A 57,671-nucleotide genomic window follows, 5' to 3' on the forward strand; every position below is an offset into this window, starting at 1 on the left:
TTGGCTGGCGTCGCCCTAATCAATATTGTCGGCTTTGTGATCGAACTCGCTGGTGGTCTCCTCTTTGGTTCCGTGGCACTGGTCGGCGACGCCTTCCATATGCTGTTCGACGCGCTTGCGTACGTTCTTGCCTTCGGTGCCGCCTACGTCTCGCGACGTGCTGAACCGGGTGAATACTGGTCGTACGGGCTGGACCGGGTTGAGCCGTTTACTGCGTTTCTGAACGGCATCCTCCTCGTCCCGATGGTCGGCTACCTCGTCTGGGAGTCCTATCAGCGATTCCTCAACCCAGTCGAGATAGATCCGTTAATGACTGCGGGACTCGCCACAGGCGGACTGCTCGTGAACTTTGCATCTGTGTACTACTTACAGGGAGGCGAAATGAACCTCAACGAGAAGGGGGCGTACTATCATCTCATCGGGGATACCGGCGCGTCTGTCGCCGTCATCGTTTCGATGCTCGTCGTTGAGTTCACGGGATCGACACTCGCTGACCCGATCACTGCGGTGTTGATCGCGGTCATCATTATCTGGTCGGCCGTGAAACTGCTCAGAGAGAGTGGAGAGATTTTCTTCCAGCGAAGCCCGGTCTCGGTCGACGAAATCGAAAACCGACTGCGGGAGGTTGACGGCGTGGTCTCGATCGCCGATGTCCACGTCTGGCAGCTATCGAGTACGATTCGCGTCGCGTCCATGCATCTCCAAGATAACGTCCAATCTCTCGAAGAACGAGAGAAGCTCAAGAAGCGCGTCGTCGACGTACTCCACGAGGAATTCGGCGTCGACCACGCGACGGTCGATATGTCCGCTGAAACGAGCGAGTTATCCCAGGTTCCAGACCATAGCTGATAATAGTACCTATCACGCACGTATTCAGTAGGTTTCAGGCAGCATCCGTCAAACAGCGATCAAGTACTACTGCAGTGACGCTCGGCATCTACAGCGAGGACTCTTGAGCGTATCGTACCAGCCCCCAATACCGCCGGAGCTTAATGTCTCCGAGGCAATAGTCGATCATGCGCCACCTCGGTTTGAAAGCTCGGATGGCCGTCGTCGGTTCCGTCCTGTTCGCCTTCTACGCCGTCGCCGCGGTCGTGGTGATGGGCGTGTTCGGCTGGCCGCTCTGGCTTGTTCTCCTCGGGAGTATTGGTTTCGTCGGCGTCCAGTATAAACTCGGCAAATGGATGGCGCTCCGGAGTGTCGGTGCTGAGGAGCTCCCTGAAGACCGCTATTCGGATATTCATCGACGAGTCGAATCGCTTGCCGATGATATGGGCATCGAGAAACCTCGGCTCATGATCGCCCGGATGGGTGTTCCGAACGCCTTCGCCATCGGTCGGAAGGGAGCCGGGACGGTCGTCGTCTCCGAAGAACTACTGCAACGCCTCGAACCGGATGAGGTTGAGGGCGTCCTCGCACACGAACTCGCCCACATCCGAAACCGCGACGTCGTGATGATGGTGCTCGGCCAAGGTGTCGCCTCTATCGTCGCGATCGTTGCTCAGTGGGCCGTCCTCCTGTCGGGAGACAACGACCTCGCGGACTTCTTCCTTGCAATCGTTGTTGGGCAGATCACGCAGATGCTCGTGATGCTGTTCGTGTTCGCCATCTCGAGGTACCGCGAGTACGTCGCCGACAGCGACGCCGCATCAGAAATTGGGAGCGGCGAACCGCTTGCGACGGCACTTGAAAAGATCAGCCGGGGCACCGAACGGGCGCGTGAGTCGGAGGTTGATGCTCAGGTGAACGCCTTGTGTATCTTCGGCGAGGAACGCGGCCTCGCCCGCCTGTTCGCGACGCATCCACCAGTCGAAAAACGCATCGAGCGCCTTCGCAGGTAGATGGCCGCCTTACGGACGCTCCTAGCAGCCGTCCTCGGAATCGGCATAGGAATCCTGTTGCTCGCATATCCAGAGACCGTAATCCGCGTTCAGACCGCAGGTCGCATTCCCTCAGATCGAAGTGGTGAGTACGGTACCGAGGCCCCGGTCTCGGATCGCTGGCGGCGGGTGGCACAGCTCGTCGGGGGCGCCTCACTTGGCCTCGGACTCTACTTTGGCGCAATCGCAGTTATGTGACGGGAGAAAACGTCTCAAGAAACGGATGAGGCAGAGTTGACGCCGACGTGGGGTGAGAGGGGGTCGGGAGTGAGTGGGGGGTGGGCTACGGGACAGGTGGCCTCTGACAGCGGCGATGCCTATCAGGGTATCACCCCACAATAGCGTCTTGGAGTAGGGGAACTTATGGTTTTCTCATAAAAAACCGATACCAGACGAACAGCGCCAGCTGACCACGACGACACCGGCCGGAAAGGCTACATAACGGTAGACCACGAACGCCCGAAAAATAATCGCCAGATGACTGTTGACCAGAACGACGTACAACGACATGTCGATTCCGGCTGAGACCGTTGAGCACGAGTTGGACGTACGGCGTCCAGAGGCCGAGTTTGATATTGCCGTAGAAGGCGAACATATGGAGACATTCCTGTTCGTCCCCGAGCTTCCTAGTGGCGAGACGGAGCGCCATGAACAAGGTGGTAGCCAGACTATCGGGGATGACCGGCCACATGACGAGTGGTGTCTGTGCGAACCGGAAGCGATAGTACCAGAACCCAAACGTGGTGCCCGCGAGTTAGTTCGCTACGATGATTCACGCATACCGGAGTTATCTTCTACCGGGCTCCAGCAGACTAAAGCAGAGACGCGTGGATTTATTGAACCAGACCGCAGAATTCAACCCAGGATGGGCGGAGTCGCACTCGATACCTACGTTCGACGTCTCAGGCCGAACCGACTGACAGTTCTTAGTGCGATTGCTGTCCTCCAACTAGAGATACTGCTGGTTCTCGGTTACGTCATGATCCGTGATGTACGCATCACAGAGCCACTCATCCTTGTCTATCCGTTTCTCTGGATCAATGTCAGTCTGTGGGTGCTCCTCACGACAACGACTGACTCGTCATCACGTGGGTACCGCCACCTCGCCACAGTAGTTGGGATCGGGTATTTCCTCATCTTGGCCTATTTTGGCGGACTCCTCGGGTTCGGTACTGGCGCGAGGGTGATTCCGCTCCAAATTGACTGGACGCTCCCGCCGGGATATAGCCCAGTCCTGCTTTATCAAGGCTCGCTCCTCAGGCTCGTTCTCGAACCGTACAAACTTATCGGGTATCTCACCCTCACCTACCTCGTCTACACAACCGTTCTTGATACCGCTGGCAGTGCAGTCTCAGGTGTTGTCGGCCTCTTCTCGTGCGTGAGTTGTTCGTGGCCCATCCTTGCAACGGCCGCAACGAGTCTATTTGGGAGTTCCTCCGCTGTGGCTGCCTTCGCACTTGACCAGACGTACGGGCTTTCGACCCTCGCGTTCCTCTCCGCTATCGCTCTCCTCTACTGGCGACCATTACGTTGACAATGTCTTCGCCTGAAGGCGGGTGTATTCGCGTCCCAACTTTCATAATCACAGTTCGATTGATCCATTGGTAATCAATAGCATCGAGAGTTCAGTCAAATGGAAATCCGGGAACGGGCTAGAGTCCGTAATATTGTCATATAATGTCAATTAGCATTTATTTAAGTGTAGTGGGGATTCTCAGATTATAGGAAAACGAACCATCATTATATTGACTTCAAGCCGATTTAGCTAAACAACAATGGCTGAAGGTATCTTCTCAGGCACCAAACACACGCTCGGCTCCCCAGTGTCTGCTCGAAGTCGGTGGCTGGAGTTCGATGAAATGAGTCTCAAAGCCATCGTCTACAACCTTAGTCGGGGTGTCCGGTCCCCGTGTGATCAACCGTCATATGTCGAAATTACAGAATTGGCTACAACCAGCTAATATGACTAGTATATTATCACTTGTTCCGCTGCAGGTGATCGATAGCTTCCTACTGAATTATAATATCGGTCAAGTGATCCTCTTCTTCTTTCTTCTCGCACTCATGGCCGGGATTTTCCGTAGATCTGGAAAAATCACCGCGATCATTGTGATGCTTTTTGGACTCATCTTTCTCTTGACTCCCTCAAGCCTCGCGCCAATTCACTACCAGTATCTCGGCATCGCTCTACTCGTCACTGGCCCAATTATGTACACATCCACGAACCGGTGAACGGTTTTTGGCGAAGTGTTGGCACAACTCGCCTAGAATCGCTCTACCATACATATGCATCGCATCGGCCGAAACGCTACTTACGTGACTCGAACGTAGAGAGCGGAGAATAAAACGGCATTATAGACACCGTGTATCACGGCCGGAATCACGAGGTTTTCCGCGTATTCGTAGGTGGCACCGAGAACGAGCGCAAGAACGAACACGACAGCCATATAGGTGAGTTGGCCGTCGCCACTGAGAGCTGTCGCGTGGCTCACAGCGAAGATCGCACTCGCAATGACGATTGCACTCACCGGTCGAAAGGTTCGTCGGAGCGTTCCCTGGATGAGCCCCCGGAATAGGAGCTCTTCGCCAGGACCAATGAGCAGAAGAGAGAAGGGCACCAGCAATAGGAGCACGTCTGGGTTTTGACCACCAATTTGTGCCACTTGATTTTCTGCGACGGGAACGCCGAGTGCTGAGATAACGAGATTCATCGCCCCATAGAGGACAAAAAACACGAGGAGCCCGCCGACAGTCCAGCCAGCGTCTCGGAGGGTCGGACGCCGGAGTGCGAGGAAGTTGAGGCCGAGCCCACTCAGTTTGAGATAGCCAATGGCTAAAAGACCAAACGTGACGCCCTGTAACATCACCGTCGAAATGACGAGCTGAACCGCTGGCGCATTCATCACATCAACACCTGCGAAAATGAGCACCTGGGCCGTGAGAAAAACGACGAGTGCTCCAACAACGAACCCGCTGACGGCTAATGCAACGGCCGTAAGCAAGCTGCGGCCTCGATGCCGTAGTCCCGTCTCCATACTTCTAGTTTCTGGATTGGCGTCGCTTGTACCTTCCTGTCTGCCGATCCGAGTCCCGATTGTTGCTGGTGTACGCAGGCGTACGGTAAAGTCGTGGAACACGATACATATTCGGACTGGCTGTGTTGTCGGAGGGGGACTACCATCGATCTGGACGGCGGTATGGCTCTCCCGCGAATCGAAATACCGTTTGGCCTGGACCTGAAAGGGGGTGACATGGCAATCTCGGAGGATGTCCGCCGCTACACACGCGCTCATCCACGCCACGTCACCGCAGTCGTGAGCGTGATCGGGTATGTTGTCGTCATTGGAGCATTCGCAGGGATGGTGCCGGTACCTGAGATCGGGGCAGCAACTGTCCAACTGTTCTCGGATCTGATCGCGGTCATCAATACCACCGCCTTAGTCTTGTTAGTTGCTGGCTGGCGGTTCATCAAACGTGGCGAGATTCAGAAACACCGAGCGGCGATGCTCACGGCCTTCGGCCTCATTATGCTCTTTCTCGTTCTGTACGTCTGGAAAGTGGGTGGCGGGTTCGAAAAAGCGTTCGTCGGCCCGACGCTCGTCACGTACGTGTACTGGGCACTGCTCGCTGTCCATATCCTTCTGTCAGTCGTCTCGGTACCGGTCGTCCTCCATGCGGTTATACTCGGGCTTACGCACTCTCCCGCGGAGCTTCGTGATACCGTTCACCCTCGTGTCGGTCGAGTTGCAGTCGCTGCTTGGACGCTGAGCCTGTTCCTCGGCGTCGTGACGTACATCCTGCTCAACCATATCTACGACTGGGAACGCGTTCGGCTCAGTACCGCCGTCATTCTAGTGTTCGGACCGGTCGTCTGGCGGCGGTAAATCTTCTAAAGTAGTACTAAGTAGCGATGTCTCCATCTATCACCTGCATCGGTTCATCAGTAGGTCAGATAGTAATCGAACTGGCTGCTATAATTCGGTTGAATTATACCCCACGAGACGAACCCTCAGCGTATGAACAAGGGACTTGGCAACGCAATAGTGGTGGCAATGCTACTCTTGCTGTTTATAATGTACATCCTGTATGTATTGACCCCAGATCCAGCAGGATCGCCGACGGTGAGCTTGATTATTAATGGCTCCCTTGGGGCTATCATCATCCTCACCATCGCTCTCGTTGGGATAGTGATGAGAGACGCTGAATTCGGCACACACTAGTCAACCACCAAGCAGCACGACGAGGGTGAATCAGTAGCAGATTTTCGACCGCGAGCAGGAATAAAAGATCAATTTCACGACAAGCCCGGGGTCACCAAACCAAAGCTGTAGGTCAAACGAGACCAAACAGAATCGATCCCAATAGTCTGGCGAACCGCCTCGGGGTACAAGCCACGAGACACTCGCCTTGATTATCTGTAGAATCACGGCCCTCAATGGAAATCAGGATTTTTATGCGCAGATCTGACTCGATATTCTATGTGCCCTCTGAGAAAGCTCCCACTCTAAATTTACGATGGATGCGCACGATTCGCCTTCAGCGTGCGATCGTCGTCATCACTGTTATCGCACTCGTTGCTCGCCTCCTCTTCCTCGGTCAGCGGATCGCCCACTTCGACGAAGGGCGCGTCGGCTACTGGACCCTCCAGTATATGCAGACCGGGTCATTTCACTATCATTATATCACACACGGGCCGTTCATCCAATTGCTGAACACCTACGTATTTACTCTACTCGGAGCGACTGATCTGACGTCTCGGCTCATCGTGGCTATTGTTGGTGGGTTACTCCCCGGGACTGCCCTCTTATTTCGTGAGCATCTCAACGCGGGTGAACTAATAGCCCTGGCGCTCTTCCTCGCCTTCAACCCTGTCCTTTTGTATTACTCCCGCTTCTTGCGCAGTACCATCTTAGTTGCCGGGTTCATGTTCGCCGCGTTCGGCTGTGTCGTCCGAGCCTATGATACCCGACGGATACGATACGTCTATGCAGCGGTCGTGTTGACAGCGCTGGGCTTCACGGCAAAGGAGAATGCTGCGGTCTATCTTCTCACGTGGCTCGGCGCGACGGCCCTAATTGTTGACGATTCACTCTTTCGACCGGGAACGGGTACTTCTGGATTGACACGTCTTCAGTCAACCTGGCACCAGTTGGTTCAGCGGTGGTCGGTCTATCGGAGATCTCTCCCTCGATATATTGGCCATTCAACCCTGATAGTCGGATTATTTCTCGGCATCATCCTGTTTTTCTATGCGCCGCGGACGGCCGATCCCAGCGGAGTGGGACTGTGGCAGGCACTTACGAATCCGGACCGTTTCCCTGCGCTTGTTGATGCAACAGTGACGGATATCGAGGCGGGGTATTCGTACTGGTTCGGCGGTGTCTCGCAAGAAGATGACCTTGTCGCGGTCTTCCTCGACTTCTTCGGGCGATTCGTCGAGGTCCTTTTCACGTACGCTGGACCGCTCGTCCTGTTCGCAGTCGGAGGATTCGTCCTCGAACGGTATGGCACTCGGTCTGTGCGATACCTGGTGATGTTCGCGTCCTACTGGGGATTTGTCAGTATCCTTGGCTATCCGCTCGGGACCGACATCTTCGGGGCATGGATTACCGTCAATGCACTCGTCCCACTGGCCATCCCGGCGGCTGTCGGCCTCGCGTGGCTCTACCGCCAAGCCACCGATGCCTGGAATCGTGACGACCGGCTGAATGCAAGCGTGGTCGTGATCCTTTTGTTGCTCGTCGGAGGCCAGGTCGCCGTGACGACCGTGAACAGTGTGTACCGCCATCCAACAGCTGACCACAACGAACTCGTCCAGTACGCCCAGCCAGCCGATGATTTTCGAACCGCACTGCAGCCGCTGGATGCCCGTTCGCCGTCGGATCCTGACGTCGATGTCGTGTTCTACGGCGAGGAACTACTCGCAGAGAATCCTCCACAGCGGGGTATCCGGCCGCTCTGTGCTGACATCTCTTCGACGCTCCCACTCCAATGGTATCTAACGCGGGCCAACGCGACTGCCACCTGCGCCGAAAACGAGACAGAGTTTGAACGCGTGGTTTCAGACACTCGTCCGGTAGTGATCATCGCCCGAGCGAAACACCAAGGCACACTTGCGGACGACCTCGACGGCTACGTGGCACGAACGTACCGTCTTCGCACCTCGAATGCAGAGGTCGTTATGTTCATCGACACTCGCCAGTCCGAACAGAGCAGCCGAACGAGCAGCTCTCGAGAACCGTACCGCTGGGACCCCCGACGTTCACCATCGAATTGGGTACTCGATGACGGGGCAGTCACCTGACAATACGCAACCTGAAACGATGACCAGGAAAGATTCCCCGCCAGATGGATACGCCATCCGAGAGTGGATTCGCTGGCTCAGGCAAACAAACCACCCGGTCGTCCAGATCGTTCGCGACCTGGTGAGTAGTGCGCTCGTCGTGCTTCTTATCGGAGTCGTTTTGTTTGCGATTAGTGGCGTCTGGCCGCCGATGGTTGCTGTCGAAAGTGGCAGTATGGAACCGCATATGTCTCGTGGCGACCTCGTGTTCGTCGTCGAGGAATCACGGTTCGCACCCACAGCGGCTAGAGATCCCACAGGTGTCGTGACCTATCGGATTGGCAAGCGAGTTGGCTATCGAAAATTCGGCAGCTATGGAGATGTCATCGTGTATCGACCAAATTACGCTGGAGGTACACCTATCATTCATCGTGCTCGCTTCTGGGTGAACGAGAGCGAGAACTGGTACGACAAAGCCGATCCCGCATATCTCGATGGTGAGAACTGTCGTGAAATACCAAACTGCCCAGCTCCTCAGGCGGGATTCATTACTAAAGGGGATGCAAATAACAAGTACGATCAAGTGATGGGACTCAGTGGTCCTGTTCGGCCCGTATGGATAGAAGGGAAAGCGGAACTCCGGATTCCGTGGATCGGGTACATTCGGTTACTATTCGGTGTGCTCGTAGTATAGAACGCGCTTTGTACCACCGAACTACGGTGGTACGATTGGATTGAGGGACCGGGAGATTGGAGCGGGCAGGCCGCAATCACAGAACTGGCGGGAATCGCTCTGCTCCACACCGATTTCTGTCTCTATAGTTGTCGATCTCCCGTTTGTGTAGTAGCACCGACCGTCTCATACACCGCCTGATACCGGACAATTTTCCTGTAGGCAGATAGCTAAAGAGGGCCACGTACCCGATTATGAACGCGAGTGTCGCAAGAGCAGGAGGAAGGCTCAGGCCCGCCACGAGCGCGTTCGGGACGACCGTCGAGAGTGAATTGTACGTCCCGTGGATGAGCGCAGCGATAAGTAACCCCTTGACGATTATTGGTCCTGCGTCTTCAGGATTGAACTTTGCCAAGCCCAAGTAATACCCTGCAAAGGCGGAATAAATAACGTGCCCGGGCCCCGCTAACGCACGGACAGCGGCCGTCCCCGCAACGATTCCGAGGACTGGTATTTCGCCCCCGGCGCTTCCCTGAAGCGCTGTCTGGAGTCCACGGCTGACGTAGAGCGCATTCTCGATAGTGGCAAACCCGAGGCCAGCGAACGCACCGTAGACAGCCCCGTCGATAACCGAATCGAACGAGTTGCTATTAAATGCATACAGTCGAACGGCGAGCAGTTTGACAAATTCTTCGATCGGCGCAACGACGAGGTAGAAGTACAGGGACAGTCCCACGATCGGAATCCAGACAAAGAGCGGTTGCGTGAGACTGTTGATGACGGCAGCAAAGTTCGCGAACAGCAATCCGAGCAAAAACGTCGCGAGTAACAGCCAGAGTGGCTCGCTAGTCGTGGGATCCGCGTACCAAACATATGCTGCGAGTCCGAACGCGGGGGCGACAGAGAAGAACACGAGAACGGTAACGATCGGTCGGTCCAGTAGAAGTCCGAGGCCACCGAGAGCGACCAGCGTTAGTAACAGAAGTATGCTGAGAAGAATGACTACCGCGCGACTCACGAAACGGAGGCCGTTGTACACGCTGACAGCGACGCGATCGAGAAGCGTCCGTTCGTACCAGTTCGCGATCTCGTATAACTCGCGATCGTTGTCAGCAGCCTCAGATATTGGCTCCCTATCCTTACCCATACGACCTCTTGTATTGGTTCCACCAAAAATCCTCACGCAGAGAGCCAGTCGCTCTGATCAAACAGGATTGGTCTTTTGATCACCCGCTTCTATTCGTAAACCCGGAAAGAGTACGTGACCGCCGCCATCGGAGTGACGAGCCATGTCTGCTACGCTTCTTCGTGTCCCTGTTATCACATTTTTCAACTTCGTCCCGCCTTGTAGATGCAATTGAACAAACATATGGAATATCTCTCTAATCCTACCGGAGACACGGAATTACGCCCTCGACTCGTTCGTGAGTGCAGTGGTAGTAACCTGGATTTCGATGGTCTCACCACCATAAATCGACGACTCGGGGCCGAAACACGGGTGACGGTATCTCGAGCTGGTGACTCACCAACGCAAATATGATACATTCCTACAGCCAAGACACTGGAGTTCGTCCGGCCCTGTTCCGGAGCGACCACATCGGCCGTTGTACACCGGACCGGCAGAAGGAGCCATTCGATCCCACCGTCGTCCGCTTAGCGTACATGAAGTTCCTCCTGGCGTGCGTCTGTAACTCGACGACCGCGTACGTAGACATCCCGTTCCCCATGTTCGGAACAGTGCCAGTGAGCGTCGTCCACTCGACGTCTTCAGACACTTTGATGCGAGGCTTGACGTTGGTATAGTGCCAATCACCGAAAGCCCTGATAGGGAGGATGGCGAAAAAAGAAACGTATGGCTGTCTGGCTCTGGATTCTGGTACTTATTGGAGCAGTGTGGCTGGCGGATTGGGGGGCGGATCACCTCGCTGACCCGCTCCGAAAGATTCGCCGACAGTGGGGGATCACCGGCACTGGTGGGGCGGCTCTCCTCGCCATCGTCACAGCGAGTCCAGAAGTCGCAATCAACACGACGAGTGCCCTTCGCGGCGTTGGTGGGATCGGTCTCGGGAACATGCTCGGCTCGAACATTGTCTCCTTCCCACTGATCTTTACCATTGCGTATCTGGCGTCGCGGCGCGAACTGACGGGCAATGGCGGGACGACGCAACGGGAGAGCGACGGGGAGTCACCGATCGACGGGGCAGAGTCACACTCAGCGCATATACAGCAACGCTTACTCCGTTTAGATCGACGAAGTGTGACGGTGTTGGTGCTCCCGTATCTCGGAATCCTCGGCCTTCTCGCACTGCTGACGATTCCGGAACAGTGGCAGGGACTGCAGCCGATCGATGGCGTCATCATGCTCGTTGCGTATGGTCTGTATCTCACGCAGGCAGTGTATCGAGGTCGTGAGGAGGGAGAATCGGTAGAGTGGTCGACGAAAGAGCTGGGTCTCGCGGTCGCTGGCGTCGGTGCGTTGGCAGTCGGCGCGTATTTCACGGTTCGCGCGACGGAGAATCTGATTGCGGCGTTCGGCATCTCCGAAGTGATCGGTGGCCTGTTCATCACAGCGACAATGAGCACGGCACCGGAAGTCTTCAAGACGTGGCGAGTCGTGAAGAGCGGCCAGGTCACGGCTGGCACGGCGAGTGTTGTCGCAGACAACGCTGTGACAGTGACGATCGGCTTCTTCCCGCTGGCGCTCGTGACCCTGCCGATTCAAAATATGTTGCTGTTCTCGGTCAACCTAGCGTTCGTCGCACTTATGCCAGCGGCGCTGGCGCTGCTCATACACTTCGGCTCTGACGACCACGGACTCAAGCGCTGGCAGGTGGGGGTCCTCGACTCTCTCTATCTGCTATACCTCATCGTTATGGCGTTCGGCATCCTCCAACTCCTCTGAGTACCCCGTGAGTGTGGGGCACTTCCGCGAGTATTGCATTGAGAACCCGAAATTTGGCTCGATAAGCCAACGTGATATCCCGCACCACAAATAAAGAAGGTATAATTTCAAGAGAGCATTCATTGTGACTGAGAATCCTTATAGTCGTTTCCGTTCGCAGGTCTCCAATAATGCCGCTTATTGATATACACACGCGTATATGCTAAGGTAGTTAATATGAAACACCGGTTCCCAAAGGGGTTGTTACAATAGCTCTAATGTAACATGGCTTCAGCTCCTGATGAGCGCCAATCTTTGCCGTGCTGTTACAACAGTGCTGCTGTAACACCTGTCTCAGAAAACACCAAATTTCAACGTACAGGAAAGTTGTGCTGGTGCTTGCGGTCAACTGCCTCATTGGCGTCGTCCCAGAATTTTTGACGTAAGCACGACGATACCACGGACTTAATCGCATCCAGTCAGGATCAGAGTTATCTTGCTCTCTCAACCCAGAGGGCGCCTATATAGAATGCCCAACTGTAAAGTTCATGAGATCAATATCATGTTCTCTATGTGCTCTTCAATTTGAATCAGCTACTGTGTAATGCTATCTCAGGTCAGGAACACAATCGAGTCATCCAGGCGTCCCAGTACCGGATAGTGTCGAGTACAGGAGCCACACGTTCAAAACAACGATGAGGCCGATAATAACCGCGAGCCCATAGGTCGTCCTCGTCTTATTCGTGAAACTCCCCATAATGTCCTCTTGGTAGGTGAACCAGAGCAAGGGGATGAGGACGAACGGGAGTTCGAAGCTCAGCGCAACTTGGGAGGCCACGAGGACACTCGTCGGATCGAAGCCCGCTATCACGATGGCGAGGCTCGGGACGAGCGTCACGGAGCGACGAATCCAGACGTTCACGTTGAGGTCCAGAAATCCATCCATGACGGTCTGCCCGGCCATAGTTGCGACCAGTGATGATGACAGTCCGGCCGCGATGAGCGCGATGCCGAAGGCGAAACTCGCATTCGTGCCAAAGACTCCTTGGAGTGTGACATACGCCTCGGTGAGTGTTTCAATACCTGTCCCTTGAAGCGATGCAGCGGCAACGATAAGCATAGCAGCATTCACGAACATCGCGCTGAACAGTGCAAGCGTCGTGTCGATGCTTTCCAGTCGGAAGTGGCGCCGATGAACAGCTTCCGTATCCCCGTTAGCTTCGATTTGCTGTTGTCGACGATCCTGGACAAGTGTCGGATGCAGATACACGCTGTGAGGCATGACCGTCGCACCGAGAATCCCGATCGCAATAAACAGCGCACTCGAGTTCGGGATCGACGGTGCTAGCCCCGTAGCAATTTCCCCGGCGGTCGGTTGCGCAAGTGCCATCTGGAAGACGAATGCAAGCGAGATCACCCCGACAAGCGCCATGATCGTGAACTCGATCCACCGAAAGCCACGTCGATAGGCCGTACGAATGCCGAGCAAGGCGAACGAACTTATTCCGGCGAGGCCCGCCCCTGCTGCTAGCGGGAGTTGGAAAACTAAGCTAAACCCGATCGCAGCACCGATGATTTCGGCCATATCGGTGGCGATCATCGCAAGTTCGGCGGCGGCCCAGAGCGGCCAGACCAGAGGTTTGGGCAACCGTTCCCGACAGAGTTGCGCGACGCCTTTCCCCGTTGCGATCCCAAGTTTCGCAGCGATGATTTGAATCCCAATAGCCATCAGGCTCGCAAGGACGATCACCCAGAGCAGGGCTGTCCCAAACTTCGCGCCGCCGGAGATATTCGTCGCCCAGTTCCCAGGATCCATATACGCGACACTAATGAGGAATCCCGGCCCGAGATAGTACAGGAGTTTTCGCAGTGACGGGCGACCTGTTGGACCCGTCTCACCATCTGAGTTTGGAGTCACAATCTCTCTGAAAGGAAGCTAGATGTGGTTAATAAAATACCCATCGAACCAAATTTTAGATTTAGTCTAATCTAATCCACTTGGGACATCGGTCACGGAACCGACGTTGACGCTTCGCCGGTTTGATTGGCCCAAATAGAACGAGCAACGCTAGTCGGCAGGGAGACGATCGTCTCGTAGGAGTGAGGTTGAATACTGATCATTCCGATGGGGGTGACCTCTTTGATGGTAACGCGCGTTCCGGGTTTGATTCCATGTGCCTCGAGATACCGGAGAATTTCAGGATCCTGATTCCGAACTCGCTGGATAATGACTGTTTCGTCCACGCTGAAGTCGATAAGTGCTGTCCCGGAAGGGTCTTCAACAGGATCCAAGTCGGCACTCGGAATCGGATCACCATGTGGATCGACTCGAGGCTCGTCAAGCCTGGTAGCGAGCCGGTCGATAAATGTCTCGCTCACGTGGTGTTCCAGCCGGTCGGCTTCGTCGTGAACTTCGCTCCAGTCGTAGCCGAGTTCTTCGGTGAGATATGCTTCGAGTAAACGGTGATGGCGAATCACTTCCAGCGCGACGGATTCACCCGTCGGGGTGAGCTCGACGCCCTGGTAGGGTTCGTGGTTGACCAGGTTCTTCTCGGCCAGTTTCTTCAGCATGCTAGTCACAGTCGGTGGCTTGACGTCCAGCTGCGTAGCGATGTCCGATGTTTTGACGTTCCCATCGGCTTCCGCGTGGAGGACATAGATCGCTTTGAGATAGTCTTCCATGACAGCACTCAACATCATCGATGAGTAAATTAGAAACGCCTAATTCTTATATTTGTCTGCCGAGAATCCATCCCGACTACGGTACTCACATAGACCATCTAGGTCACTCCCGAGGTGCTTGACCTGTTCTCGCGTGTAGAGGTCAATACTGGGTGTGCTCCCAGTCGTCGCACCAAAAACTGGTAATGCAGCGGCGCTGAATGACATCTATGGAGCTTGGTGACCACGTATTTGATACTCAGGACGATGACCCGGATGTTGCCATCGTTGTACGCGTCCCTGAGGAGGAAACCATCGCAGACTGGACGTATGAAAGGAATGGGAAGGAGATATCGACAACGGACGAGAATCCTGACTACTCGGCGGACGCCCAACTAGTGAATGTCACCTTTGTTAGGGATCTGAAGAATGAGTGGCCAGAATGGAAGGACGTTGCACCGGCTGAATTCTGGGATGGGGTATGCGACCGCAGCATACCTGTGTATGGATTTCCTGAAGGGCGGTTGGGGTACGTCAAGCCGCCGGCAACGCTGGAAGAGGCGATAAAACAGATTCAAGGAAATGTTGATGTAGTGGAATGGCGACTTTCCGAACAGTATCTCCATATAGAGAATATGAATGAAACGTATGCAATCAGACCGGATGGAAGTGTTTCCGGCAATGGGATCTACGCCGATTATCTTGAAGAGTTGGTCGCAAATCCGAACGGGGAACCAACATACAAGTATCAGACATGACCCCTCAGCCGGTACCTGGGAGTCGAAAAGCGTTGGCTCCATAATTGAGTGGGGAAATGGTAGTCTGCGAACATTTCCGGATCCTCATTGAGAATGACTCGGACGAAACCTACTTGGAAGGCATTTCAAATTTCAAATGAAGATCGTACCGTATTCCATAGCTAATAAAAAAAACTCTCCCCAGGTAGACGCTTTTGGAACAACTACCCGTCGCGATCAGAATACGCTCAGGGTGAGTGTCTTTTCGAAGAACGATTATCGTCTCAATCTGCCCCGGTCTATTCGGAAAATATTTATTGCTGACAGAGTCCAACCAATTGGATGGACCACCGGCCTGTACCATGTACCCATGATTCGCGATCGGCCCATCCAGACGGTGGTCCACACTTAGTCCTACGTATCCCCTAGCTTCGTCTGTCCTCGGGTATCCGTTAGATATTACTGATGTCCTCGTGATCATCATCCTGATACCTTCGTTACTGTTTGAGATACACATCGATTTGAGGGTGAGAGCTATGTTCTCAGTACAGTTACCGTCTCCAGAACCGGTCCACGACACCTGTAAGAACGAAAAGCATCGACACGATTGTCAGTCCAAGCTGTGGCTCGCGGAACCAGAATGGTGTCGAAGGAATAACTGCTCGGAGACCGACAAGCATCAGCGAAAGAACTGACACATCATCAGATGGTGTATTGATTGATCCTGAATCTGTAGCATACTGAGGTGCTCCCACAGACTCACCGACTGGGAGTCGATCTGCTTCATACGGAATTCGCTCCGTTTGGACACTCCAGACGACAGCCCCCGATTCGTTCACTTCGACGATGCGCCGATTCAGCGTGTCCGTGATCAACGTATTCCCGTTCGGGAGACGATCGGCGTCTCGAGGCCAGTTGAACGGAATACCACCCGCCCTTTCGAGAGTCCACGCCGGTGTCCAACTGCCGTTCGCAGTCTGGTGGAGTTCGACCACGCGGTCGTTCTCGCTGTCGGCGACAAGGACAGCGTCCTCTCCGAGCCACTGGGGATTGTGCTGGTGATTGAGCACCGTGGGATCACCGCACCGCACCTCACCGTCGTTGTCGTAATCGGCTAGCTGCCCGGATTTACGGCAATTTGCATCGTTCGAATTCGTCGTATCTTTATTGATGACATCGACGACCCCCTTACCACGCTCAACAATCACGAGCTGGTTGGCGTTGCGGACTGAGACGAGATACCGACCCTCGTCGATGACATCGACGTCATTGATGTGCAGCCAGTCAGTTGTCGTCGGGTCTTGAGGAGCATCGTAGAATGAACTCGCGTTCCACTGCCACGTAACTTCGCCATCTTTGACGGTGAAGATACGCTCGTACTCCATATCGGTGACCAAGTATTCTCCCGATTCGAGTCGTTCGACATCGTGAACTTCACTGTTCTTTTTCGTCCTCACGGGGAAGCTATACTCGGAAAGCACGCGAGGTTCGGGCTGCGGATTGATGACCCGGAATCCAGTTCGCGTACACGGTGATTCGTATGGACCACACGAAGCGTATCCACCATCCATGAACCCAGCTAGGACCGTTCCATTCTCGGTTTTCGTCACGTCGAAGTAGCTGTCGGCGCTTGACTCGCGCCATGTGACGTTCGTACCGTTGAGGAGATAGACGCTGCCATATTCGTGCCACCCGGGACCCCCGCCTTGCGACCCGACTATTGTCAGCCGTTCCTGGTTTGCGTCTGAGGCTGTTCCGATTGCTGGAGCGAGGGCAGCACTAACAACGAGAGTAGTGACAAAAAGAGAGAGACCCGCAACCACAAGCAAAGTGCCTCTCGACGGTAGTCTCGAACTGAGATCGTGTGTCACCGTCATTTCTGAATATAGAGAGAGTACATTATGATCGCCAGCCCAATCGCTACAAGGAGACTATTAATGAGAACACCTATTTGAAGTTCGACCCCGAGTAGCTGGTGAGCAATACCCGCAAGGAGTGCACCAAACGTGATGATTCCAAAACCAGCAGCAAGTGCACGGAGCGAAGGCTCTCCAGTTCGTCGATGAGCCTTGTAGGCGATGAATGTAATCCCACCACCGAGGGCAAGAATCACGGTCTTGATGACGAGAATCGCAAGCATCGTTTGACTCACAGCTCGTCACCCATCTTTGACCAGATATTCGCAAGGCGTTCATCAGCACTCCGCTTGGGCCGGCTAATCTCGACATCGATCTGATCGTCGTCGTCCATCGATATGGTCACGTCAGTAAAATCACGTTGGTACCGCGTGATTCGTCCTCCCTCTGGGTGGATCTCGATACGTTCCCGGACGAGGGAAGCTGTACTGAGGAGATCTAGTTTCCGATACACCGTCGATTTCGGGATATCACACCGTTCGATGAGTTCCTTGGCGGTCATTGGTTCAGCGGTTTCTCTGAGGATGGTCTGACACTCGGGGTCATCCAGCGCATCGAGGACAGCCTGTAGTGGCGAGGGGTCCTCATTAGTTGCTGGATCGTCGCCCATGGTCAGGTTTTGAAACGGCTGTGGAATAGGTCGACTGATTCGGAGTCGGTCGGAGGTGAGTCCGCCATCCGCTATCTTGCTCGAAATTCTGTGGGATCATACAGTACACGAAGGTTCGTGGGTTCAAATCGCGGTGGAGTACGACCATTGAACTGCCGCTCATGTTTCATCAAACAGTTTCCTCCACGGCCGCTCCCGTGAAAGCTCGCTCTCGTCGTTGAGCTGTGCGCTACCCTCCTCTGTCAGGCGATAGCGCCCTCCGCCAATCGGAGAGATGAATCCGTCGTCGTGAAGCCGAGCACAGGCCTGATCGACAGTAATTGGGTGATCTTCAATTCGAGTGGCAATTTCCATGACGTGAAGTGGGCCATCTGCCTCCAGCGCTCGGAGAACGGCTCGGTCCATAACTTAGACACCCGACTGTCCATCCTGGACGTCAAGAAGTTCCTGATAACGGTTCCTGATAGTGACTTTACTGACGTGGGCTGCGTCGCTTACCATTGCTTGGGTGAGGCCTTCGTTCGTGAGATGTGTGGCGGCATACAGGGCTGACGCTGCGAGGCCCGCAGGACTCTTCCCGCTGTGAATACCGTGAGATTTTGCAGTCTCAAGAAGGTCGCGTGCGACCCGCTCAGCTTCGTCGCTCACCTCAAGCGTCGACGCAAATTGGGGAACGTATGCTACCGGATCGGTCGGTTCGATTTCCAGCCCGAGTTCCCGCGACAGGTACCGGTAAGCGCGCTGAACCGGGAGTTTCTCGACGCGGCTTACTGTCGTGAATTCGACCAACGTCCGTGGTGTCCCATACTGTCGAGCGGCAGCGTACAGACAGGCAGTCGCCATACCTTCGATGGACCGGCCAATGAGGAGTTCTTCCTCAACTGCTCGGCGGTAGAGCACACCAGCGATCTCACGACATGACTGCGGAAGGCCGAGCGCGCTAGCCATACGATCGATCTCGCCGAGTGCCTGTTTGAGATTCCGTTCCTGGGCGTTTTTCGTCCGAAAGCGTTCGTCCCAAGTCCGGAGCCGCTGGAGCTGTGCTCGCTGATTGGACGGGACTGGGTTTCCGCGGGCGTCTTTATCTTGCCACCCGATCGTCGTACTGAGCCCTCTATCGTGCATGAGGTTGGTGGTCGGTGCCCCGACTCGACTCCGCTCGGTTGTTTCATCGTCATCGTAAGCGCGCCATTCGGGTCCACGGTCGAGAGCGTCTTCGTCGAGAACGATGCCGCAGTCCTCACAGGACACCTCTCCGTGTTCTTCGTCGGGGACGATCCGACCATTGCATTCTGGACAGATCTCGCGGAACGACTCGCCCGATTCTCGCTGCACTGACTCGCGAGCATCTCGTTCGTCTGGTCTGATAGATATCTCGTTCATAGGTCCTGCTTGCCGGGACTTCACATCCTCGGCCGAGTGGTTCTCTCTAGCAAACTCCGGTTCGGAATCAGTGTAAATGAAGGGCGGATTCCCATCGTTTGGGAATCCACCAAACAGGTTCACTACACCGCTTTGAACGGCAACTAGGTCGAAGCCGACGGGGTCCAATCAACCCTGCGAATTAACACACTCTCGAACACCCATGATATCCGGACTCACGCCACTTGCGGTTACCTCTGTCACGACTTCAGTTGCACTGACCGTCTCGATGGGACTCGTTCTCATAGCGGTCATAGCCTGGTTGGCTCGGCTCGAAGATGTCCGCTCGTATGTGCCAACGAGCGACATTGGGGGTGGTGCCGGGCATACAGAGTACGGCCACGAGGAGAAGCCAGGTGGAATTACTCGATGGCTGACCACCGTAGATCACAAGGATATCGGCGTACTGTATGGGGTCTATTCCGTGATCACGCTCGCTTGGGGAGGTCTGTCGGTGCTGATAATGCGGACCGAACTGCTTGATCCGCCAGCGACGTTGATCCAGTCGACCACATACAACGCGTTGTTGACCAGTCATGGCATTACCCTGCTGTTCCTGTTCGGAACCCCCATCCTCGCCGCATTTGCAAATTATTTCGTCCCCCTACTTATCGGAGCGGATGACATGGCGTTCCCCCGTATCAACTCCATCGCATTCTGGTTGCTCCCGCCAGGAGCCTTACTCATCTGGGCCGGCTTCTTCATTCCTGGAATTGCCCCGTCGCAGACCAGTTGGACGATGTATACGCCGCTCTCGATCCAGCAGCCAAGCCCTGCTGTTGACCTGATGCTGCTGGGGCTCCACCTCACGGGAGTTTCTGCGACGATGGGGGCGATCAACTTCATTGCGACCATCTTCACTGAACGCGCAGAGGAGGTTAGCTGGGCGAATCTCGACATCTTCTCCTGGACGGTACTGACGCAGTCGGGGCTCATCCTGTTCTCCTTCCCGCTGCTCGGAAGTGCACTCGTTATGCTCCTCTTGGACAGGAATTTCGGGACCACGTTTTTCACAGTCGAAGGAGGGAGTCCCATCCTCTGGCAGAATCTGTTCTGGTTCTTCGGCCATCCAGAGGTGTACATTCTCGTTCTTCCCCCGATGGGTCTCATCAGTATTATTCTTCCAAAGTTCTCGGGGCGGAAGCTGTTCGGCTTCAAGTTCGTTGTCTACTCAACCCTCGCCATCGGCGTCCTCTCATTCGGCGTCTGGGCCCACCACATGTTCGCAACCGGGATGGATCCCCGACTGCGTGCCAGCTTCATGGCGGTCACGCTCGCCATTGCTGTCCCAAGTGCAGTCAAGACGTTCAATTGGATCACGACCATGTGGAACGGTCGGTTGCGGTTGACAGCGCCGATGCTCTTCTGTATCGGATTCGTGAGCCTCTTCATCATCGGCGGTGTCACCGGCGTCTTCCTTGCGTCAATCCCGGTCGACCTCGTTCTCCATGACACCTACTACGTCGTCGGCCACTTCCATTTCATCCTGATGGCCATCCTCGCCGCCGTCTTCGCTGGCATCTACTACTGGTTCCCGCTCTATACCGGAAAGTGGTACCAGCCCAAACTTGCGAAAATCCATTTCTGGCTCTTTATGATCGGGTCAAACCTCACGTTTCTTGCAATGATTTTACTCGGGTACAACGGAATGCCCCGGCGGTATGCGACATATAACGTCGATATCGGGCCGGTCGCCCTGTTCACGGATCTCCATCAAATTGCGACGGTCGGAGCGTACTTAATTGGGTTCAGCGGACTCGTCTTCCTCTGGAATATTGTACAGTCGTGGCTCGAGGGGCCACGGGTCGAAGAGAGCGATCCATGGGATCTGGCACAGGACGGCTTGCTGACGAAGGAGTGGGAATGGTTTGATCCCCAGCAAGAGATGACACTCGCTGATGGGGGAAGCGAAGCAAGACCACCCCAGAGTGACGACGATACGGAGGAAACAACATGACTCGCCACAGACAGCTGCTCCTCGGAGTCGTCTTCGCCGCAATCGGTGTGAGCATCGTTGCATTGCCGGCCGCAGCAGCAGGCGCAGATTCGGCGACGGAAGCGCTTATTCAGTCACTGAATCTCAAACTCCTCTACGTCGCAGTCCCCATTACTATCCTCGTTGAGGGAATCCTCATTTACACCGTCTGGCGCTTCCGGAACAACGACGAGCCAGCACCAACACAAGAGAACCGACGACTCGAAATTACTTGGACCGTCGCGACCGCGATCATCCTGCTCTTCGTCGGGGTTGCCTCATATCAGGTCCTCGCTCTACCCGCCGTCACCGCGACGCCGCAAGTAACAGAAGAAGGCCAGACGAATGCAACCGAGGTGACCGTTGTCGGGCAGCAGTTCCTGTGGACGTTCAAGTATCCTGAGGCAAACGTCACGTCACGAGGGACGCTCGTCCTCCCCGCAAATCGGACCGTCTCGCTAAATATAACGTCTACAGATGTCATACACGCAGTTCACATCCCAGAACTGGGCCTTAAACAGGACGCGGTCCCTGGGCAATACAACCGCCTCCAGACGACGCCCACTTCCCAGGGAACGTATCAGCTCTACTGTGCGGAATTCTGTGGTACAGGTCATTCCCAGATGACTGCAACAGTAAAAGTCGTGAGTTACGACGAATATCAGCAGTGGCTCGAAGACCAACAGGAATCTCAACAGTAACAATGTCTACCACAGAAGACGACTCCACAGACGGACACAGCCACCACCTTCCAGCAGTCGAAGACTGGCCGCAGGGATTCGGTGAAGCCAGCTGGTGGCCCTTCGTCACTGCGCTCGGGGCGGCTGGACTCTACGTGGGTGCAGGTCTCTTCCTACTTGGACAGGGTGACGACGCGCTCGTCGGTGCGAACGTGGGACCCGCCACCATTATCGCTGGGGTGGTTCTTTTCCTCGTCGGACTGTACGGCTGGATCTATCACGGCTTCGTCAAGCACTACTGGTCGCGGGACGCAGAGGATTCGACAGGGAAGCTCCGGTGGGGAATGCTCCTCTTCCTGGGGACAGAAGTCGCCACCTTCGGAGCTGGCTTCGTCTATTATTTCTTCATCAGAGTCGGCCCATGGCCGCCCGGTGAGCTACCGGACCTACTCTCGTCGCTCGTACTCGCCAATACAGCGATACTCATTCTCAGTAGTGTCACGCTCCATTTCGCCCACAGTGCGCTCCGCAATGGGAATCGTCGTCGGTTTGCCGGCCTGCTCGGGACGACCGTCCTCCTCGGTGTGGTGTTCCTCGCTGGACAGGTGTTAGAGTACTACGAGTTCATCGTCGGTGAGGGATTCACCCTCTCGAGTGGTATCTACTTCAGTGCCTTTTTCGGATTAACTGGTCTCCACGGGTTGCACGTCACCCTCGGCGTAATTCTCCTGGCGCTTCTCTCCGTCCGGACACTCTACGGGCACTACTCACCAGAGCGCCATACCTCCGTGAGTACAGTCACCATGTACTGGCACTTCGTGGACGCCGTCTGGATCTTCCTCGTCGCCACGCTCTACGTTGGTGCCGCATTCACCCTATAATGATCGAGATGAGTGTTCAAGAACTTCATTCGAGTGGTCGATCGAAACTACCTGACTAACCCTATGCCATCTCCAAAAGAAACCCTCGAAATCGAAAACGTGGTCGCATCAACTGGGATCGAGCAGGAACTTGACCTAGATCAGCTCGGCGACGATCTTGCCGGCACAGATTATGATCCAGACAAGTTTCCAGGGTTGATCTACCGTATTCAGAGCCCCAAAGCAGCGGTTCTCATCTTCCGTTCCGGGAAAATGGTTTGTACTGGTGCTGCGAGTGTTGACGAGGCACATCAAGCCATTCACACTCTCTTCGACGAACTTCGATCGCTAGGGATTCCTGTCACAACCGAGGCAGACATCGTCATTCAGAATATGGTAGCGAGCGGTGAGCTTGGCCAGCGCCTGAATCTCATCGCTATTGCGGTTGGCCTCGGTCTCGAAGACGTCGAATACGAACCCGAGCAGTTTCCAGGACTCGTGTATCGGCTCCCAAATGCGACTGTCGTAGGGTTGTTGTTCGGAAGTGGCAAGTTGGTCATTACCGGATGTAAGTCGTTTGAGGACGCAACGAAGGCTATTGAAACCATTCACGATCACCTACAGAACCTTGACCTCCTGGACTAAGAATTCGGCCACGGGATACGCAAGTATCAATTCGGCTCGGCCACCCGGACTGGGAACACCGAGCTATGAAAAACCACATTACAACCTGCGTGTTACAGTCAACCAATGACCGACACCATCTGGTCGAAAGACACCCTGCTCGACATCACAGTCAACGTCGTCCCGCTCTTGATTTTGGGCTTTTTCCTCCTGTTCTTCATACTCGTCGCTCCGTGGGGGGTTACCCTCTCATTAGTTTCCGCGATGCAGATTTTACTGATCGTCGTCCCATTCATCGCGCTCGTGATATTGACCTATGAGGCTGCCATTCATATTGAGAGATAACGTAGATCCGCTGATTTTGGTATGGATCTAAAAGAATGGTTTGAACGACACTGGTTACTCGCCTTGTTTGGAGTCGATTTTCTCTTATTTCTCGTGGCAGTCTTTCTGTGGAAACTAGGAACAAGACCGATTGCAGGATTGGTGTTCGTGTTCGTGCTAATCCCGCCACTAGCGGTTTTCGCAGTTCTTCTCGAACCGGGCTGAACGATTCGGTTACTCGTTTACCAGTAGTATGCCAAGAGTACGGGTCATGTCATAACAAGAACAAGACCAGCCACAAACATCAGAGCAGCAATTATGCCGAGAATAAGCATCAAAAGCTCTTTCTCAGACATTGCTCAGTCAGTCCGGTCGCGTGCGAATCCCGTTCGAAACGCGATCCATCCAAGCACGGTAATAAATAGAATGGGGGGGAGAATCATGAATCCCCAGAGTGGATCGACACCCCACCCGAGAAGGAGGATGATGTCTGCAATTCCGAGCGCGAGAAATGGTGACACCGCAAGAGTCGCCCGACGGCGGCTTATTTGTCGGGACGCAGTTTCGGAAGAGCCCATACCTACTGTTGGCTAGACTTCTGTAAAAAGCGCTCGATTCACGTACAGAGCAAGGCGAGTACCCACAGACACCCAGCCGTAGCATCTGTATGGAGACCGGTAATAACTCGATCAGCGTAGAGTTCACATTTGACGGACGGAGATTTTCGCTAGATTAAGGGCCTGTGTTGCGCAATGGTTTCACATGAACTATATCGTGTATCTGCTCGTGAGTCTCACACTCGTCGGAGCGTGGCTTCTCGGCATTACATTCACCGATGGAGGGGTCGGGGCAGTTATCGCCACGATTGGTACGATGGGACCGTTAATCGCTCTCTTGATCTACTATCAAGGGTCAACTGAACCAGCATAGTGGGCAGAGATCTCCCAGATGACGGGCACATTCAAGGGCTTTGATTTCGAGAAATGTACCCACAGGCAGTGAAGTACCGCGGGGACAAGCCCCGCGGCTTCACCGTTTTGACCGCACGCCCAAAACCGAGTCGTGCTGTCGCAGGCGAATTTAATTCCCCTCGACCTCCCCGTGTTGGGTCGGTTGGAATTAACACCCGAACGCCCGATGCGTCCGTGAGGGTCGGCGGCTTCACCCCGCCCGACAACACCCGTCTCACCTGCCGTAGCAGGGTTTTGAGAGGTGTCGCATTTCCTCGCAACTGCCGGCAGTTGCTTCGGATTAAGGTCTTTAACCCACGTCGCAACTGTATTCACACTTCGGTGGATTGCGACAAAGAGCTTACGGCCTTCACTCTCCGGGTCAAACCCCGAGGCACTCGGCCTGCTCAGCCTGTAGACCTGTTGTTAGACGAGATGAGACAGTGAAGAGATGACGGAGACAGAGAATCTTTCGAGCGGGGAGCGCCGCTATCAGTAATCACTAAGCCCAATTTATTCCTCAGTGATGGAACAGATCACGAAGTCGAGATTATCGGCACAAAACGAACACCGGCGAACACGCCTACAGTGGACAAGGATGCAACTGGTCGGCAGCACCGTCCCCTATTGTTTTGGACCTCGACCAGCCTCGATTATGCTCTCCCACCGACCGACCGCTTTCGTCTCAGATCTTCGTTGCTAACCCAATCCATATTCACAGAAAGGCACCACAGATGACGACAATCCAGCCGACTATCGAGCACAGGACAATAAACGTATGAGTCCCTCAACCCCAACTATCGACTGAGAATGACTACACACACCTGTCCGGTCTGTGCCGATCAGTTCGAGACAGCCGGAGCCACTCGCGATCATGCGTGGAACACCCACAACGCGTGCCACTACTGTGGTGAGCAACTGGAGGGAGAAACTGACGAGCGGTTGTATAGACATTGGCTCGCCGCGCATCCCGATACACTCTCACGTGTCGACTACAAGCGAGCAGACGCAGCCGTCGATTCACTCACATTCACCGAGCGTCTCTCGGAGGGCGGAGTTAGTGCTGCTGTTGGAGGGCTCACTCGCCGACAGTTGCTCCTCGCCGGCGGTGGGACTGCCACTGCCACCCTCGTAGTTAGCGGAACCGTTCTTACTAACAACAAGGGTACCGAATCCAACGGGAGCACCAATTCTACTGGTGGAGCGGGCGCCGTCGCAACCGCACCGATTCCCGATTCGCCGACCGAATTCCGCTATGCAGTAATGGGATCCGCTGACGCCGAGGTCACAGTCACCTACTTCGGGAGTTGGAAATGTCCGTATTGCGCCCAGTTCAGCACCGGCATGCTCTCGCAGTTGGTGACGGATTACGTCGAACCGGGAACAATCGCGCTCGAGTTCCGCAATCTCGCCTACATCGGAGGAGAGCCGTTTTTAGGTCCGGATGCGCCAGCAGCCGGGCAGTCCGGGTTAGCCGTCTGGAACGCTGAGCCAGCCTCGTATTGGTCGTTTCACGAATACGTATTCCAGAATCAGCCTCCCGAACGTGAGCAATGGGCAACTGCGGATCAGTTAGTAGAATTTGCCCAGTCGGCAGGAATGTCAAAGACAGAAGTGGTCCGGACGGCAATTCAGGAAAACCAGTACGAGGACGCACTTCGGGCGACAGGCAAGGCAGCGAGCGACAGTGGCGTCAATTCCACGCCGACCCTCCTCATCGACGGAACGACAATCAACCCGCTCGGGAACGAAGACCGGACCAGACGGCTGATCGAAGATGCTGCCGGACAGAGTTGAGTTAACGACCACCGATGGTCGGTTCTGGCTCGCAAGCGGGACAGTAGTTGCGACGGTCGCGACCACTGGGAGCCTCTGGTTCAGTCTCGGCCTCGGGCTCGTTCCCTGTACCCTCTGTTGGTACCAACGGATTCTCATGTACCCGCTCGTCATCGTCTTAGGCGTTGCCGCAGTCGAGAATCACGACACGATTTGGCGGACAGTCACGCCACTATCCGTGGTCGGCGGGGTGATCGCTGCATATCACTCCGTCCTCCAAGCGACGACGACCTCGTGTACCTTCGCAGGCCCCTGTGCAGTCGTCCAGTGGCGGCTTCCCGTGCTCGGACTCACGATTCCGAATCTCTCACTCATCGCGTTCGTGCTCGTGACGATTACAGTCCTCGCTGGATCAGACGTGATCGAACCAGAACGTCAGCTATGAACGAAGTCACTATCGCGGGATGTCTTGGAATGAATAGCGCCGGAATCGACCTATCGAAGCCCGCTTGTAGTGGGAGTTCCAACATTCCAGTATAATCAATGCCTTCGACATCTCGGCTCGGATCTGTCGCCACGGCAATTGGCCTCACATATGGATCGTACCTTGTTGGATCGGTCGTGATCCTCACCATCGTGACAGGTGTCGGACTGCTTGGCGTCGACCTTTCGTCGCGTCCTGGCCTCCGGCTGTTCCTGGTCACGGTCTTCTTGCAGGGGGTGACGTTCGGGGGAATCACCCTCCTCTATCTCAAACGCTATCATCTCGGACTCGGATTCATCCCCATCAATATTCCTGATAAACGTGATAGTGCAGTGATTATCGGCGGAAGTATTGCGCTCCTAGGTCTGCTCTTTGTGGTTTCGTCGGTGATTTCAGCCCTCGGTCTAAGCTCAGCACAGAATCAGATCGTCGAGGTCGGGCAAGAGAACCCGGGCGTGTTCCTGCTTCTCGTCCCGCTTCAGTTTCTGTTGGTTGGACCCGGAGAAGAGCTGTTGTACCGGGGGCTCATCCAGGGAAGACTCCGCGAAACACTCCATCCAGTCCGCGCCATCGTTCTCGCCAGTGCATTATTCGCTTCGATCCACCTCTTCTCGTTGACCGGTGAGGGAAAATTGGTATATATTGGAACGGCATTTGTTCTGGCACTCGTGCTCGGGACTGCGTACGAATATACGGAGAATCTCGCAGTTCCTGCAGTTATGCATGCAACATATAATGCGATCCAATTTGCGAGCGCGTACCTTACCTCGACGGGCGGGATTTGATATTTCTCCAGATTCGGCGCGTGACTTCAGACTAGCATTGGACACTCAAACTTAGAGAAGCTCCCGCTATGCCTATCCAGCTTGTGCCGAACATATCCAAGCGCTATCCCGTGAACTGGGAATCTACAATCGCCCTATGTTTAGGCCAACCAAAATGCCGAGTGTATCATGACTACACGTTTCGGCGCACCCGGAACCGGACTGTCACGGCGTGAGTTTCTCGCGGCAACTGGCGCGACCAGTATCGCTTCGTTAGCAGGCTGTTCTGCGGGCGGAGCCAACGAGCCAGCAGCAACGAGCGATACGCCCACGCAGACACAAACTGACTCGCCTGATCTCCCCTACACCAGCCCTCCAACAGTCGTCAACGTCGACGAGCAGGGTGGCGAAGTGACGATGCGGACTCAGCAGGCCCGCCACGCCGTCCACCCGCTCGATACAATGGGTGGGCCCGTCGAATTCCCCCGCGTCTGGGCGTTCCAGGCCGACGACAACGACCCCAGCGTCCCCGGCCCAATTCTCAGAACGACCGAGGGGAACGCGATGGAGGTGACACTCGACAACACAGATGGCCGACGTCCCCACACGATTCACTTCCACGGGGTTCGCAAGACGTGGGAGAACGATGGCGTCCCGACGACGACTGGAATCCAGGTCCCACCGGGTGAGACACACACCTACGAGATCCCAGCCAACGTCCCTGGAACGCATTTCTACCATTGTCACTTCCAGACCCACCGGCATATCGACATGGGTATGTACGGGATCTACCGAGTTGATCCCGAAGGCTACGAACCAGCGGACCGCGAATACTTCATGACCGTCAAAGACTGGGATTCGCGGGTTCCGCGGAAGTGGGCCGGTGAGGCGGACTTCACCTACAATTCGGCCAGTCGCAATCCAGACGTGTTTACCGTCAACGGGAAGAGCGCACCCCGAACACTGCACCCCGAAGAAGGGTCACCGATCATCGTCGACGAGGGCGACTCAGTTCGCATCCACCTCGTCAACGGCGGGTACATGTCGCACCCGATGCATATCCATAACCACCGCTTCCAGCGTGTCGAAAAGGACGGCGGGACGATTCCGGAGGCTGCCCGACACGACATGGACGTCACGAACGTTGCTCCCGCTGAACGACACACGATCGAGTTTACTGCCGATGCAGACCCCGGCATCTACTTGATGCACTGCCACAAGGTCAACCACGTCATGAACGGCACGTTCTATCCCGGCGGGATGCTTACTGGTGTGGTCTATCGATCCGTCATGGATACGGACATCTTTAACCAGCTTATGGAGTATGCCGGCTACAGCCAGTAGGTGAACGGGTTCTACAATCAGTAGGTCGAAATCAAATAAGAGAGACTATGCAAGTCGAACGCAAGACCCTCGCGAAGTTCCTCGTCGGGGTGTTCGTGTTCAACCTCGTGGTTATGGGAGGTGGTGCCTGGTACTCGTATCAAAACACGCCACCGATTCCGGATCGAGGGGTCGGTCCAGACGGGTCAACGATCGTTTCGAACGAACAGATACAGACTGGAAAAGCAGTCTTCCAGTCTGACGGCTTAATGAATCAGGGAACCATCCTCGGCAACGGCGCCTACTTTGGAGTTGACTACACCGCCGATACGTTGGATCTAAAGCGACAGTATATGGCGACGTACTACGCCCGAGAGCGCTTCGACGCCGAGTATGACGCCCTCTCTGCGAGCCAGCAAGCGGTCGTCGATCAACGAGTAAAGACAGATCTCCAAGACACGACTGACCGGAGCACGATCCGCCACTCGGCCGCCGAGGCATACGCACACCGACAGGTCCGAGAGACGTACGTGGAGCGCTACCACGAGGGCGAGGCCGAGCGTGGCGTTCCGCAGGGAATGATCGCCACCGACGATCAGGCACGCCGCTTCGCTGACTTTGCACTCTGGACAGCCTGGATCGCCAGTACGGACCGTCCGGGTACAGAGACGAGTTATACGAATAACTGGCCGTACGCTCCGGGGACCGGAAACGTCCCGACCGGAGGGACGATGATCTGGAGCGTCATCAGTATGGTATTACTAGTCGGTGCCGCAGGAATCGGCGTTTGGGCCTACAAGTCCGTTGAACTCCCGGAGCCGGATATCGACAGCGTCACGATTCCCGATCCAGACGAGATCGCACTGTTGCCTAGTCAACGTGCCGCGACGAGATTCATCCCCATCGCGGCCGCTCTCTTCACTGCTCAGGTACTTCTGGGTGCGCTCTTGGCTCATTACTACGTTGAACGGGCTGGCTTCTTCGGGCTCTTCGAGAATCTCGGCATGAACATTCTCCAGATCCTCCCGTTCTACCTCGCCCGCACCTATCACATCGACCTCGGGATTCTCTGGATCGCGACGTTGTGGATCGGTTCGGGGCTGTTTCTGCCTCCACTTCTCACCGGCTACGAGCCGTCGAATCAGGCCAAGTATACCCACGTCCTGCTCGGGACGTTGGTAATCGTCATTCTCGGAGGTTTCGCCGGTATCTGGCTTGGTGCCAACGGATATATCGACGGCGACTTGTGGTGGATTCTCGGCAACGAAGGACTCGAATATCTCGAAGTCGGACGACTCTGGCAGGCGGGCCTCCTCGTCGGCTTCGGGCTGTGGGCCGTCCTCGTCGCTCGGGGGTTCAAACCACTGCTCGACCGTGAACCACAGTATGGTCTGGCCCATATGATACTGTACGCGGGCGGCTCGATCGGCGTTCTCTTTCTGGCGGGAATGCTGTATACGCCGAAGACGAATATCGTGATGACGGAGTTCTGGCGATGGTGGGTTGTCCACATGTGGGTGGAGGGTGCCTTCGAGTTCTTCATCGTCGCCATCGTCGGACTCACGCTTGTCTCGATGGGCTTGTTGCGCAAGCGGTCGGCAGAAAAGGCAGTCATTTTCGAGGCGCTGTTCGTGATGGGTACGGGTGTCATCGGCGTTGCCCACCACTACTGGTGGGTTGGCCAACCTGACGTCTGGCTGCCGGTCGGTACGATCTTCTCAACGCTTGAACTCATCCCCCTCGTACTCATCCTCTTTGAAGCCCTCAACGAATATCGCGTCCTCGCAACGAGTGACGAGACGTTCCCCTATACGCTCCCGTTCATGTTCATTATCGCGTCAGGAGCGTGGAACTTCGTCGGTGGAGGCGTTCTCGGGTTCTTCATCAATCTGCCGCTCATCAACTACTACGAGCACGGTACCTACCTGACGGTCGGCCATGCACATGCGGCGATGTTCGGGGCGTTCGGCTTTCTCGCACTCGGGATGGCGACCTATATGTTGCGAATCGCCACCGCTCCTGGCCAGTGGGTCGAGCGACGGCTCCGGTGGGCATTCTGGCTCTGGAACGCTGGCCTGGCGGTGATGGTATTTGTCTCCGTTCTCCCGGTCGGCTTCCTCCAACTCGAGGTCGCCTTCACTCAGGGATATGACGCCGCCCGGAGCCTCGCGTTCTACAATCGCGAAGTCATCCAACTGCTGTTCTGGGCGCGGTTCCCCGGCGATACGCTTCTCATTCTCGGGACGCTCGTGTTCGCATACGATATGATCCGGAAGCGGTTCGCGCTCCGCGCCGTCATGACACCGGATGAGGCGCCCGCATCACAGAGTATCTCGGAACGCGTCCTTGCGGAAGACGATGACTAACCCAACATACGAAGGATGTGTCCCTCACGCCCACGAATGATTTCCATCACTTCGACAAAGGTAGCTAATATTGGATGGTCAACGTCCAAGGGTTCGTATAGATATGAGCAGAGTGTAGTGTAGTCACGCTCACCTGACGACCGCTCGGACCGCCGGACATGGATCTGCTCTTGTCGTCGTTGAAGCCATTCCTCACATTTCCGTGTCAGCGATTGGAGTGTTTCTTGGCGGCTGGTTAATTGGGTGACCGAAAGGTCCCGTAAGTCTTCGTCGTCGATTTCGACAACCGTATTTCGGATCGTCTGGATTGTGGATTGGGCATCTTTGAACATCGCAGATTCCGTTTCAAGTGTTTCTATAAACACCCGGCGGCGGTCAATACACTGCTGAGCGGCACCAAGGAGTCGCTGTTTGATGACTTGTGAAAACGACATCGCTTCCGAAATCAGGAGCAGGACATCAGCCCCAAATTCGGCACTAATGCTCGTCTCGAACGAATCACCGTAAACATCGTCGTAGTGATCGACTGCCATCACGGTCTCCCGATAATACGGCTCGATCACGTCACGGACAGACGGCTGCGCGGATGAGAACCTCTGATGCGCCCCACCAGATATCTGTTCGATCTGTGGCGGGTCTGTTTTGAGACTTTGAGTACGCTTGCGAAACCGCCGAAAGGCCTGGCACTCACGTTCAACCTCGCGTCGCTCTCGCCGAACGCTTTCAAGGGCAGCGTCCAGATACGTCGGCCAACAGGGTTCTTCGGTGGTCATGGCCAGTATAGCGGCACATATATTGTGTCTGCAGTACAGTCAATTTCGGCCATAAGCTTCGTGGACGGGGCGTGTGACGTTGACTGCGCCCGCGACGACTCGTCTACCCGGAGAACGAGCTGTAGGAGACGCTACCTTGATCGACGATGGTCTGGCTTTCGGGAACGTCTCCGTCCGGCGGCATACTCCCCTCGGCGGGACCGCCGGGTTCGCCGACGACGATCCGACCAACCATCCCCAGGGTCTTGTGTGGAATACAGAAGTAATCGTACGTGCCCGTGGTCTCAAACGTGTGTTCGTAGGTCGCGCCCTGTTCGCTAAGAATTTCGCTATTGAACGTTTCTGCTCCCTCGGGAATCCGATTTACCGAGGCTGAACTCGTTCCTTCTTTATATGCGGTTGCCGAGTGGCTCCCACTCTGAATTTCGAATGTCACAGTTTCCCCGGATTCAATGAACAGACCGATCGGATCGAAATAATACTCGCTCCCTTCAGTGACCATCATAACCGTATTCGAGGCCCCTGAGCCCTCAGTTGTTTCCTCTCCCGAACCGCCAGTCGTCTCCTCTGTGTCGGTTGTGTTCGGTTCACCGCCACCACTATCTCCGTTTCCTGAACTACTACATCCCGCGAGACTGGTCACGCCACCTGTTGCGAGAATTCCGGCTGACTTGAGGACTTGTCGACGCTCCATACCCACTTATCAAACCCCCCGGTATAAGGGTCGAGGGCGGATTCCCAATACATAGGACACCGCCTTCATTTGACGTACCAAAGTCGCAAAGTCGGAGTGATGGCATTCTATCCGACAGGGGTCCATTTTTTATCCGATCTGCGAATCATCGTTCAGACCAATAACGACATCTGTCGAGGTGAGACCGGTGGTTGATCCCGTTCTTGCGAGCCGTCTCCAGTTTGCACTCACTACGATCGTCCACATCATCTTCCCAGTGATGAGTATGGGTCTCGCCCCGTTTCTCATCTATTTCACATGGAAGGAGATCCGCACCAAACAACCAGTATACGAACAGCTCCGTCGGTTCTGGACCCGCATCTTTGCGGTCAGCTTCGTCGTTGGAACGGTGACCGGACTCGTCCTCGAGTTCGAATTCGGAACGAACTTCGCCACGTTCTCGACAACAGCTGGGGAGCTGTTCGGGGGACCACTCGCCCTCGAAGGGATGATGGCGTTCATGCTCGAAGCGACGTTCCTCGGGATCTTCGTCTTCGGACGAGACCGGGTGTCTGACCGGCTGTACTTCCTGTCGAGTATCGCTGTCGGGCTCGGCACGTGGCTCTCGGCCGTCTGGATCCTCATCGCGAACTCCTGGATGCAGACGCCGCGTGGGTTCGAAATCGTCGTGGAGAACGGCCAGCGAATTGTGAAGCTTACCGACCCGCTCGCAGCCTATCTCAATCCGAGGTTCCCCTATATGTTCATCCATATGCAGAACGCGGCCGTCGAGTCGGTCGCGCTCTTCATGGCCGGCGTTGCCGCCTACTACGTGTTCCGCCATCACGTCTGGGGCTACCCGATTGAACACATCGATGTTTGGGAGAAGACGCTCAAAATCACGCTCGTCGTCCTGCTCATCACGGCGCCACTGCAAGTGATTCAGGGTGATGAGTATGCCCGCCACGTCTCCGAAACCCAACCACAGAAATTCGCCGCGATGGAAGCCGTTTGGGAAACTGACTCCTACGTCCCCGAGTATATCGTCGCGTTCCCCACGGACGTTAATGACCTGCTGAACCCCCGTACAAAAGATCTCTTTGGCATCGGCATCCCGGGTGGCGCATCCTGGCTCGCGAGCGGTGGAAACCCACAGGCTACGATACGCGGCCTCGAATCCTTCTCGACGAAAGCCCCACCTGTCGCGATCGTCTTCTGGGCGTTCCGGATTATGGTGGCGCTCGGCTTCTGGTTCATTCTGCTGGCCGTTTGGGGTGCCTATCGATGGTGGCGTGGGGAACTCTTCGAGGATGACCTGTTGCATAAGGCGTTGATGGCGTCGTCTCTCCTGGGATTCGTCGCCGTGGAGGTCGGCTGGATCGTCACCGAGGTCGGGCGACAACCGTGGGTCATTCAGGGAGTGATGAAGACGAGTGCCAGCGTCTCTCCAAACCTCACAGGCGCAAAAGCTACGTTCACACTCCTCGGATTCGTTACCGGGTACATCCTGTTACTGGGCCTCTACACCTACGTCGTCGGTCGTATTATCCGGGCAGGGCCGCCATCGAAGGACGAACTCACGCAGAGTGATGGTGCCCGCGTCCCAGAGTCAGAGGTGACGTCCGGTGACTAGCGTCGGATCGCTGGCCACGAAGCCACTGTTCGGACTGCCGCTCGCCGAGCTCTGGTTCGCGCTGCTGTTTTTCATCTTCGGGATGTTTCTCTTTCTCGACGGCTTCGACTTCGGCGTGGGCGTCCTGTTTGCGACCCGTGACGACGACCACGAGAAAGAACAGCTGTTAGCGGCTGTCGGGCCGTTCTGGGACGGGAACGAGGTCTGGCTCGTCGTCTTCGGTGGGGCGTTGTTCGCGGCGTTTCCGTCCGTTTACGCGAATCTCTTCAGCCGGTACTATCTGTTGATGTTCGCGATTCTAGCCGCACTCGGTCTCCGGGGGCTCGCCCCTGAAATGTACGAAGAGCGCGAAGATGACCGTTGGCGGACCCTCTGGGGCCACTCGTTCGTCATCGGGAGTACCGTGACGCCGTTTCTGCTGGGGCTGTTCGTGATGAACTGGCTGATCGGGGCGACTGGCCTCATCACCCCCGTAGGGTCTTAGGCGGTGTCACAGTCCTTGCTCTCACGATCGTCGACGGGGCGGCGTTCCTCGGACTGAAAACCCGCGGCAGGCTGCGAGATGAGATGCGGAAGTACGGTGTCCGAGCCGCCGTGGGTTATCTTGGTGGAGCGGTCATCACTCTGGGGGCGATATATGTGACCGAACCAGGGCTGCGCTCCTCGTTCCGGTCACCCCTCATCGTCGCACTTGTGATGCTCACTGCTACCCTGACGGGAATCTACGTCGTCGCGCTCCGTAGACGTCGGTATTACGCCGCGTTCGTGGCGACAGCCGCACTCGTCTTCGGACTCGTAGGGCTCGTCGCAACCCTTCTGTTCCCCTTCGTCGATCGGACCGCAGGACTCACTATCCGAGAGGCGATCATCTCCACGCTTCCGCTCAATCTTATGTCGATAATGGCGAGCGTGCTGCTCCCAATCGTGCTCGTGTACTTTGTCGTGCTCTATTCCGCGTTCAGCGGACCAATCGATATGGAGGAAACATACCAATGAAACGATTTCAGATCCAACGAACGACCAGTGTATGGAGGAACAACATAGTGTCCAGGGGCTACAATACTTGGACTGCGTTCAACCGAGACCAAGTGCGATGACTGCAACGCGTTCCTCTCCCGAACCGCAACTATTGTCTCGGATCATCGTAACATGGATTGAACTCACAATCGTCGGCCTCACAGGTGGAATCCTTGGGACAGCAGTTGGTGGGCCGCTCAGTCTAATCGCCTATCTCGTCACGACGCTTGTTTCGGTCGGGGTTCTTTTTTACAACGTAAATGAATTGATTGAACGCCACGTTATATACAAGTGAAAAATAAGACAATGTTGAGCTTGGCCAATTCCTGTTCCGCGAAGATGCACACCATCGCCTCCAGTGGAGTAAACGAGTCGCTACCAGCTAATCGAGACTGTTCTATCTAATGATATTATCACTAATACCACCGTTCGTGCCTGTATTGCTTGTTGCGATTCTTTCGCCATTATTCTCCCGTCGGACTAGTCATGCTCTCGGTCTGGTCGCGACTGCTGTCGTTGTACCGTACGTATGGCTCCTCCCAGAGGGTGCACTTATATCTGGAAGTTTATTCGGCTTTTCGACCATTTTCCTGTACGTCGACTCATTCACTCGATTGATGGGCGGTATCTTCGCATTCATTGGCTCAATCGGCATTATCTATTCATATGCGAGTGATGCCGATACCGTTCAGACAGCATTTGCCCTCAGTTACGTTGGAACTAGCATTGGGGCCGTGTTCGCAGGTGATTGGTTGACGCTTGTTTTCTTTGTGGAGTTAATGTCGGTCGGAAGTACGCTACTTGTCTGGTATTACGGCGGCCGGGCGGTTCGAGCGGGCTTCCGGTATGCACTCTGGCATGGAATTGGTGGGAGCCTGTTATTGGCAGCGATCGCTTGGCAATACGCAACTGTTAATTCGTTTTTGTTTACTGCGGCTGATGGCATCGTCGGTACTGTCCCTCAAGTGCTGGCTGTCGTGGGTGTCGGCACTATGGTCGGATTTATTGGCCTCCACACGTGGCTCCCTGACACATATCCTAAGCCCCACATCGCTGCGAGCGTTTTTCTCTGTGTTTATACGACGAAAACGGGAGTCTATGTGATGTATCGAATTTTTCCGGACGGACAGCTCGCAGTTGCCTATATGGGTGGCGGAATGGCCGTCTTCGGGGCATTTATGGCTCTGATGCAGAGTGATATGCGACGGCTTCTCTCCTATCATATTCAATCACAGGTCGGGTACATGATAGCAGGGGTTGGAATTGGAACAACACTCGCCACCGCTGGTGCATTCGGTCACGTCTTCAATCACATCCTCTACAAGAGCCTCTTGTTTATGACCGTCGGCGTCGTAATTTATCGAACTGGCGAAGAAAGTCTGAAACGCGTCGGCGGGCTCGCGAGAAAGTTACCAGTAACGACGGTAGCCTTTTCTATCGCGGCACTTTCAATCGCAGGATTCCCAGGCTTTAACGGGTTCGTCAGCAAAGGGATGGTTCTATCAGCCGCCGAGTACGAGGAGATGGAGACTCTCTGGTGGTTATTGATACTGGGCGGCGTAGGAACGTTCCTATCGTTTATCAAACTGGGCTATTATGTGTTTTTCCACGGCGACTACGACGGGGAGATCTACGACGCAACCCGAGGACAGAAAGTTGCGATGGCGATTGTAGCAGGCCTGTGTGTGATCTTCGGAGTGTACCCCAGTGGATTGTTCAGTATCATCCCCTTTGGGTCAGAGATTCATTATGAAACATTCACCTTGGGTCATATCAGTGAGGGTCTTGAGCTTGCGATAGCAGGTATTCTTGGATTTGCTATCTTACGTCGGCCACTCAAGCGAATTGGCCGCATTCCAGATTTCGACGATATTTACAATCCCGCCGTTTTCTTTGGGACCAAAGCAATAGTACATGGAGTCACCAACTCATTTGCTCGCATCGATCAATTTATGGTGCGTCTCACCACAGGGACTCGATGGCTCCTTACTAATCCCGAGTTAGGAGTCAGACGTATCACAGCCTTTGTGAAACAATCAGACACTGCTAAGCCTCTGGACAAAGATGTAACACCAGGTACTTTTAGAGCAGGTATTGGCCAATCAATTGCCACTATTGTATTAGTCCTTGCACTTATGTTGTTTGTATTGCTATTCAGTTAACGTTGGATAAGGTATTACGATTCTCAATGCGTGCATAGATGAGCTTGGCACCCATAGCGGCGAACAGCTTCTGGAGTTACAGTCGACAGTATTATCAATTCCACGGATGAGCTTCCAAGTGCTCCGTTGGTGTAGCTCGGCCAATCATCTCGGCATCTCACGCCGAGGACCGAGGTTCAAATCCTCGACGGAGCATCTACGTTTCTACCTACAATCGCCTCTGATCAGACAAACCACGAATACGATGCCGGTGTCTCCGAATCCCAGTCGTCATTCACAACATGGGGCACGTCTCTGGCGAAACTCCAGACGGGTAGTCCGGTGGTCGTACTATCTGCGGCTATCCCTTGTCAGTCTCCCCTCCTCGGCAGTGTTCAGATAAGGATGAAGGCCGAGGCGGTTCGATTTGATAGTACTCTATGCCAGAAATCGACCGCGTCGACGGAGATACTAACTGGATCGACTTGGGATTTGTGGAGCGAGAAGTGACACCGAAGCCGCTGATGAAGCTCAGTATCCAGCTTCACTCCGCTAAATCGTCAATTTCGGATACTGTATCTATTTTAGAGGATTCCGATATCGAACTGGTGCGCTCGACCATCCACAACTGGGTGCAGAAAGCCAATTTACAGCCAATCGATGGGAAGAAGCTGGATCACGTCGCGATCGACGAATCCGTGATCCAACTCAACGATCAGCGCTTCTGGCTGTACGCCGCCGTCAATTCCGATACCAACAAATTCCTCCACGTGCGACTGTTTCCAGCCCGAAGAATGGCGTTGACCGAACAGTTTCTCGCGGAACTGCGTGCGAAACACACTCTCGACGACGCCGTGTTTCTCGTCGACGGAGCGCCGTGGCTTCACGCCGCACTCGACCGCCACGGCCTCCGCTTCGAGCACGAAACACACGGCGACCGCAATCCGGTTGAACGTGTCTTCAAAGAACTAAAACGGCGAACCAACCAGTTAGAAATTATTTTCGCCACGTCTCCGCATCCGCTGGGGAATCTTGGCTTCAAACCCACACCTTCGTGCGGAATCAGCTAATCTGAACAATGCCCCCCTCCTCACATCACCAGACATGAGCAAGGCCAGTAATCCGCTTACTCGCTGGAAATCCAGATTAGAACGAAGTACCGTCACGGAACTCGCTACTATCACTAGCCCAACCACTGTCATCCTCGTACTGGGGGTTGTATTGTTCTCATTCCCACTGAGACTGCTCGGTTGGCTCTCGTGTGGTCTGCTCGGATTCCTTGCTGCAGTGGCCTCGGGTCGAATGTCGAACATCAACTACGGCCTCGTTGACTGGCCTCGCCCTGCGACAACAGTCGACGTAGCGGTCAATGGAATCGCATACAATAGTGTGCTAGTGCTTGGAATCGGTCTCGCTCAGGTGGTGTGGATTGCCTCGGATAATATACTGCTCGGCGTTGCAATCGGGGCAATACTGCCGTCTTGGTTTCTCAAACATATTCACCTTCTCGTGTTTTTGGGTGAGGAGTGACGCTCTCTGAGCATCCCGTTATCGAGAGATACGCGCCGCCGAACTGCTTGGCATTGTACGCCCGTAGATAAGAGACAGAATCGCCTGACTGTCCGAGAATCATAGGCCGCTCCGAGCACAACTCAAGTACGTCGACGATTCCAATGAAGATCAGCTTGCTCTCGCCTGACTCCTAATTCTGCCACGACACCTCAACCGGCGGGTTGTGCGTCTATGGGTGGAGGCGAACGTTAGAATCACCTCGGGCAAGTTACGAAAACCGATGAAAATATCCACCTTCCGCTCGTCAAATCCGTTACGCGGCTATGTGCAAGGTTGAGCGGATCATCGAGAAACACGATCTCCCTGATTTAAACGAGGAGCTTCGCCGCCGGCATCGCGGTGGTGCCAGCCTTCGTGACCTTGAGAAATTCATCAATAAACGGGTTCTCGAACGGTCCTTGCTCAAATCGGAAGTGGCTCTTATCGGAGATACTGAAAGTATCTATCAAATCCTCCAGGGAGACGACATCGGGTCCGGACGTCGGGCAGAGATTCGTTCACAGCTCGATCAGGCTGGTCCTCCCGTAAGTAACGTTGAAGATGACTTCGTATCTCATCAGACCGTAAAACGCCACCTGCAGAATTGCTTGGATGTGGACACAAAACGACGGGCTCAGATCACGCTTGACGACGCCGAGGATACTGTCGCGTGGGCGCAGTCACGCAATCTTTCGGTGATCGAAAACACACTCAACAGGCTTCATAATGCGGGACTTATCGATGCCAGTAACGTCGACGTCACCCAGTCGATTAGGGTCACGTGCGAAAAGACCGGGAAAACGTTCCATCTCAGAGAATTTCTCAAGCAGGGAGGTTGTGATCGCGACGGATCAACGAATGACACCAACGCAAACAGTAGCTGACACACATAATCGAAGCTACCAACTGAGGCAGGTATTCGTATTCTGATCTCGATTCACGACTAGTACCCCGTTGCGACTAAGTAACCAACCCTGGATAATTGACTTACTCAGAACCTATGCCGCAACACACGAACCCGAAGCCTGCAACGATGGTCGTCCAAAATATCGGTGGAATCGACACGTGTGAAATCGAATTTAACCCAGGTGTTACGGTATGTACCGGGCAGAACGCAACGAATCGCACCTCGCTATTGACTGCAATTGCCGGTGCGCTTGGCGGTTCAGCTGCCACGCTGAAAAGCGATACCGACGAAGGGCACGTCCGACTGGAGTTCGACGGTGAAACCTACACGCGCCACTACCAGCGAGGATCGGACGGCTCGGTTATCACTGAGGGTGAGCCATATACCGATGATTCAGAGCTCGTCGATCTGTTCGCATGTCTTCTCGAGGATAATCCAGCACGACGAGCTGTTGAGCGGGGAGACGATCTCCGTGATGTCCTTATGCGTCCAGTCGATACCGTGTCCATTCAGGAACGCATTCGAGAGTTTGAACGTGAGCGTGCGCAAATCACTGCCCGACTCGAAGAAATCGAACGCAAACGCAACCACTTACCTGAGTTGGAAACACGACGGACGACTCTCGAAAATGAACTTGAAGCCACCACAGAGGAACTGAACTCTCTTCGCGAGCGAGTAGCCGACCACGACATCGACGCCGACGAAGCGGGCGCCGCCGAGGATCTCCTGAGCGAGCTGGAGTCGCGTCGCCAGACACTCCGACAGACGCGTGACGAGATCGAAACACAGCAATCGACCCTGGAGGCCCTCCACGACGAACGCGAGGAGGTCTCTGACGAACTCGACGACTTGAAAGACCAGGACACGGACTGGGAGGACCTTGAGCGAGAACTCAATCAACTCCAGGACCGTGAGCGCGAGCTTCAGGATTCAATCAACGACCTTTCTGCAATCGTCGAGTTCAACGATGAGCTTCTCAACTCATCCGATGAGCTTGTCGATAAGAATCTCGACGAACAGACCGTCACCGACGAACTCGACCCGATGTCGGCCACGATCAAATGCTGGACCTGCGGGAATCACGTAGAACGTCGAGCTATCGATAGCCAGCTGGAGGAACTCCGAACCGTCATTGAGGAGAAGCGGACCGAGCGACAGGAAGTACAGGATGAAATCGCTGAGCTTCGTGAGCAACTCAACCGGCTCCAGTCAACTGAACGCCGACGACGTGAATGCGAAGAGCGACTTGACGAGATCGAACGGCAGAGACAGCGTCGAGAACAGCGAATCAACGACCTCGAGAAGAAAGCTACTGATCTCCGAGAGACGATTCGTGATCTAGAGGAGGAGGTCAAAGAGACCGAGGAGTTCCGCGAGAATGAGTTGGTAGAGCAGTATGAGCGGCTCTCCGAGCTTGAATACGAACGGGGACAGATCGAACAGGAACTAAACGACGTCGAAGACGAAATCCGGGGCATGGAGTCACTGGCAGATGAGCGAGAACAGCTCGAAGCGCAGAAAGCGCAGCTCCAGGAGGAACTCGAATCGCTACGGACGCGCATAGAGGACCTCGAACGTGACGCGGTCGAGTCGTTTAATGAACATATGGCCGAGGTGCTGTCCTTGTTGGAGTATCAAAACATCGAGCGGGTTTGGATCGAGCGGAAAGTACCGAATGATGAACCTGAGGGAGTATTCGAGCTCCACGTGGTGCGGTCGACTGAGAACGGGACGATGTACGAAGATACGGTCGACCATTTAAGTGAAAGCGAACGCGAAGTAATCGGGCTGGTGGTCGCACTCGCGGGCTATCTCGTCCACGAAGTGTATGAAACGGTCCCCGTGATGCTGCTGGACTCCTTAGAAGCTATCGACGCTGATCGTATCGCTCGACTCATCGAGTACATCGCTGAGTTCGCATCCTATCTCGTCGTGCATTGCTTGAAGAGGACGCCCAGGGCCTCAACAACACGTATACCCGACTATCGTCGGATACCATCAGCTCGTAGCAGATTATAGCGAGTGGAACAGAATGAGGAATTTCGGCCGCCTATCTCCACCACAGATATGTACCGACAGATCAACCCTCTACTTATGAGTCCAACCCAGTTAACCACGATCGCCTTGGTAGTCTCCGGGATCGTAGGAGTAGTGGCAGTAGGATTATCTCTAATGGCGTATATCCGACTTCGACATACGAGTTACCGCCGGATGCTACACCCCCTTATTGTCGTCACAATTGTTTTTACGGTTGCACACGGTCTTGTGTTTCTATTGCCGACCCATCCGCTCGTCGTAGACGTTCTTGAATCGCTTACTGTTACAGGTCTCGCTGTTGGGGTGTTCCGTCTCATTCAGCTCCATCCGCGGATGAAGAATCCTGTGGGTGATGAGTGACGATGATTCTAGGGCTTATAGAACTTTATAAAGGCATCCTCGGGGTTGGAGTGATTGCAGGAATCGCCTTTCTACTCTACTCGAATGATTTCGTCGTAATTCACCGCCGCTTCTTAGGGCTCGTTGCTATCGGAACTGGCACAACTATTGTCAGCAGACTACTCTTTATAGTTTATTGGCCGAAAGGTAGCCATTGGTCAACAGCCATCCTATTTGCTCACCTCGTGTTCATACTCTTCATAGTGGCCGGACTCTATTCGCTTGTTACCGACTATCCGGTGCAAAATGAAGAACGACGTGGGAGGCTTTTCTATCGATGATCATTTTGAGATTTTCTCCTAGAAACCGTGAGTAAACGGTCCTGTCGGTACGTCAAGCGGGGCAATAACAGGAGATCGTCCATTGCTCAAAATTCCACGATGACTCCAAATCATTTGTGGACCGTCCCAAGGTATAGTCTAGTGGCATCAGATCAAATCACGTGTTAAACTCTATAGTGGATTCCCAGAATGTAGGAATTCCCCAAACACGTTCATCGTGAAGAACTGAATACCGATACTGAGTGGCCCATGGTCAGTGATACTCATGAACAAATAAAAGAATGCCACAGTCGACCTGATAATGAAGCGGTAATAAATATGTTTGTCAAAGATGTAGTGATGGATTCATCTTCGTATTTCCAGGCTCTAAGTGAGATACCAGGTGGTTTGTGTGATTGACCGAGTGGAAAAAGAGATCGATATGCTCACCCGTCATTTTCAGATTCTCCAGCTTGTCATCCAACACGAACCGATTGGGATTGTGAAGTTATCTCAGCATACTGGATATCCTCATCACAAAGTTCGATATTCCCTTCGTGTACTCGAGGAGGAGTCAATCATCGAACCGTCTCAGGAGGGCGCAGTGACGACCGATAAAACACATAAATTCGTCAACGCCCATGTAGATGTTATTGATGAGATTATCGAGAAGTTGGAAGCAATGGAGTTGGATGACACGGCAGAACTGAAGGAAGGCTGAGAAAAATCCAAGCTATGAGCCATTTGTCGCCAGCCTAGGCAGGTTGTACGTCCCGTGAGTTAAGAACGGAATAGTCAGATTGGTCGTAGATTCGTAGATCCCGTCAAGCTCTAGTGGACGAGATCAATGATTTACCCAATTCTGGGTAGACTGTTTTCCGAGACAAGAGTAGTGAAAGAACATATAGTTTGAAGGAATATATCTAAGGTTTTGCCTATCTAATACAAATGATCAGCCGATTCATTGTCTGGGAGATGCCCCTCACGGAGTGAGGGCAATTTTTCGCTCTACGGGACTGGATACTACTTGCATCTCCTCAACAGCAGGAGTAAGGCCTTTCCAAGTCTAAACCGAAGTAGAGATGGGTCGATAGCGTGGCCACCAGCTATCTGACAGCACTCCTATTGAGTTCGATGCCGGCCATTGGGAACATCTCCGGTGGGCTCGTCGCCGAACGGTTCGAGATCTCCGGCGATACACTCAGCTTAGCACTCCACGTTGCGGCGGGCATTATCCTCGCTGTCGTCGGTATCGAGTTGCTTCCGACGACGCTCGAAGCTGACCCGCCGTGGTTCGTGCTCGTCGTTTTCCTCGCGGGAGGATTCTTCTCGATCGGTCTCGACAGTCTCACAGACTTCATCGCCGCTCGAACCGGCGGGGGACGTACAGAGTCAGGTGCTTGGGGTATTTTCGCCGGCGTCGCCGTCGATCTCTTTAGCGACGGCGTGATGATCGGAGCCGGGTCGACGATTTCGCTAGGTCTTGGACTCCTCCTCGCACTCGGTCAGGTTCCTGCCGACATTCCCGAGGGCTTCGCCACGATTGCCACCTTCAAATCGAAGGGCGTTCCGCGCCGAACACGACTCCTGTTGTCCCTCTCGTTCGCACTTCCAATCTTTCTCGGTGTCACGGTCGGATACTGGCTCGTCCGTGGTCAACCTGCGATCGTCAAGTTCGGGCTGCTCGCCTTTACAGCCGGAATCCTGCTCACGGTTGCCGTCGAGGAGATCATTCCCGAAGCACACAAGGAAGGTGAGGCCCGGCTGGCTGCCGTCGCACTCGTGGGAGGATTCGCCCTGTTTACGTTCATCTCTATCTATTTGGGGTAGTTTCGACCTTCACTTTCTTCAGACATTTACGAAATTCTATTTCAGAGATGCGTTTTCCCGCTCTACTTGTCTTCGATACTCCCCATACATGAAAGGTACCCATTCAGAGTATGTTGAGTACACTGAAGGCCATTACACCAACATACACAACGTAGAGACCGTCGAACAGCAGGACTTGCAATCGCGTGAACCCGTGTTCAGCCGCTCCCCAGTGGGTCAGTCCCGCGTACACGGCCGGCATCAGCGCCACGAATAGCAGATTCACCCAATAGAGTTGAAAATCCTCGATCGGAACCGTGACGAGTGCGAGCGGCACGAACGCTACGGTCATCGTGACAGCGTTGTCACCGATAACGCTCGTCGTTCCGGCGGTGACCTGACCGCTTCTGACGACGCTCCACGTCGCGAACATCTCGGGGATCGCTGTTACGATCGCCGTCACGAATAACCCGCCCACGAGCCTCGAAATCCCGAGGGCAGCCACGATGTTCTCCGTCGAGAGAACGATACCGTACGCTCCCGACGCAAGGACGACCAGCCCGGCACCGGCAAGGCCGAGTTCTTTCTTGGCCCACTGCACGTCCTCCGACTCGGAGCGACCCCTGAAGAACGCCTGGCCCAGATATGCGAGGTAGGCTGCCCCCATAATCCACCCATCGATGGGCTGGAGTCCCCGCCCGGATTCCGGCAGCGTGAGGACGGCGACCAGACCAAGGATGCCGAGATACGGCAGTATCAGGACGGTAACGGCCTCCTTCTGAATCCGAAGGAGATTCTCCTGGCGGTGGCGACCGTGCGTCGCTGTTTGGCCGCCAGACGACGTGCTCCCCTGCCCACCGTCGCGACGCGTATCTTGCCCCTCCGTTCCGCCGCCGAGGTCTCGCTTCCGCGAGGCGACGTAGGCGATTGTCACGATGAGTGGAATGGAGACGATGTTCGACCCGAGCATCATTCCCAGCCCGATGTCGGAGACACCGCGATAGGCACTCGTGACGTTGATGCCGATTTCGGAGCCGGCGGCAGCGATCCCGACGAGGGCACCACCTGCGACCGCGGTCAATCCCAACTGTCGGCGGAGCTTCTTAATTGGATGCGAAAGTTGTTCGGCACCCCAGTGAGCAGCGAAGACCCCGACGACCAGAATGACCGCCCACAGCCACGGACTCAGCTGGACCATACCTGTCGAACGGAGATACGTGCCGGGGATCCATAGTAGGTGGGTCGGACTAGTGGTAGAACGTGACGACGGTATAGCATCCGGTGGCGTATGTTTCTCATGGGGCTCCACAGAAGTGGCACACCGTCGTCTATGGGGTGACGCATATCTCTCCGAGTGGCTCTCTCGAATCAGTCAGGTAGAAGTGGCTCCCTGTCCAAGACCGAATAATGTCACCGGAAGAGCCTCAACCACGGGAGGGTTCCTCCCGTGGACAGACCCCTCAAATCGGAGGGTCTGTTCGGCCACTCTCTATACTTCTCGCAGCGATTGTTACGCTCACTCAGATTCCCGTCGCATCCGCCCACGGTACAACCGGAAGCGGTGGACTCTCGCAAGGACACGGACTCATCTTGGCACTGGTCGGTGCCGCCATCCTCGGCGGGTTTATCCTTCTCAAACGGACAGATCGTATCACGCCGACAACCGCTCTGTACGGCGTATTCGTCGGGATAGCTATCACTGCGCTTGGAGCCGTTCTCTTCGAGGGGCTCTCCCCGGATCCGACGTACACTGCGAGTTCGATGCCGTTCCCCCGAGCGTGGTATCAGCCACTGGCCCTGCTGAGTGGCTTGGGCATCATGGTCGCGAGCTTCGTCATTGGGTGGCTGCGCTGGCCATCCCGCCCACGGTACACGTTCCTCGGCATCCTCATGGGATTGTGGATCTCGTACCCCTACCTTCTCCCAGAATTGGCAAGGGATACACATCCACTTGGGTACGCTATCGTCCTCGGCACGCCAATTCTGATCGGCTATGTCATCTGGAAGGACGCAGGGGGTGTCATTCGCGCAGTCATGCGTGATCCAGTTGCACGTCGCTTCGGCATCGGCGTCAGTGTCGTATTAGCGCTCTTTTTTGTTACCGTGACGGGCTACCTCTCGTTTTTCCCCGAAGAAGGCTTCCCCGAGGAGGTGACGGTCGTCGTTCTGCCCGCAATCTATCAGCTGGTATCGTGGCCCACCCTCGAAATCGCGATTCCGCATCTCCCGTTCGTACACATCCCGTTCTTCCTGGCCCTGTCACCTGGCCAGGTCATCGTCGTCGGGATGCTGAGCGCTCTCATCGGGTTGAACGCCGCTCTCATCGCCCGTCACTGGCGCGTCGAGGAACGAGCCGGTATGACCGAAGGGACCGCCGGGAGTGCTGCAATCGTCGGGACGTGTACCTGTGGGTGCTGCGGGCCACTCGTCGCGAAGATCGCGGTGCTCGCTGCCGGGCCATCGATTGCTGCCCCGCTCTACTGGGTATTCGTCGATTCGGCCTCGCCGCTCAGTGCGGTATTCATCGTCGGGAGCCTGCTTCTGTTTACTGGCAGTCTGCTCTACTCGGTCCAAGCAGCCCGACAGCCCGATCGATCGGCTGCCATTATCCCGGCCGACTGAAATGCCGGATCTGCCGTGAGAACGCGGTTTGAACGAACGTCTCAAGATGGGAAGGGAAGAGTCGACAGTACGTGTTTTTGGGACTAGTAGCCGTACTGATCGTTGTCGGAACCCTCGGAACCGGCTTCCTCCCGTTGACGCCGTTCTGCCAAGTCGTCTCTGGAGGCATCATCGTCGCGGGCTTTGCGGTCGGGCACACGGGCCTCCGTGCCTTCGAATTTCTCGAATAAACCACGAAGGCCGTCTTCATCCGGCCACAGCAGGTATCTGCCGCTTCGCGGGGTTAGAGCCGCTACTCGTTAAGCAGGGCTCGAAACGAATTCGCCGCGAGAAGACCGCCAGTCACCACGACCGCTCCCATCGCGAACACTGGATTCAGCAACCCCGTCGCCGCAAGAGGGATCGTGATCCCATTATAGAGCAGCGCTAGCCCGTTGTTCTGTTTGACACGCCGACGTGCTGCATCTGCGAGGTCGAACGTCGTCTCGACCGCCGCAAGGTCGTCATCGACGATAGAAATATCCGCGGCATCGGACGCGAGCGCGGTCCCGCCGCCGAGCGAGATACCCAGATCGGCCGTCGCAAGGGCCGGAGCATCGTTCGTTCCATCACCGACCATCGCGACCTGTCCACGGGACTGTAGCCGCCGAATCGTCGCAGTCTTGCCCGCCGGCGGAACCCCTGCAAACACGTGGTCGACTACGGGATGAGTAGCGAGGAAGTCAGTGGCGGCCTCGTCATCGCCAGTCAGGACGACGGTCTCCATATCACGGGCACTCAACTGCGTGAGTGTGCCGTCCCAGCCCGCTCGTGGCTCGTCGCCCACGACGATGACACCCTCCGCACGACCATCACGACCGACGATAATCGGAAGCTGCCCGACGTCACGGGCCGCTGTCGCCCGAGTTTCGAGGGCATCGCTCACCGACCACTCTAGATCCGCAAAGAGATCGAGATTGCCCGCGAGAACTCGCGTGTCGTCAACAACCCCTTCGACGCCGGTCGCGTGGCTCGTGAACTCGGAGATGTTACGTGCTCGCTCGCGGTCGTCTTCATTCGCGACCCCACCATCGGCTCTGGGACCCTCGCCAGCTTGCCCCTCTTGAGCGAATGCGGTCACGACCGCGTCCGCCGCCGGATGCGATGCTCGCTGCTCCAGGTCTGCGACGGCGGCCAACAGATCTGCCGGTGCATCCGCCTCAAGAACCTCCATCCGACCGGTCGTGATGGTGCCTGTCTTGTCGAAGACGACGACGTCGACGTTCCGAAGGCGCTCGAAGACGGTTTCGTCGAACACGACGATGCCGCGGGTCACTGCTTCCTCGATACTCGTTGCGACGGAAAGCGGCGTTGCGAGTCCGAGTGCCCATGGACACCCGACCAAGAGCACTGACAACGCCGTCAGGACGGCGAGCGGGACGCCAGCCCCCACTACGAGTGACCAGCCGCCGGCGAGAACAGCCCCACCCACGACGACTGGAATGACGAACGACGCCAACCGGTCGGCCTGTCGCTGGACGCCGTGATCCCCACTCTGGAGATTCCAGACCGACGTGATGAGGCGGTCGATACTGCTGGATGCACTGTCACTCACCGTGAGGACAGCGGCGCCGTTCGTGACGACCGCGCCGCCGACGAGGTCGTCGCCCGCTCGCTTCAGCACCGGGAGCGATTCGCCCGTCACGACCGCCTCGTCGACCGTACACTCGCCCTCGGCAAGGACTCCATCGACCGGGATACGTTCGCCCTCACGGACGAGCACGCTCTCTCCTGGTTCGAGGTCATTCACGTCGACCGTCGTCGTGGTCCCATCGGCGTCATATCGTCGGGCGTCAGTAACCCGCGAGATGGTGAGGTCCGTCAGGCGGTCCATCGCCCGCTGTTTGCTCAGTGATTCGTAGAAGATCGCAGCGACCACACTCGCGGCAACCACGATCGTCAGGTCGTAGAAGACGTCGATCCGACCGAGGAGAAACGCGATCGTGCTGTATACGTAGGCACTCACGACGAGGAGTGCGACGAGCAGGTCCGTGTTCGGCTGTTGCATCTTCAGACTGACATACGCACCCTGTAAGAGCGGAAGGCCGGTGAACACCAGGACCACACCCGTCAGGACGAGAAAGAGCGGCAGGATCAACAGGCCATCTCCACCGCCGAGCCCAGACGCACTCGCGTACATGTCCAGCGTCCCATCGCCGAAGAACGACGAGAGCTGCGCTGGATAGAGGAGCACCGCGTACGGCAGGAGCATGAACGTCCCGAAAATAACGCCCGCAGCGTAGCGAAACCCGAGCACCTCGTCGATGTCTCGGCCACCCGTCTCGTCTTGCCGCCGCGACTGGCCGACGACAGTCATCGGACCATCACTGCCACCGTCACGACGCGTTGCCGTATAGCCCAGCGGACTAAGCGCGTCACAGAGAGCGTCCGCCGAGATGCTCGTGGGATCGTACTCGAGGCGAATCGTCTCGGTTACGTAGCTCGCTGTAGCGTCAGTGACTCCCGTACAGTCTTCGGCAATCGACTCCAGATAGGTTTCACACGTCGCACAGTGCATCCCCTCTACTTGGAGAAATACCCGTGACTCGGCCCGCTCTCCGTGGGTGTCTGTTTCGGATTCACCAGCGTCATCGTCAGCGCCGGGCGCGCCCGTGGGTTCGTGTGTCGTCTCCGGGCGACTGGAATGCTCCTCGTCACCGAGGACGCGCTGGACGTCCCGACACCCGGTAGAACAGTAGACGCCGCCGTCTTCATCCGCGACTCGGTCATTGGGGACAGCGCCACCACAGAGCGCGCACGTGGCAGGTGATGAATAAGATGGAGACATAGCTGATCACCACCGGTGAGAAGAGGTACAGCCTCGACCGCGGAACGTGGATACCGACATCAGTCGAACGGCCATTACTGGGGGTACAGATGCATCGATATTAATGCTGTTCGGAGAGAGCGGTGCAGTCGCTCGAGGTCCTAGTGGGCTCGGGTTAGGATAACGTTGGGTCAACTATCTATTGCATAGGTAGGTACAGTTGGCTCTGTTGAAATCCTATCAGATAGACACGAACGCGTGTTAAATAGTATCTCAGCGAATTACGACGCTGTCACTTCGTCCCCTCCAAATTCCTCATAGGAATAATACAGAAATGCGACGAGTAGTCCCAGTAGAATTGGAGCCCATGACGGAAGGCTTGGAAGTGGAATGAACATAATGAGAAGAACTGCCACCAGCGCAGCTATCAGTCCTAATCCAATCATATTGATGAGTGTCTTCCACGGTACAAGCGTATCTTCGGTCATTGTTTAGCCATTATCGCCGCTTCATATGAGCCTTCTGCGAGTTGCAGTAGTCACACTCCGATAGTCGCGCTATGATGCGAGGGCCTTGTCGAGGTTGTGAACCAAACAGACGAGAGTAATCTCACGGAACTGCTTCCACCAGCGCCGTGAGCGGACGAATGCGCCATATTTGCGTTTGAGGCGAGAATTTACGGTCTCGTTTTGACTCCGCTGACCGTAGAGGTCGGCGTCAAGTCGAGCGTTCCACGCCCTATGGAGTGATGAAAACTCGCGGTGCTTAATTAGCGGACGAACACCAGTCTCACGGGCTAATGCGCGAATCTTCTGGTCGTCGTATCCCTTGTCGCCGAGGAGAATCGCTACGTCACCAGTATTCCTCTTGAGGAGCGATGGTGCGATTTGCGAGTCGTGTTTTCGTGTCGTTGTCACGTGTACGTCGAGAATCGCGTTCGACCTCGTATCTACGAGAAGCGTTACTTTCAACTGCTGAATCGTCAACTTCGTTCGCTTCGTATAGTGCTTCGAGGCGTGACTACGGTCAAAGCCAGAGGCATCGATACCGACGACACCGTTGGTCGGGAGGAGGGTAACCGAGAGGTTGAGAAGCACACGCCAAACCGCCATATCGAGCCGGTTAAACGCCTTACATAACGTCGAAGGAGACGGGAGTTCCTCAAGATCAAGGGCGCTCCGAATGCGAGGCATCTCGATAAGTTCGTCAAGGAGCGTCCGGTACGTCGTATTCTTCCGCATCTTGAGACAGAGCAAGACGATGTGCTGGTGGAGTGTGTACCGGCGTTTCGAGAACTTCGACGAGTAGCGGGCAACAGCTCGCCGAGCCAAGTGATACGCCTGCTCAACGAACCGAAGCAACTGCGACTTTGGGAGGGCCTGCATCCGGTCAGACTACCGGGCGAACCTGTAACCCTCCGAGGATTTCAACAGAGCCCTGTGTTTGCTTCCTCGTCATCGGTTTTGCGGCGCATTACGAACACGCACGGGTAATTAACTGCGTCTTCGAATACTTCGACGTCGGCGAAGTCGACGAACTCTTCTAGGAAGACGTGCCGAGGGAGGTTTTTCCGGAGTTTTTCTGCGTATTGTGCGTTTGTGAATTTGTTTGAGGTGATGTATCCAACTTTCCCGCCCGGCTTGAGCCAGTCACGGACACTGTCGATGAACAGGATGAGGATATCGTATTGGCGGTGAGCGGTGTTTGGGAAGGCCTGGTTGTAGGCTTCGCGTTGGCCTTTTGGAATGTCATTGTAAAAGACGTAGGGCGGGTTGCCGAGGACTATATCGTACTCGTCGTTTTTGATGGTTTCAGCTTCCTGTTTTTCTTGTTCGTATTTTCTGAGGATGGTGTCGCTGTGGAACCCGGTGAGTTTTGAGTCCACTCCGCGTTTCAGTGAGTCCGTCTGGTAGATCTTGAAATTGTCAATCGTGTAGTTCGGGTCTATATCTTTGACTTCTTTGTAGAGGTCGACAATTTGGAAGACGAGATTGATCTGCGCAATGTTGACGGCGAACGGGTTTAGGTCGAGGCCGTGTAGTCGGTCCTGGACGATTTCGAGTGCTTCCTTGGGCTCGACGCCTTTGTTGTCGAGTCGCTCGACGAGGCGATTGGCTGCTTGGACAAGGAATGTCCCTGAGCCGGTTGCAGGATCAAGGACGGTTTGGTGTTCGATGGGTTGGTCGGCGGTGTAGTCTAGTCGGTCGAGGATTAAGTTCACGACCTCGGTCGGGGTGTAGAATTCGCCGAGAGTTTGGCGTTCTTCTTTCGGTAAGTGTTGTTCGTAGAGGTGCCCGAGGACGTCTCTGTCGACGTCGGCGAAGTCGTAGTGGTTGAGGTGCCAGAACGTTCGTTTGAAGATGTCGTTGAGTGCGGAGCCGTCGCGGAGTTCCCAGTCGAAAATACTGCCGCTGTAGAGGTGTTCGTAGATTTCCATCATCTCGTCGCAGGCGGCGTCAAAGAGGTCGCGATAGTCTTTGTCTGGGCCAGTGTATTTCGCGTAGTCTTCCCAAAAGCCGAAGAAGTCTGTGACACCGCCGTTTGAGACCATCGTGTTCAACAGGCCCTTGTCCTCGGCAATCCGGATGAAGAGAATTTTGTTGATTTGGGTGTAGACGCTCTCGCGGCAGAAGATGCGTTTATTTTCGGCTTCTTTTTCGCCAACGCGGTTGGAGAGTTGTTTCCAGACTTCGTAGTCTTCATGGAAGCGTCGGTATGGTTCCCACTCCTCTTCGATTTCGCTGATTTGCCGGCGGAGTTCTGCTTCTTCTTCAGTGTCTGTCGCGCCAGTGCTTTGGACAGATTCGAGTTCGCTTTTCAGCTGGTCGCGTTCCTGTTTAAGTTGTTCATGCCGGTTTTGGTACTCGTCGAATCGCTTCAGTGAGTACGGCATGAAGTACTCGTTGATGCTTTTCTCAAGGGCGTCGAGGAGGTTGTTGAAGCCGTCGTCGGTGGCGACGCTTTGGATTTGGTGGTCGGGAAGGTCGAATTGGTCGAATTTCGCGACGTTCGCGACTTCTTCGCGCCGGAGTTTGTTCAGCTCAAGGAGATCTTGATATTCCTCGATATCGACCTCGCTGGTGAGGGCGCGTCCGGTGTCTTTGTTGACGAGACCTTCGAAGTTTATTTCGGCGAGTTTCCGGGCGCTATACCCGCCGTGTGTTTTGGCATCGGGGTGGTTGGGGTCGCACGTTTCGTAGAGGAGGAACTTGTCGAGGTTTGTGGAGACAAAGTATTCGACGTAGTTGCGGTCGCCCGCGTATTCGAATCCTTGGTCGATACCGTTTTTTACGTCGACGCTGCGGCGTTTAGCCTCGACGACGATGACGGCGTTGCCGTCGTCGTCTTTGAAGATAATGTCGTTCCAGTCGTTTTCTTGCTCGTAGTCGTTTTCGTCGTGATCTAAGACGTTAATGAAGAGATGGTTGATGATTCGGGGGACGACGTCGGGTTCGGGCCGGTCTTCGAAGTCGATTTCGCGGTAGATGGCGGCGTACTCGTTGAGAATTTCCTGGATAAAGCTTTGTTCTGCATCAGAGAGATCAAGGGCGGTCGACATTGTGCGGAAACATACGGGCTACCGTTATAAATGTGGAGTAAGTGGGCTGATCGGATGGCTCCCAGAGAATGCATATACACCCGGACACGATTGATTTAACCATACGTTTCCTGACTGGTCGAGAGCAATCCTGTTGCCCGGGACACAGCCACTTGTATGTTGACCTATTCGTGTCCGAGTGTATAGGAGAATGTGATTCGAAGCAGGATGGAGCCTCCAGATGAAGACACAACAGTCACGATCTCAAAAGAAGTAAAAAACGTGAGAGGACACTATCCCGCTGACTACTTAGATTAGAAATTAAAATTACGGCCTAGTATCGACACTAGGCTTTTTATTCATATTTTTGACAAAATGGGATACATCACTCTAGATCCAGATCCCGGGCGTCAAGCTCACCGGCGAGATACTGTTCTCCCTCACTGGTGATATCGTAGACACCATTACCTAAGTGGACGAGAAGTCCGTAGGTGACGAGTGTTTTGCACCGAGCGTTGATGTGTTGGCGAGAAAAGCGAACGCGGTCGCTATCTGCCATTTTCTTCGGGGTATCAGGTCCCTCCTCAGAGAGATGTTCTAGAATCCGATCATCAGCTCGAGACATCCAGTCCGCATCAAAGCGCATAATCGCTTGTGGTTGCGCCGGTGCTATCCCAAACGCGCTAAGTCAAGCAGAAAAGCGTCAAGATTCTACAGTTGACTCACAACCTTTTAAATCGCTGCCATCCTAAGCGTAGAGCATACCGATGCATTCCCCGCCACCAGACAGTCCGGACCGAACGAGTGACCGCCTCGTTGAAATTATTGAGACACTGGAAAGGTGTGGGCTCGAAGACGGCGACTATAATTTACAGGATTGGGTGGACGTCGATGCACTATTACAGCTCCTCACCTCATCAAAGGGAGATGTCTCGATTCGGTTTACTGTTCAGAACGTAGAACTCATCGCGACACCCGACGACATTCGAGTACCGGCCGAGGGTTCTTCGAACCCAGACGAATCATAGAACACCCAGCATCGGAAGCCATAGAAGTACGTACCCCCTCCCACACCTAGAGTGAGAAATGACGCCCAGTTTCCAAATCATACGAATTAAGAATCTCTTTCCGATTATTGACGGCAGATGAGAGGTTTGTATCGTCCGATACGGAGGTGGTCGATTGCCTTCTCCGGACTTCTACTTTTCATCTGTACGCTTGGCTGGGTCCTTATCGATGGAGACGATGCCGTAGTCGACTTTCTCGAAGTAGCACTACCAGCCACAATCGGGATTTGTTTGCTTATCGGCGGGATTTGGCTCGAACGAACTCACCAAGAGTCCCGAATCAGTCAACTGGCACTCTGGACAGGTGGGGCGATCACTGGTGTTGCGGTTATTATCTGGTTCATTTTCGTTATCTCGCTCGAACATAATCCAGCCGCTGAGCCGGGGAAACTCGCCCTCAATGGAGCAGGGATTTTCATGGCAGCAGGCATCCTCCTGGGCTACTACGCAACTGGTTTACAGCAGCGCGAACGGGAGCTGGCGCGGTCTGAGGCACGGTTCCGAGCATTGACGGAGAACTCGTCGTTGGGCGTCGTGACTATCGACGAGACGAGCACAATACGGTATGCGAACGACGCTGTCAACGAACTCTTCGGATATGAACAGTCAGCAATAGTTGGCGAACCACTAACGAAGCTAATGCCCGAGGAGTTACGGGAATCGCATCAGAATGGGCTGGCCAAATATCTCTCAGAGGGGGAACAAACGTTCGACTGGAACGGGCTCGAGGCACACGGCCTTCGCGCCGACGGAGAGGAATTCCCGATCGAGATTAGCTTCGGGGAGTATCCTATTGACGGGGATCATCTCTTTACGGGGATCATTCAGGACGTCTCAGATCGGAAAGTGGCAGAGCAACAACTCCGTAATCACACCTCGAAGGTGACACAGCTCCACGAGCTCGCTACCGAAATCACTAGAGCGGACTCGACGGCAGCGATCCACCAACACGCTGCTGCCGGCGCAGTCAAGTTATTCGATGCTGATGTCGCCCACCTCGCAGTAGTAGAAGGTGACCAACTGGTTCCGGTCACCAGTTCAAACCCTGGTAGTGTAGATGGTTATGACCCGGTACCAACCTCCTTCGGATACGCCGGGGAGAGTTACCTTTCGAACACGGTTGTCCGGGTCGACGACCTCGGGGAGACTCGGGGGGCTACGGCGTTGACAATCCGCGATGGTGGAGTACACCCCGAACCCCAAGCCAGCAACGACCCTCGCGCATTGTTGAGTATTCCGCTCGAAGAATATGGTGTACTACAGGTGTTTTCGTTTGAGCCGAACGTGTTCGCCAAGCGCGACGAGGAAGTCGCGGAGATGTTATCGACTCACGTCGTGACAGCTCTCGAGCGACTGTCCGCAGAGGCGACGATTCGGCGAGAGCGTGACCGGCTGGAGGAATTTGCCGGTATCCTTTCCCACGATCTCCGGAATCCGTTGAACGTCGCCCGAGGACGGCTCGAATTCATCGATAGCACCGATAACAGTGAACACTTCGACGCCATCGAGCGTGCGTTAGACCGTATGGAACGCCTCATCAAAGATATGCTCACACTCGCTCGACAGGGAGAAGCAGTCGGCGAGACAGAGACGATCTCCCTCAATACTCTTGCTAAACAGGCTTGGCGAAACGTTGATACGGACACTGCGACACTCAAAGTCGAGACGGATCTGCGTCTCAACGCTGATCGCAGTCGCCTCCTCCAAATGTTCGAGAACCTCTATCGAAACGCGATCGACCACGGCGGCGAGGCCGTCACGATTCGTGTTGGAAGCCTTGAGAATGGTGATGGCTTCTTTATCGAAGACACCGGACCAGGGATTTCGACATCCGATCGCGAAGATGTATTCGAGAGCGGGTACACAACAAACCAAGACGGTACGGGTTTCGGGCTCGCGATCGTCAGCCGAATTGTGGAGGCCCACGGTTGGTCGATCGAGGTCACCGATGGCACAGCCGGGGGCGCTCGCTTCGAAATTCGGACGTGAAATCCGCTACACAACCACGCTGAAATAGGCCAGTCAGCAGGATCATACGTTGTGTCGCTCACTGTCGATTCCGTCGAAGTAGTACTGGACTCCGTCACCCAATTTTGAGAGCTTAATTATTTGATGAATGAGAATTAATCACACAATGGGATGGTGCGCTACTGCACGAACCCAGATTGTCGTCGATACGACCGCCCGCTCCCCCACGACGCTGGTCCCTGCCCGGACTGTGGCACCGCAGAACTGCGGATTGATGTGGATATCCCCCTCCACGTCTGTTCAGCCTGTGGCACCGCAAATGCCGGGGCGACAGGAGATTGCTGGTCGTGTGGAGCTTCACTCGACGACCAGGTTCGCAAACTCTGACCAAACACAGACGTACAGATCAGTCGGGTCATCAACCACGGCCGGGTAATTACTAACAAGTTTCCAGCATTATACGCAATTGATGACGGACTGGCGATGGGTGACTGACACTGGCGCGGTGGGCGAAATGCCCGTCAGAGTCCTTCCAAATAAACAGGCCGAGTTCCTTGATCTTGATTTCTTAGAGGCCGTTCAAGAGGTCCAAATTAGATATGAACAGGCGGTCAAGACACGAATTGCTCCAGGCGACATGTGTATCTTTACCGCCAGAATTAGTGATGTCAACACCGAGACGGAGCCAAAGATAATCACGGTGGAAGTGCTGGACGCCGAGTTCATCCAGCAAGATGAGGAGAATCGCACCGAGATTGATGAAATGATGGAGCATCTTGATGAAGCACGTCAGCGACGGCAGGAACAACGGGCCAACGAAACCTGTGACAATTGTGCTTCAATTGAGAGCGGCACCCGATTGTCTGTAGAGCGAAAGCAAGGGGGACGCGATCTACATTACTGCGCACAGTGTGGTCGGTTGCTCTCTACCGAAGAGTATCAAGAGTGGATAGAGATTCACAATTAGCTCGAATTGAGAAATCCGTTAGTGACAACGGCGACTCATCGGCGGTCAGATTGATCCCGAAACCCTCCTCGGCTTCAAGAACGTAGTCAACATCTTCTTCCAGCATCCCTACCAGCGTTTTTCGACCCCTCGAGAAGTAGAGGACAGAACAACCGATGATCGACACGGATAGCCCACATTCGTTCGAGCAGCTCCGCGACCAATTCGAAGACGAGTGCGTCCTCACCGCGCTTGATCGAGCAGACTCTTCAGAGGGCAAGACCTTGGAAGTTCTCTTCCTCGATGATGAGTCTGGCCGTATCTACCGCGTCCTC

50 protein-coding genes, 1 tRNA gene and 2 pseudogenes (1 of these 53 running past the window's edge) are annotated in these 57,671 nt (G+C 55.0%); 35 read left to right on the plus strand and 18 right to left on the minus strand.

Going from position 1 to position 57,671, the window contains the following annotated elements; translation table 11 throughout:
• Positions 1-849: a cation diffusion facilitator family transporter gene (locus tag ACP99_RS00300; RefSeq protein WP_197052306.1), complete on the plus strand. Its 849-nt coding sequence runs from the start codon at positions 1-3 to the stop codon at positions 847-849.
• Positions 850-1,016: 167 nt separating this feature from the next.
• Positions 1,017-1,841, plus strand: coding sequence for a M48 family metalloprotease (locus ACP99_RS00305; protein WP_049984680.1), 825 nt, complete (start codon positions 1,017-1,019; stop codon positions 1,839-1,841).
• 400 nt (positions 1,842-2,241) lie between these two features.
• On the opposite strand, the gene ACP99_RS21455 is transcribed toward ACP99_RS00305, so the two are convergent.
• Positions 2,242-2,571 carry a DUF1405 domain-containing protein gene (locus ACP99_RS21455; protein WP_081926978.1) on the minus strand — a complete coding sequence of 110 codons (330 nt, stop codon included), beginning with the start codon at positions 2,569-2,571 and terminating at the stop codon, positions 2,242-2,244.
• A gap of 174 nt (positions 2,572-2,745) precedes the next feature.
• On the opposite strand from ACP99_RS21455, the gene ACP99_RS20715 reads away from it, so the two are divergent.
• Positions 2,746-3,414, plus strand: a complete 669-nt coding sequence (locus ACP99_RS20715; RefSeq protein ID WP_081926979.1) for a DUF7546 family protein — start codon at positions 2,746-2,748, stop codon at positions 3,412-3,414.
• Between the two features lie 428 nt (positions 3,415-3,842).
• The gene (locus ACP99_RS21460; RefSeq protein WP_049984683.1) at positions 3,843-4,112 is read left to right on the plus strand and encodes a hypothetical protein; all 270 of its coding nucleotides are present in this window, start codon (positions 3,843-3,845) and stop codon (positions 4,110-4,112) included.
• 80 nt (positions 4,113-4,192) lie between these two features.
• Here the strand turns inward: ACP99_RS21460 and ACP99_RS00325 are convergent, their stop codons facing one another.
• On the minus strand, positions 4,193-4,915 hold the full coding sequence (locus tag ACP99_RS00325) for a CPBP family intramembrane glutamic endopeptidase (protein WP_049984684.1): 723 nt from the start codon (positions 4,913-4,915) through the stop codon (positions 4,193-4,195).
• Between the two features lie 216 nt (positions 4,916-5,131).
• Here ACP99_RS00325 and ACP99_RS00330 point away from each other — a divergent pair, with 216 nt between their 5' ends.
• From ACP99_RS00330 to ACP99_RS18825, 4 genes are all read left to right on the plus strand, one after another.
• On the plus strand, positions 5,132-5,764 hold the full coding sequence (locus tag ACP99_RS00330; protein ID WP_049984747.1) for a DUF420 domain-containing protein: 633 nt from the start codon (positions 5,132-5,134) through the stop codon (positions 5,762-5,764).
• 132 nt (positions 5,765-5,896) lie between these two features.
• Positions 5,897-6,100, plus strand: coding sequence for a hypothetical protein (locus ACP99_RS00335; RefSeq protein ID WP_049984685.1), 204 nt, complete (start codon positions 5,897-5,899; stop codon positions 6,098-6,100).
• A gap of 260 nt (positions 6,101-6,360) precedes the next feature.
• Entirely contained in the window at positions 6,361-8,184 is a 1,824-nt protein-coding gene (locus ACP99_RS00340; RefSeq protein WP_197052307.1) for a flippase activity-associated protein Agl23, read from the plus strand.
• On the plus strand, positions 8,165-8,857 hold the full coding sequence (locus tag ACP99_RS18825) for a S26 family signal peptidase (protein ID WP_197052308.1): 693 nt from the start codon (positions 8,165-8,167) through the stop codon (positions 8,855-8,857). The genes ACP99_RS00340 and ACP99_RS18825 overlap by 20 nt, the downstream gene beginning before the upstream one ends.
• A gap of 76 nt (positions 8,858-8,933) precedes the next feature.
• Here ACP99_RS18825 and ACP99_RS00345 read toward each other — a convergent pair whose 3' ends face one another.
• Positions 8,934-9,983 (minus strand): PrsW family intramembrane metalloprotease, encoded by a 1,050-nt coding sequence (locus ACP99_RS00345; RefSeq protein WP_081926981.1) that lies wholly within the window; start codon positions 9,981-9,983, stop codon positions 8,934-8,936.
• 705 nt (positions 9,984-10,688) lie between these two features.
• On the opposite strand from ACP99_RS00345, the gene ACP99_RS00355 reads away from it, so the two are divergent.
• Positions 10,689-11,738, plus strand: coding sequence for a sodium:calcium antiporter (locus ACP99_RS00355; protein ID WP_049984687.1), 1,050 nt, complete (start codon positions 10,689-10,691; stop codon positions 11,736-11,738).
• Between the two features lie 613 nt (positions 11,739-12,351).
• Here the strand turns inward: ACP99_RS00355 and ACP99_RS00360 are convergent.
• Together ACP99_RS00360 and ACP99_RS00365 are read right to left on the minus strand one after the other, a co-directional pair.
• Positions 12,352-13,587 (minus strand): Nramp family divalent metal transporter, encoded by a 1,236-nt coding sequence (locus tag ACP99_RS00360; RefSeq protein WP_156105567.1) that lies wholly within the window; start codon positions 13,585-13,587, stop codon positions 12,352-12,354.
• Positions 13,588-13,727: 140 nt separating this feature from the next.
• Positions 13,728-14,417 (minus strand): metal-dependent transcriptional regulator, encoded by a 690-nt coding sequence (locus ACP99_RS00365; protein WP_049984689.1) that lies wholly within the window; start codon positions 14,415-14,417, stop codon positions 13,728-13,730.
• Between the two features lie 191 nt (positions 14,418-14,608).
• Between ACP99_RS00365 and ACP99_RS00370 the strand changes: the two genes are divergently transcribed.
• Entirely contained in the window at positions 14,609-15,136 is a 528-nt protein-coding gene (locus ACP99_RS00370) for a hypothetical protein (protein ID WP_156105558.1), read from the plus strand.
• Between the two features lie 530 nt (positions 15,137-15,666).
• Here ACP99_RS00370 and ACP99_RS00375 read toward each other — a convergent pair.
• The 4 genes from ACP99_RS00375 to ACP99_RS00395 all read right to left on the minus strand — a co-directional run bounded on the left by ACP99_RS00375 (position 15,667) and on the right by ACP99_RS00395 (position 19,024).
• Positions 15,667-16,986 (minus strand): arylsulfotransferase family protein, encoded by a 1,320-nt coding sequence (locus tag ACP99_RS00375; protein ID WP_231554188.1) that lies wholly within the window; start codon positions 16,984-16,986, stop codon positions 15,667-15,669.
• 2 nt (positions 16,987-16,988) lie between these two features.
• Positions 16,989-17,255 (minus strand): DUF7521 family protein, encoded by a 267-nt coding sequence (locus ACP99_RS00380; RefSeq protein ID WP_081926983.1) that lies wholly within the window; start codon positions 17,253-17,255, stop codon positions 16,989-16,991.
• A gap of 8 nt (positions 17,256-17,263) precedes the next feature.
• A complete protein-coding gene (locus ACP99_RS00385) occupies positions 17,264-17,641 on the minus strand; it encodes a winged helix-turn-helix domain-containing protein (protein WP_049984693.1) in 378 nt (125 codons plus the stop codon).
• Positions 17,642-18,049: 408 nt separating this feature from the next.
• A complete protein-coding gene (locus ACP99_RS00395; RefSeq protein ID WP_049984695.1) occupies positions 18,050-19,024 on the minus strand; it encodes a transcription initiation factor IIB in 975 nt (324 codons plus the stop codon).
• Positions 19,025-19,226: 202 nt separating this feature from the next.
• On the opposite strand from ACP99_RS00395, the gene ACP99_RS00400 reads away from it, so the two are divergent.
• The 5 genes from ACP99_RS00400 (at position 19,227) to ACP99_RS00420 (ending at position 23,547) form a co-directional block, all read left to right on the plus strand.
• A complete protein-coding gene (locus ACP99_RS00400) occupies positions 19,227-21,020 on the plus strand; it encodes a cbb3-type cytochrome c oxidase subunit I (protein ID WP_049984696.1) in 1,794 nt (597 codons plus the stop codon).
• The gene (gene coxB / locus ACP99_RS00405; RefSeq protein ID WP_049984697.1) at positions 21,017-21,739 is read left to right on the plus strand and encodes a cytochrome c oxidase subunit II; all 723 of its coding nucleotides are present in this window, start codon (positions 21,017-21,019) and stop codon (positions 21,737-21,739) included. The genes ACP99_RS00400 and coxB overlap by 4 nt, the downstream gene beginning before the upstream one ends.
• A gap of 2 nt (positions 21,740-21,741) precedes the next feature.
• Positions 21,742-22,599 (plus strand): cytochrome c oxidase subunit 3, encoded by an 858-nt coding sequence (locus ACP99_RS00410; protein WP_049984698.1) that lies wholly within the window; start codon positions 21,742-21,744, stop codon positions 22,597-22,599.
• Between the two features lie 63 nt (positions 22,600-22,662).
• Positions 22,663-23,223, plus strand: a complete 561-nt coding sequence (locus ACP99_RS00415; RefSeq protein WP_049984699.1) for a TATA-box-binding protein — start codon at positions 22,663-22,665, stop codon at positions 23,221-23,223.
• 105 nt (positions 23,224-23,328) lie between these two features.
• Positions 23,329-23,547 (plus strand): DUF6684 family protein, encoded by a 219-nt coding sequence (locus ACP99_RS00420; RefSeq protein ID WP_049984700.1) that lies wholly within the window; start codon positions 23,329-23,331, stop codon positions 23,545-23,547.
• A 338-nt stretch (positions 23,548-23,885) separates the two neighbouring features.
• Here ACP99_RS00420 and ACP99_RS21370 read toward each other — a convergent pair whose 3' ends face one another.
• Positions 23,886-24,104, minus strand: a complete 219-nt coding sequence (locus tag ACP99_RS21370) for a hypothetical protein (protein WP_081926985.1) — start codon at positions 24,102-24,104, stop codon at positions 23,886-23,888.
• Between the two features lie 1,182 nt (positions 24,105-25,286).
• On the opposite strand from ACP99_RS21370, the gene ACP99_RS00425 reads away from it, so the two are divergent.
• The 5 genes from ACP99_RS00425 (at position 25,287) to ACP99_RS00445 (ending at position 31,189) form a co-directional block, all read left to right on the plus strand.
• Entirely contained in the window at positions 25,287-26,273 is a 987-nt protein-coding gene (locus ACP99_RS00425; RefSeq protein ID WP_049984701.1) for a DsbA family protein, read from the plus strand.
• Positions 26,254-26,697 (plus strand): disulfide bond formation protein B, encoded by a 444-nt coding sequence (locus tag ACP99_RS00430; RefSeq protein WP_049984702.1) that lies wholly within the window; start codon positions 26,254-26,256, stop codon positions 26,695-26,697. Before ACP99_RS00425 ends, ACP99_RS00430 begins: the two co-directional genes overlap by 20 nt.
• A gap of 176 nt (positions 26,698-26,873) precedes the next feature.
• Positions 26,874-27,521: a CPBP family intramembrane glutamic endopeptidase gene (locus ACP99_RS00435; RefSeq protein WP_197052309.1), complete on the plus strand. Its 648-nt coding sequence runs from the start codon at positions 26,874-26,876 to the stop codon at positions 27,519-27,521.
• Between the two features lie 168 nt (positions 27,522-27,689).
• Positions 27,690-28,844: a multicopper oxidase domain-containing protein gene (locus ACP99_RS00440; protein ID WP_049984704.1), complete on the plus strand. Its 1,155-nt coding sequence runs from the start codon at positions 27,690-27,692 to the stop codon at positions 28,842-28,844.
• 47 nt (positions 28,845-28,891) lie between these two features.
• A complete protein-coding gene (locus tag ACP99_RS00445; RefSeq protein ID WP_049984705.1) occupies positions 28,892-31,189 on the plus strand; it encodes a nitric-oxide reductase large subunit in 2,298 nt (765 codons plus the stop codon).
• Here the strand turns inward: ACP99_RS00445 and ACP99_RS00450 are convergent.
• Complete coding sequence (locus ACP99_RS00450; RefSeq protein ID WP_081926986.1) at positions 31,186-31,962, minus strand: DUF7260 family protein; 777 nt, start codon at positions 31,960-31,962, stop codon at positions 31,186-31,188. The two genes, ACP99_RS00445 and ACP99_RS00450, sit on opposite strands and share 4 nt — an antisense overlap.
• 103 nt (positions 31,963-32,065) lie before the next feature.
• Positions 32,066-32,656, minus strand: coding sequence for a plastocyanin/azurin family copper-binding protein (locus ACP99_RS00455; RefSeq protein ID WP_049984707.1), 591 nt, complete (start codon positions 32,654-32,656; stop codon positions 32,066-32,068).
• 187 nt (positions 32,657-32,843) lie between these two features.
• Here ACP99_RS00455 and ACP99_RS00460 point away from each other — a divergent pair, with 187 nt between their 5' ends.
• From ACP99_RS00460 to ACP99_RS00510, 11 genes and pseudogenes are all read left to right on the plus strand, one after another.
• On the plus strand, positions 32,844-34,268 hold the full coding sequence (locus ACP99_RS00460) for a cytochrome ubiquinol oxidase subunit I (protein ID WP_049984708.1): 1,425 nt from the start codon (positions 32,844-32,846) through the stop codon (positions 34,266-34,268).
• A pseudogene (cydB, locus tag ACP99_RS21310) lies at positions 34,261-35,264 on the plus strand (cytochrome d ubiquinol oxidase subunit II). The gene ACP99_RS00460 and the pseudogene cydB overlap by 8 nt, the downstream one beginning before the upstream one ends.
• 425 nt (positions 35,265-35,689) lie before the next feature.
• Positions 35,690-37,447, plus strand: a complete 1,758-nt coding sequence (locus ACP99_RS00470; RefSeq protein ID WP_049984709.1) for a Na(+)/H(+) antiporter subunit D — start codon at positions 35,690-35,692, stop codon at positions 37,445-37,447.
• Between the two features lie 120 nt (positions 37,448-37,567).
• A tRNA-Glu gene (locus ACP99_RS00475) sits at positions 37,568-37,642 on the plus strand.
• 224 nt (positions 37,643-37,866) lie between these two features.
• Positions 37,867-38,501: pseudogene (locus tag ACP99_RS00480) on the plus strand (IS6 family transposase).
• A gap of 227 nt (positions 38,502-38,728) precedes the next feature.
• Positions 38,729-38,956 carry a hypothetical protein gene (locus ACP99_RS20295; protein ID WP_197052311.1) on the plus strand — a complete coding sequence of 76 codons (228 nt, stop codon included), beginning with the start codon at positions 38,729-38,731 and terminating at the stop codon, positions 38,954-38,956.
• A 305-nt stretch (positions 38,957-39,261) separates the two neighbouring features.
• Positions 39,262-39,861: a rod-determining factor RdfA gene (gene rdfA, locus ACP99_RS00490; RefSeq protein ID WP_049984710.1), complete on the plus strand. Its 600-nt coding sequence runs from the start codon at positions 39,262-39,264 to the stop codon at positions 39,859-39,861.
• 116 nt (positions 39,862-39,977) lie between these two features.
• Complete coding sequence (locus ACP99_RS00500; RefSeq protein ID WP_156105559.1) at positions 39,978-41,903, plus strand: archaea-specific SMC-related protein; 1,926 nt, start codon at positions 39,978-39,980, stop codon at positions 41,901-41,903.
• Between the two features lie 75 nt (positions 41,904-41,978).
• Complete coding sequence (locus ACP99_RS19750) at positions 41,979-42,281, plus strand: hypothetical protein (RefSeq protein WP_156105560.1); 303 nt, start codon at positions 41,979-41,981, stop codon at positions 42,279-42,281.
• A 711-nt stretch (positions 42,282-42,992) separates the two neighbouring features.
• A complete protein-coding gene (locus ACP99_RS00505) occupies positions 42,993-43,301 on the plus strand; it encodes a hypothetical protein (protein WP_049984748.1) in 309 nt (102 codons plus the stop codon).
• Between the two features lie 413 nt (positions 43,302-43,714).
• On the plus strand, positions 43,715-44,410 hold the full coding sequence (locus ACP99_RS00510) for a ZIP family metal transporter (RefSeq protein ID WP_049984749.1): 696 nt from the start codon (positions 43,715-43,717) through the stop codon (positions 44,408-44,410).
• Between the two features lie 103 nt (positions 44,411-44,513).
• Here ACP99_RS00510 and ACP99_RS00515 read toward each other — a convergent pair whose 3' ends face one another.
• A complete protein-coding gene (locus ACP99_RS00515; protein WP_197052317.1) occupies positions 44,514-45,587 on the minus strand; it encodes a sodium:calcium antiporter in 1,074 nt (357 codons plus the stop codon).
• A gap of 392 nt (positions 45,588-45,979) precedes the next feature.
• On the opposite strand from ACP99_RS00515, the gene ACP99_RS00520 reads away from it, so the two are divergent.
• Entirely contained in the window at positions 45,980-47,011 is a 1,032-nt protein-coding gene (locus tag ACP99_RS00520) for a hypothetical protein (RefSeq protein WP_197052312.1), read from the plus strand.
• Between the two features lie 292 nt (positions 47,012-47,303).
• On the opposite strand, the gene ACP99_RS00525 is transcribed toward ACP99_RS00520, so the two are convergent.
• The 5 genes from ACP99_RS00525 to ACP99_RS00540 form a co-directional block, all read right to left on the minus strand.
• The gene (locus ACP99_RS00525) at positions 47,304-49,838 is read right to left on the minus strand and encodes a heavy metal translocating P-type ATPase (protein WP_049984714.1); all 2,535 of its coding nucleotides are present in this window, start codon (positions 49,836-49,838) and stop codon (positions 47,304-47,306) included.
• 260 nt (positions 49,839-50,098) lie between these two features.
• Complete coding sequence (locus tag ACP99_RS19755; protein ID WP_156105561.1) at positions 50,099-50,305, minus strand: hypothetical protein; 207 nt, start codon at positions 50,303-50,305, stop codon at positions 50,099-50,101.
• Between the two features lie 69 nt (positions 50,306-50,374).
• On the minus strand, positions 50,375-51,202 hold the full coding sequence (locus ACP99_RS00530) for an IS5 family transposase (protein ID WP_049984715.1): 828 nt from the start codon (positions 51,200-51,202) through the stop codon (positions 50,375-50,377).
• Positions 51,203-51,243: 41 nt separating this feature from the next.
• Complete coding sequence (locus ACP99_RS00535; RefSeq protein WP_049984716.1) at positions 51,244-53,376, minus strand: HsdM family class I SAM-dependent methyltransferase; 2,133 nt, start codon at positions 53,374-53,376, stop codon at positions 51,244-51,246.
• A 364-nt stretch (positions 53,377-53,740) separates the two neighbouring features.
• Complete coding sequence (locus ACP99_RS00540; RefSeq protein WP_049984717.1) at positions 53,741-54,001, minus strand: hypothetical protein; 261 nt, start codon at positions 53,999-54,001, stop codon at positions 53,741-53,743.
• An 838-nt stretch (positions 54,002-54,839) separates the two neighbouring features.
• Here ACP99_RS00540 and ACP99_RS00545 point away from each other — a divergent pair.
• The 3 genes from ACP99_RS00545 to ACP99_RS00555 all read left to right on the plus strand — a co-directional run.
• The gene (locus ACP99_RS00545) at positions 54,840-56,411 is read left to right on the plus strand and encodes a sensor histidine kinase (RefSeq protein WP_197052313.1); all 1,572 of its coding nucleotides are present in this window, start codon (positions 54,840-54,842) and stop codon (positions 56,409-56,411) included.
• Positions 56,412-56,877: 466 nt separating this feature from the next.
• The gene (locus ACP99_RS00550) at positions 56,878-57,357 is read left to right on the plus strand and encodes a hypothetical protein (RefSeq protein ID WP_156105562.1); all 480 of its coding nucleotides are present in this window, start codon (positions 56,878-56,880) and stop codon (positions 57,355-57,357) included.
• 155 nt (positions 57,358-57,512) lie between these two features.
• Positions 57,513-57,671 carry the 5' portion of a hypothetical protein gene (locus ACP99_RS00555; RefSeq protein WP_049984720.1) on the plus strand. The gene runs 195 nt beyond the window's last position, so only the first 159 of its 354 coding nucleotides appear in the window; its start codon is at positions 57,513-57,515; its stop codon lies beyond the right edge, outside the window.

The sequence above is a fragment of the Halobellus rufus genome, assembly GCF_000739575.1.
GTDB lineage: Archaea > Halobacteriota > Halobacteria > Halobacteriales > Haloferacaceae > Haloquadratum > Haloquadratum rufum.

Coding starts and splice junctions, on each gene's coding strand:
- ACP99_RS00305 (WP_049984680.1), top strand. CDS start 1,017: ATGCGCCACCTCGGTTTGAAAGCTCGGATGGCCGTCGTCGGTTCCGTC.
- ACP99_RS21455 (WP_081926978.1), bottom strand. CDS start 2,571: ATGTGGCCGGTCATCCCCGATAGTCTGGCTACCACCTTGTTCATGGCG.
- ACP99_RS20715 (WP_081926979.1), top strand. CDS start 2,746: ATGGGCGGAGTCGCACTCGATACCTACGTTCGACGTCTCAGGCCGAAC.
- ACP99_RS21460 (WP_049984683.1), top strand. CDS start 3,843: ATGACTAGTATATTATCACTTGTTCCGCTGCAGGTGATCGATAGCTTC.
- ACP99_RS00325 (WP_049984684.1), bottom strand. CDS start 4,915: ATGGAGACGGGACTACGGCATCGAGGCCGCAGCTTGCTTACGGCCGTT.
- ACP99_RS00330 (WP_049984747.1), top strand. CDS start 5,132: ATGGCAATCTCGGAGGATGTCCGCCGCTACACACGCGCTCATCCACGC.
- ACP99_RS00335 (WP_049984685.1), top strand. CDS start 5,897: ATGAACAAGGGACTTGGCAACGCAATAGTGGTGGCAATGCTACTCTTG.
- ACP99_RS18825 (WP_197052308.1), top strand. CDS start 8,165: ATGACGGGGCAGTCACCTGACAATACGCAACCTGAAACGATGACCAGG.
- ACP99_RS00345 (WP_081926981.1), bottom strand. CDS start 9,983: ATGGGTAAGGATAGGGAGCCAATATCTGAGGCTGCTGACAACGATCGC.
- ACP99_RS00355 (WP_049984687.1), top strand. CDS start 10,689: ATGGCTGTCTGGCTCTGGATTCTGGTACTTATTGGAGCAGTGTGGCTG.
- ACP99_RS00365 (WP_049984689.1), bottom strand. CDS start 14,417: ATGATGTTGAGTGCTGTCATGGAAGACTATCTCAAAGCGATCTATGTC.
- ACP99_RS00370 (WP_156105558.1), top strand. CDS start 14,609: ATGGAGCTTGGTGACCACGTATTTGATACTCAGGACGATGACCCGGAT.
- ACP99_RS00380 (WP_081926983.1), bottom strand. CDS start 17,255: ATGCTTGCGATTCTCGTCATCAAGACCGTGATTCTTGCCCTCGGTGGT.
- ACP99_RS00385 (WP_049984693.1), bottom strand. CDS start 17,641: ATGGGCGACGATCCAGCAACTAATGAGGACCCCTCGCCACTACAGGCT.
- ACP99_RS00395 (WP_049984695.1), bottom strand. CDS start 19,024: ATGAACGAGATATCTATCAGACCAGACGAACGAGATGCTCGCGAGTCA.
- ACP99_RS00400 (WP_049984696.1), top strand. CDS start 19,227: ATGATATCCGGACTCACGCCACTTGCGGTTACCTCTGTCACGACTTCA.
- coxB (WP_049984697.1), top strand. CDS start 21,017: ATGACTCGCCACAGACAGCTGCTCCTCGGAGTCGTCTTCGCCGCAATC.
- ACP99_RS00410 (WP_049984698.1), top strand. CDS start 21,742: ATGTCTACCACAGAAGACGACTCCACAGACGGACACAGCCACCACCTT.
- ACP99_RS00415 (WP_049984699.1), top strand. CDS start 22,663: ATGCCATCTCCAAAAGAAACCCTCGAAATCGAAAACGTGGTCGCATCA.
- ACP99_RS00420 (WP_049984700.1), top strand. CDS start 23,329: ATGACCGACACCATCTGGTCGAAAGACACCCTGCTCGACATCACAGTC.
- ACP99_RS21370 (WP_081926985.1), bottom strand. CDS start 24,104: ATGGGCTCTTCCGAAACTGCGTCCCGACAAATAAGCCGCCGTCGGGCG.
- ACP99_RS00425 (WP_049984701.1), top strand. CDS start 25,287: ATGACTACACACACCTGTCCGGTCTGTGCCGATCAGTTCGAGACAGCC.
- ACP99_RS00430 (WP_049984702.1), top strand. CDS start 26,254: ATGCTGCCGGACAGAGTTGAGTTAACGACCACCGATGGTCGGTTCTGG.
- ACP99_RS00440 (WP_049984704.1), top strand. CDS start 27,690: ATGACTACACGTTTCGGCGCACCCGGAACCGGACTGTCACGGCGTGAG.
- ACP99_RS00445 (WP_049984705.1), top strand. CDS start 28,892: ATGCAAGTCGAACGCAAGACCCTCGCGAAGTTCCTCGTCGGGGTGTTC.
- ACP99_RS00450 (WP_081926986.1), bottom strand. CDS start 31,962: ATGACCACCGAAGAACCCTGTTGGCCGACGTATCTGGACGCTGCCCTT.
- ACP99_RS00455 (WP_049984707.1), bottom strand. CDS start 32,656: ATGGAGCGTCGACAAGTCCTCAAGTCAGCCGGAATTCTCGCAACAGGT.
- ACP99_RS00470 (WP_049984709.1), top strand. CDS start 35,690: ATGATATTATCACTAATACCACCGTTCGTGCCTGTATTGCTTGTTGCG.
- ACP99_RS20295 (WP_197052311.1), top strand. CDS start 38,729: ATGTCGAACATCAACTACGGCCTCGTTGACTGGCCTCGCCCTGCGACA.
- rdfA (WP_049984710.1), top strand. CDS start 39,262: ATGTGCAAGGTTGAGCGGATCATCGAGAAACACGATCTCCCTGATTTA.
- ACP99_RS00500 (WP_156105559.1), top strand. CDS start 39,978: ATGCCGCAACACACGAACCCGAAGCCTGCAACGATGGTCGTCCAAAAT.
- ACP99_RS19750 (WP_156105560.1), top strand. CDS start 41,979: ATGAGTCCAACCCAGTTAACCACGATCGCCTTGGTAGTCTCCGGGATC.
- ACP99_RS00510 (WP_049984749.1), top strand. CDS start 43,715: ATGCCGGCCATTGGGAACATCTCCGGTGGGCTCGTCGCCGAACGGTTC.
- ACP99_RS00515 (WP_197052317.1), bottom strand. CDS start 45,587: ATGGTCCAGCTGAGTCCGTGGCTGTGGGCGGTCATTCTGGTCGTCGGG.
- ACP99_RS00525 (WP_049984714.1), bottom strand. CDS start 49,838: ATGTCTCCATCTTATTCATCACCTGCCACGTGCGCGCTCTGTGGTGGC.
- ACP99_RS19755 (WP_156105561.1), bottom strand. CDS start 50,305: ATGACCGAAGATACGCTTGTACCGTGGAAGACACTCATCAATATGATT.
- ACP99_RS00530 (WP_049984715.1), bottom strand. CDS start 51,202: ATGCAGGCCCTCCCAAAGTCGCAGTTGCTTCGGTTCGTTGAGCAGGCG.
- ACP99_RS00535 (WP_049984716.1), bottom strand. CDS start 53,376: ATGTCGACCGCCCTTGATCTCTCTGATGCAGAACAAAGCTTTATCCAG.
- ACP99_RS00540 (WP_049984717.1), bottom strand. CDS start 54,001: ATGCGCTTTGATGCGGACTGGATGTCTCGAGCTGATGATCGGATTCTA.
- ACP99_RS00545 (WP_197052313.1), top strand. CDS start 54,840: ATGGCAGCAGGCATCCTCCTGGGCTACTACGCAACTGGTTTACAGCAG.